This window comes from Nonomuraea sp. H19 (assembly GCF_052068215.1).
GTDB lineage: Bacteria > Actinomycetota > Actinomycetes > Streptosporangiales > Streptosporangiaceae > Nonomuraea.
In genome coordinates this window covers 446,532-504,202 of the sequence record NZ_JBQHCV010000004.1, presented here as the reverse complement: position 1 = coordinate 504,202, position 57,671 = coordinate 446,532, and the positions used below count along the sequence as shown (strand labels likewise).

The window sequence follows — 57,671 nt, the reverse complement described above, 5'->3', positions numbered from 1 at the left end:
TGACGTGTCCTTCGACGGAGGTGCGCGGCTCCCCTGCCCGGTCGAGCGCGGACGTGGCCGCCTCGGCGATGCCGATCGCGAACGTCCGCTGGAAGTCCAGGTCGTCGGCGAGCTCGGCCGAGCCGATGCGGAAGTCGGGCTCGCCGAGAGGCTTGAAGCGCGGCGGGAGGCCGAGCCTGCGCCACTGCTCGGACAGCGTCACCTCGTCCTGCTCGGGCAGCTCATCGGGCAGCGGCGCGGGGCAGCGGCCGATCTTCAGCGTGCGCAGGAACCGGTCCACGACCAGGCAGCAGGCGGCGTGGTAGGCGGGCTCGGGGCGGTCTTCGTCGATGTCCTTGGGCGCGCAGACGCGCGGGTCGGCATGGCCGAAGCCGAGGTGGAGCAGCAGGTGGGCGAAGACCCACGACCATTCCTCGGCCGGGGCGCGGTGCTTGGGGTGGAAGTGCACCTCGCCGTAAGCGGTGACGATCGCCCAGGTGTCCTTCGTCAGCTCGCCGTCGTCGGCCGCCTCAAGATGGCGGCGGAAGACGCTGAACAGGGGATGACTGACGACGGCGTGCCAGCCCTTCATGACCTCCGCGCGCCATGGATCCTTCTTCTCCTTGCGCCCGCTCATGATCGGGCCGCCATCAGCCGCGGCACGTCCCTGCCGACCTCGACGAGGAACCAGGTGGGCAGCGCGGGCGCGCCGTCGGCGTTGTTGGCGATGACGAGCTGGGCGCATTCGAGGGAGATCTCGGCCAGCTCGACCAGCAGTGTCTTCGCGCGGAAGCCCAGGTCGCGGCCGCGGCCGGAGGCGCCGCGCTTGTCGGCGGGCAGCTCCTTGATCAGGCGGGCGCGGAAGGCCTCGGCCAGGAAGTAGAGCAGGTCGCGTTCCTCGGGCTGCCGGGGCCACGGGGCCTCGCCCTTCAGCACTGCCTCCAGGTCGTAGGCGTGGCGCACGGTCTTGACGTAGGCGCGGAAGGCGGAGGCGTGCGTGCCGGTGAGCGTGCCGAACGCGAGCATGGCGAGCGTGTCGTCGGCGACGTCGTCGCCGTAGGAGACGAGCACGTCCGACAGCATGTGCCAGGCGCGCGGCGAGGAGAACGGCTCCTCGGTCTTCGGCGGCGGGCTCCACAGGTGGTCGGGGCGCTGCACCAGGTAGTCGACGATCCATGGGTGGATGCCGTTGCCGGCCGCCCACTTCAGCCAGTCGTCGGCCGAGGCCCGCAGGTGAACGTGGACCAGCCGGTTGATCAGCGCGGAGGCCATCGGGCGGGCGAGCGCGTTGTCGGTGGCCCGGTTGCCCGCGCCGATCACCACGGAACCGGCGGGCAGCTCGTACGTGCCGATCCTGCGGTCGAGGATCAGCGAGTAGAACGCCTTCTGCACCTCGGGCGAGGAGGCGTTGAGCTCGTCCAGGAACAGGCAGTACGGCTCCGCCCTGGCGATCGACTCCGGCGGCGCGAAGCGGCTGCGCCCGTTCACCAGCTCGGGCACGCCGATCAGGTCCTCGGGGGCGAGCTGGGTGCCGAGCAGCGTCACGCATTCCAGGCCGAGCGAGTCGGCGAACTCGCGTACCAGCGAGCTCTTGCCGATGCCGGGCGCGCCCCACAGGAACACCGGCCGGACCACGGCGACGTGCAACAGCAGCTCGGGAAGCCGTGCCGGGGTGACCGTGACCGTTGCCTGCATGCCGTCCAGGGTGACCAATCAGGTGTTCGACGCGCATCAGGTTTATTGCTTTGCCCCGGTGACCGGCCACCTCCTACAGTGGCGCGCATGTCATCCATGTTCACCTGCCAGGTCTTCATTCGCATCCGCCGCAGCCGGGCTCTGGCCCGCTAGCGGACGCGATCATCCGAGGCTGAGCGTCCGCACGCGCGCCCAGGGCCCTTCGAGACCCGTTGACTCTCGAGGACCCGAAAGGGCAGTGCTGTGGCGCAGAATTTCGCGCACGGAAACTATTCACACACCCAGAAGAAGGCCAGGAACGGCGGCGGCGGCCGCACGCCCATAGATCGGGCGCGGCGGACACTCTCGCAGAATTTCCTGGTCGACAGGCATGCCGTCGAACTGATGCTGAAGGCCGCCGCTCCCGAAGGGCTCGTGCTGGAGCCCGGCCCGGGAGACGGGGTGCTCACCGTGGCGCTGGCCGAGGCGGGCGCGCGGGTCGTCGGTTACGAGATCGATCCGCGGCTGGCCGGGCGGCTGGCTTCGCGCACGCGTAGCGATCCCAGGATCGACGTGGTCAGGGGCGACTTCACGCTCGCGCGGGCCCCGCGCGAGCCGTTCGCGGTCGTGGGCAACATCCCCTACTCGGTCACGTCGAAGATCGTGGACTGGTGCCTGCGGGCGCCGGCCCTGACCTCGGCGACGCTGCTCACGCAGCTGGAGTACGCCCGCAAGCGCACGGGCGACTACGGCCGCTGGAGCCTGGTCACCGTGGAGTCGTGGCCGTGGTTCAGCTGGCGGCTCGGCGACACGATCGGCCGCGAGTGCTTCCGCCCCGTGCCGTCGGTCGACTCGGCGATCCTGCGTATCCAGCGCAGGACCGAGCCGCTCGTGTCCGGCCGCCGCTCGTATCAGGAACTGGTGGAGCTGGGGTTCGGCGGCGTGGGCGGGTCAGTGCGCGCCTCGCTCAAGACCCGCTACCAGGGGGTCGACGCCGCGCTGGCGGCGGCGGGCGTGGCTCGCGACGCCGTCGTGGGTTACGTGCACCCCGACCAGTGGATCACCCTGTGGGAGCGCCTATGCGGGTGAGGTGATCTTGGCTCCCGCCGTGGACCCCACGGCGGGGGCCAGGCCCGAGGCCGTCGCGTCGCGACGCTCCCAGGGCATGGCCAGCGCCAGGATCGGCAGCAACACGATCGATGCCCGCGACCACAACGAGTGGAGGTGCCACCATTCGTTGACGTCGAACTGGGTCATGTAGAGGTAGCCGTATCCCGACCAGAGCGAGACGGCGATGATCGCCGGCCAGGCGAACCTGGTGGGCCGGGCGATCAGGAACGGCATGAACCACAGCAGGTATTGGGCGCCCAGCCGGGGCGTCACCACCATGAAGACCAGCAGGATGGCCGTGGTCATGTCGATCGGGTCGGCCCGCCGCCAGATGAGGATCGCCGCGACGACGCAGAGGTAGATCAGGTTCGTGCCGAACGAGGCCAGGTCCGGCCGCAGCGCCCAGTCGCCGTTGGTGAACCATGGGGTCCAGCCGTATTCGCCGACGATCGGCCGGATGTCCCGGATGGTGTTGATGACCGCCGGGATCTGGTTGAGCGACGTGCCCGCGAAGATGGGCAGCGTGGCCAGGAAGAACAGCGGCACCAGCCCGGTGGTGAACATGGCGGCGACCCGGGAGCGCAGGTTGGGCAGGAGCAGCAGCATGCCGGGGATCAGCCAGATCGGCCAGCTCTTGGCACACAGCGCCAGGCCCATCAGCAGCCCGGCCAGCGCGCCCCGCTTCAGCACGGCCAGGTCGCCGGGGCCGGGCAGCAGGGCGCGGTGCAGCATGCCGCCGCGGCCGATGACGCGCGGGATCGAGGCGCGCACGCCGTAGACCGCCACGCCCCTGCGGACCTTGGCGGCCACGTCGGTGACCATGCCGGCACGCTCCGGCGCGCCGGGACCACGGGCGACGACGAACGCGGCCACGCCGAACACCAGCGCGACCGGCTCGACCTGGCCGTGCACGGCGGCGATGAGCACAGCGAGCGGGCTGAGCGCGTACTGCAGGGCGCGCAGCGACGCCTTGGGACCGCCGGCGAGCTTGGCCACCAGCGGGATGAGCGCGATGTCGGCGACCACGGTGACCAGGCGTCCGGCGTATTCCCACGGGATGCCGAACCACAGCAGGATGCCGTACACGTAGGGGATGGTCGGCAGGAAGTGCCAGCCGCCCTCGCTGGCCAGCACGGGGTCCTGGCCCCTCAGCACGGCCTCGCCCGCGGGCTTGAAGCTCTCCATGAAGTCGACGGGCTGCCATGAATCGATCGCCGATGTGTACATGATCAGCACTCGCACGACCACGCCCACGAGGACGGCGACGATGAGCGGAGGCCGCCAATCACGCCATTGGGCGACGAGGGCGAGTATGACACCGGCGACGAGGACTATCCCCGTGAGAACTGCGTAATCCATGGCGGCCTCTAGCCTGCCGTAACAAGCTGAGTGCCGCCACCTGGGCTTCCCATTCTTATCCCCGACATGCCGACACGTATACCGAAAGGGCACCACCGTCTGTGTTGAACTTTTTCCATGGGGGGATCGCAGGTCAACCAGGCACTGGTCAGGCTCTACTTCGAGGTGAGAGATGGGCTGCGCGACCCGGTCGCGGCCTGGGCGAAACTCACAGGGAACTCACAGCAATACACCCGGGCCAGAGGCGAGCGGAGGGTGCCGCTCGACGACGGGACCGCGGCCGAGCTCGCGGCCGCGGCCATCGTGCACACGGCGGCGCAGCATGGCGCCGAGCGGGTGGCGGCGCTGGCGTCTTCGCCGCTGGCGCGGGTCGTCGGCGGGCTCGGCGGCGCGGTGCTGACCGAGCATCCGTGCGCGCCCGAGCAGGTGCTGGGACGGCGGTTCGCCGGGCCGCGGGCCGAGGAGTGGGCGCGGGCGGCGTACGTGCTGCTGTGGGGTGAGAACAACCGGCTCGTACGGACGGCGGACACGCCGTGGGTGATCGCCGGGCGTTACAAAGGGCAGAAGGTGGTCGCGATCGGCACGCACCCGACGCGGCTGTCGGACGAGACGCTGGTGGTGCGCCCTGGCACGGACGGGGCGCTGGCCATGGCCATGGGGCACGTGCTGCTCAGGGAGTTCTTCCTGGACAGGACCCCGTTCGCGGAGCACGCCATGGAGCACACGGACCTGCCGTTCCTGGTGCGGCTGCGGGCCAGGGCCGACGCGTTCGTGCCCGGCGGGGTGGTGCCGGGGCGGATCTGCGACCGGCTCAGCGTGTACGGAGGCGAGGCGGTCGAGGTGTTGCTGCCGCGCTTCGATGACGGTACGGGGGTGCTGCGGCGCGGCGTGCCGGTGGTGCGGGACGGCGACGACCTGCTGACGACCGTGTTCGACCTGCTGCTTGCCGTTTACGGGGTGGCGCGTCCCGGGCTGCCGGGAGTCTGGCCGAGCGGGTACGACGACCGCCGCGAGCCGTACACGCCGGCCTGGCAGGAGGCGTGCACCGGCGTCGCCGCGTCGCGCACGTTGAAGATCGCGCGTGAGCTGGGCGTGACGGCCGAGAAGACCGGCGGGCAGTGCGTGATCGTGCCCGGCCGGTTGGAGACCCCGCACGCCGACACCGCCTACCGGTCGATGCTGGCGCTGCTGGTGCTGACCGGGTGCGGAAGCGGGTGGGCGCAGGTGGGCAGGGCGGGCATCCCGCTGGTGCCGTACCTGTGTCTGCACGCCTGCGGCGAGGACCGGTCGGATGTGGGCGCGTTGAGCTGGGCGCTGGCGGAAGGACTGTTCGTGCGGCGCACATCGCGGTCGGTGCTGCTGGAGGCGGTGCGCGACGGGTGGCCGATGGCTCCGTCGCCGCGCGTGCTCGCCCTGCCGCGGCCGATCTATCCGCTGCCGCCCGGCGTGGACCTGCTCATCGGGCCCGACGAGCACTGCGACCTGTCGCCGCCGGACGCGGAGCTGGTGGCCGACGCGGTGGCGAAGCTGGCCGGGCGGGCGGCCGAGGCCCCGCCGGGAGGGCAGGCCGCGGCCGGGCGGATGCGGCTGTTGGTGGACCACGCCTGGATGCACGAGTACGGCGAGGCCCTGCCCACCTACCGCCCGCCCGGCCTGGGCGTGCCGCTCAAGCCGACGCAGCTCGTCCGGTTCGGGGAAGGCGGTTGAGGGTCAGAAGCCGGCGGTGATCCTGGTGAACTCCCAGTCGGACTGGGAGATGCCGCTGCAGTTCGACACCACGCCGCCGCCCGGGCAGGGGCGGTCGCGGTTGACGGACCAGTACGCGAACCTGGTCAGGCCCTTCGATCTGGCCCAGTCACGGATCTGCGTCCAGGTGGCGGGGGTGGTGAGCTCCTGCTGGTCGGACAGGCCGTTCATGCCGGAGATGCCCATGTGCGCGTACGCCTGCGCGTCGGTCCAGCCGAAGGCGTTCTTGAGTGCGTTCTTCAGGCCCTCGGAGGCGTTGACCGTGTCCTGGTAGATGTTGGAGCTGCCGAAGTCGAACGGCATGATCGTGTAGTTGTCGATCGGCACGCCCAGCGCCCTGGACTGGTTGATCAGCCGGACGCCGTGGGCGTTCGGGCCGGTCCGCGTGGTGCCGAAGGTGACGACGACCTTGACGTTCGGGTTGTTCTGCTTGACGATCTTGAGGCCGTTCAGGATGCGGTCCTGGACGGTGTAGTTCTCGAACTCGTCGGTGTTCTCGATGTCGAAGTCCACGACGGCGGGGCCGACGGCGTTGATGACCTGCTGCACCGCGTTCGCGAACGCCTGCGGCGTCGAGCAGTTCGGGCCGAGCTTGTTGCCCGACCAGCCGCCGAAGGAGATCTGGACGCTGCCGCCCTTGGACTTGATCGTGTTGATCGCCTGCTGGTCGGCGCCGCCGGTCAGCGGGCGGTTGCCGTCCCAGGCCGGGGTGCAGCCGCCGCTGGACAGGATGAACGCCATCGTGAACGACCTGACGCCGGTCGCGTCCATGACGGTGCCCGGGTTGGGCGGGTTGCCCCAGCCCATGTACAGGTAGGGAGCGCCGGCCATCTTGGTGGTGTTGCCGCATCCCGACGTGGTGGCGGTGGCGTCGCGGCCGTCCGACTCGCCCGCCGAGTTGTACGCCCGCACGGTGTAGGTGTGCGTGGTGCACGCGCCGAGGCCGGAGATCGTCGCGCTGGTGCCGGTGACCTGGGCCCGCTGGGCGCCGCCCTCGTACACGCGGTAGCCGGTCACCGTGCCCGTCGAGGCTCCCCAGCTGAGCGAGATGCTGGAGCTGGTGACGGAGGTGCTGATCGTGCCCGGCCGGCCGGGGGCGCCGGTGCCGCCGGAGGTGGTGGCGGTGACGGAGTTGCTGACGGCGGAGAGGTTTCCGGCGGCGTCGCGGGCCCGGACTGTGTAGGTGTAGCTGGTGTTGGCCGCGCGGCCGGTGTCGGTGTAGGTCGTGCCGGTCACGGTCGTGACGAGGGTGCCGCCGCGGTAGACGTTGTAGCCGGTGACGCCCACGTTGTCGGTGGAGGCGTTCCAGGCCAGCGAGACGCTGCTGGAGGTGACGCCGGTGGAGCGGAGGCTGCCGGGCACGGAGGGCGCCGTGGCGTCGCCGCCGCTCCCGGAGCCGGGCTTCCAGAGCGCGGGCACGTTCGGCGGCTCCCAGCCCGGCTGGGAGGTGTGGGCCTGGAGGCAGACGTAGTCGACGCCGTTGTGGGTGACGACCGCGCCGACGGCGTACGCGGTCCACGGGGCCCAGGCGGCGGCCATCTGCTGCACCGCGCCGTGGGCGGCCGGGATGCCGGAGGTCAGCCCGGCGCCGGTCAGGGCGAGGACCGTGCCGGCGAGTAATGCGGTGAGTTTGCTGCGAAATTTCATGGCATTCCCTGGGGGGCGGCTTATGGCGTTCCTTTACTTTTAGGAAAGTTTCCTAAGAGTTTGGCGCGATCGTAACCTTGACATCCCGTCTTTACAAGACCCAAACACGGCTCCGCCGTACAAGTCCGAGGATCTTGTACGGCGGAGGGCAGGAGCGGTTTACGGCTGCTGGGTGATCCTGACGTCGTCGACGCCCGCCTCGACCAGGGAGGCCCCTGAGGCGTCGGCCGCGTCGACGAGGATGCGGACCGTCTGGCCCGCGAAGGCGTTCAGGCTCGCCGAAGCGGTCGCCCAGGCGCCGTTGCGGTTCGTGGCCGCGCCGGTCTGGTTCAGCACCGTGGTCGTGGTGTTGCCGACCACGCGGACTCGGAGGTAGTCGGCGCTGGAGGAGTTGGAGCCGTGCGCCAGATACCACGACAACGACAGGTTGAGCGCGCCCGTGGACGGGAGCGTGATCGGCGGCGACTGGATCGAGGTGACGCCGCCGTCGATGTCGTACGCGCCCGCCGACGAACCCGCCAACCGGCCCGTCACCAGGTCGTTCGTGCCGCTCACCGCGGTGCCGAGCTGCTTGGCGCCCGACGACGTGGTGGCCTCGGGGTCACCGCGCTCCCACTGCCCCAGGGTGGCGGTGTCGGTCGCTGACGGGTTCGCGGTCCAGCCCGTGGCCGTCTCGAACGTGTCGGAGTAGACGGTCACCGGCGGGTTGCCGGTGCCGCAGTACTGGGCCTCCTTGCCGATGATCCGATAGACGCAGTCGGAGTACTCGAGGAAACGGAGCACGGCCTCCCTGTTGCGGGTGGTCTGCGGGCCGATCTGCTCGTCCGGCGGATAGAAGCCGGGACTGGCGCCGGTCGGGTACATCTCGAACGTGAAGCTGAAGATCTTGTAGACGCCCCACATCCAGTCGTCGATGGTGCCGTCGGTGATGTAGAGGTCGCTGGCCTGCTCGGGCGTGTAGTTGTTGGTGGAGGCCATGTTCTGGCCGAGCGTGGCGTGCGCGTCGCGGTCGTCCTGGGTCAGGCCGGGCGCGGTGTCGTTGAAGGTGTAGCCGTAGGGCCACAGGATCAGCTCGCTGTAGGTGTGCCAGTCGATGTGCGCCTTGAGCTGCTGGACGCCGCCGACGACGCGGCTGCGTACCCAGTTGGCCGCCGCCCTGACCTCGGGCGCCGACTCCGCGCTCGTGCCGCGGTAGGTTTCGCTGGACGCCGAGCCCGACGAGCCGCCGCAGCAGCCCCAGTTGTAGGCCCAGTTGCGGTTCATGTCGGTGCCGACGGCCGAGGAGCCGGAGTTCGGCTGCCGGTTCTTGCGCCAGGAGCGGTAGGAGCCGGTGGCGATGTCGTACTCGCCGCCGTCCGGGTTCATGTCCGGCATGATCCAGATTTCCCTGGTGTTGACCAGGTTGGTGATCCTGGAGTCGCTGCCGTAGTTGTCGGCGAGCAGGTGCATGATGTACAGCGCCATCTCGACCGTCAGGTGCTCGCGGGCGTGCTGGTGCGCGGTGAAGAGGACCTCGGGCTCGGCCTCGTCGGTGCCCACGTTGTCGCTGATCTTGATCAGCCGCAGCGCCCTGCCCTCGTACGACGTGCCGTACGTCGTCTGGCTGACGATGTTCGGATGGGCCGCCACCAGGGCGTTGATGTTCGCGGTCATCTCCGCGAAGTTGTGGTAGCCGGAGTCCGCCGGCGGGAAGTCAAGCGCGCCGGCGGACGGGGGTGTCGGGCGCGGGACCTCCGCGACCCGGTAGCCGAGTCGCTGGATGGCGGCGACCTCGGCTTCCGTGGCCGTGACCAGGACCGAGTCCGTGGCCACCTCCTCGATGGCCGCGCCGGTCGCGGCGACGGCGCTGCGCTGCCGGGCATCCGCCGGACCCTGGACGCGATACTGCTTGTTCGGCGGCGGCTCCGCGGTGGCCCCTGCCCCGGTCATGCCGGTCAGGCTGATCAGGCTGAGGGCTGCCAGCAGGATGACTAATCGGCGTTTCAACCTCGTCCTCCTCAGGCGCTCGGGATGGGGTGTTGACGGGCGCCTGAACTGAGAGTGAAGACCTTGACTCGCCTAGGAAAGACCCAAATTTACGGACATGCACCATCCTCCTGACAGCTCGCTGCCCCGAACGGCGCGATCCGCCGGCGCGGCCACGGGCTCGCAGCCGGCGACCAGCCAGGGCCGGTGGCGGGCCCTGGCTGGAGCGGGGCGTCAGAAGTCGTCAGGGGTGCGGATGCGGTCGCGGACCCAGACGCCGGCCGGCTTGAGGCGGGAGGTGCCGGCGAAGGGGCCGTTGGGGCAGGTGCCCTGGGTGAAGACGGCGCCCGATCGCATGTCGTCGGAGTAGTTCCAGTTCACCCAGCTGATCTTCTTCTGCGCCATCAGGTCGATGTACTGCTGCGACCTGGTGAAGTTGTTCGACCCGTCGCCGGAGGCCGTCTGGGTGCCGAACTCGGTGACGAACATCGGGATGCGGTCGGCGGCCCTGGACAGCGTGTTGAGGTATTCGGTGCCGTGGGAGGCCGCGTAGAAGTGGAAGGTGTACATGATGTTGGTCGCGTTGACCGGGTTGTTGATGACCTCGGTCTCACTCGCGCCGTCGGAGACGCCCAGCGACGACCAGGCGCGGGTGCCGACCAGGATGGGGGTCTCGGGGTCGTACTGCCTGATCACCGGGATGAGCTGGTGGGCGTAGTTCCTGACGGTGGACCAGGAGACGCCGTTGGGCTCGTTGGCGATCTCGTAGAGCAGGTTGTTCTTGCCGTTGTGCCGCTGGGCGATCTCGGTGAAGAAGGTCTTGGCCCGCGACAGGTTGTAGTTGGGGTCGCCCGGGGTCAGCATGTGCCAGTCGACGATGGCGTACATGCCTCTTGAGGTGGCCTGCTCGATCAGGTTGTGGACGCGGTCGGTGAACAGCCGCGGGTTGGTCTCGTAGCCGTCTTCCTGGATGTACATGGAGATGCGCAGGACGTCGGCCTTCCAGTCATTGGCCAGCGCGTCCAGGGAGGCGGTGTTCAGGCACTGGTGGTACCACTGGAGGCCGTGCGAGCTCATGCCGCGTAGCTGGATCTGCTTGCCCTGCTCGTTGCACAGCTTCACGCCGCAGACTCTGAGCTGGCCGTTGGCCTGCACGGGGGTGGTGGCCGTCGAGCCGGTCGTGACGGTGAGCCGGTCGAGGTTGGGGCCGCCGCCGGATGTGGTGGCGGTGGCGCGCACGGTGTTGGCGCCGGCGTTCAGGGTGGCGGTGAGCGCGGTCTCCTGCCAGGTGGTCCAGGCGCCGGTGGCGGGGAAGTCCCTGGTGGTCGTGGTGCCGTTCACGGCGAGGGCCATGGGGCGGTTGGCCGTGGTGCCGTTGGCGTACCTGAAGGTGAGGGTGGCGGGGCCGGCGGTGTCGGCGGTGACGGAGAACTCGACGTACGAGCCGGTCACGTTGACGTAGTTGACGAATCCGGTGCCGCTGTATCCGGTGTGGTTGGATTCGGCGGCGCCCTGGGAGATCGTGGCGTTCTCGGCCTCGTACGTCGTGGTGGCGGCCTGGGCGGGCGCGGCGTGTAAGGAGGCGGCCACGATCGCGGCCAGGGCGGCGAGCCGCATGAATCGATGCATGGGGGGCGCTCTTCCTTGATTCATTAGGAAACTTTACTAACGAGCAAGGTAGATCGAAGGCCTGTCAGAGGACAAGACCCAAATCTGACCCGGGACGTCAAGGCGCGGACAGGCCCTCGTGGACGCGACGTACCGGACGCTCGGCTATCGGCAGGCTGATGGGGGATCGGGTACCCCCGGGGGATTAATCGCGCGATATCGTGATATCCGTGTTCTTCGGTATCACGGATTTCTGGGCCTACATGATCGGCGCCTTCCTGATCGTCCTCCTGCCCGGCCCGAACTCGCTGTACGTCCTGAGCTTCGCCGCCCGGCACGGCGTCCGCCAGGGCTACCGGGCGGCGGCCGGCGTCTTCGCGGGCGACACCGTGCTGATGGTCCTGACCGCCGCCGGCGCCGCCTCCCTGCTGCGCGCGTACCCGCCGCTCTTCATGCTCCTCAAGTACGCGGGCGCCGGCTACCTGGCATGGATCGGCTTCCAGATGATCAGGAGCGCCTGGAAGCGCGGCAAGGACCCCGCCGCGCCCCAGGAGGTGGAGGAGCAGCCCCGCCCGTTCCGCAAGGCCCTGACGATCAGCCTGCTGAACCCGAAGGCGATCCTGTTCTTCCTGTCGTTCTTCGTCCAGTTCGTGGATCCCGCCTATGAGGCCCCGGCGCTGTCGTTCCTGATCCTCGGCGCGGTCATCCAGGTCTTCAGTTTTCTCTATCTGACGGCCCTGATCTTCGGCGGCACTTTCCTGGCCGGCCAGTTCCGCCGGCACCGGCGGCTGAGTGCCGGTCTGACCTCGGGCGTCGGCGCCCTCTTCCTGGGCTTCGGCGCCAAGTTGGCCACGACTTCACTCGGCTGAAAGCCAGGTTCAAGGCTCTGCTGATTTGGTAGACAACAGATGGAACGTGTCAAAAGAGGCAGTCGCACCTTCGAGCCTCGGGTACGGTAGGCCACCGGCGTGCTTCCCGGGACGCAGGGGTTGCCGCTCTGGTTAGTGCGAGCGGTCCATCTGGAAAGCCTGGTCCCTCGAAGCCCGGGTAGTCGCTGATCGTCGGCCTATCTGCGGAGCAGCCTTGAACCATCCTCCGGTCACCCTCCCACGTCTCACCGCGCTCGCCCGGCAGGCGGCCCCCAAGTTGCTCGAGGGCGTTGTCGCACCGTTGGCGGTCTTCTATTTGGCCATGGTCATCCTCGGATTTCAGTGGGCGCTCGTCGCGACCGTCGCCTGGGTCTATCTGGGAGTGGCATGGCGGCTGGTCAGACGGGTCAAGGTGCCCGCGACGATGTGGCTGGCGTCGTTCGCGATCACGATCCGCGCCCTGGTGTCGTTCTGGACGGGCACGTGGATGTGGTTCTTCATCCAGCCGGAGATGGGCACGATCTGCATCAGCATGGCCTTCCTCGCCTCCGTGCGGCTGAACAAGCCGATCGTGCAGAAGCTCACGCTCGACTACATCCATCTGCCGTCGGCGGTGCTCAAGCACGAGCGGATCCGCAGGTTCTTCGCCAGGATCACGCTGCTGTGGGCGTTCGTGCTGCTGATGAACTCGACGTTGAGCATCGCCCTGGCCGTCTACGAGAATCTCTTCGGGTCGCTGACCGGCTACATGGTGCTGCGGACCTCAGCGGTGGCCGTGATCAGCGGTGGCGCGATCGCGTTCTCGATCTTCGCCTTCAAGCGGGTGCTGCACCGGCTGCACGTCGCCCACGCCTGACCGCTCGGCCAGCAGGAACGCCCCGCACATCCCCATGACGAGCCCGGTGAGCATGCCGAACAGCTCGACGAGGCCGTCGGCTCCCCAGGCCGCGCCGTCCCCGAACGGCCCGCCCGCCGATCTGACGATCATGGCGTAGAGGCCCCAGCCGAACAGGGAACCGGAGCCGAGCCAGGCCGCCACGAGCGGCCGCCGGAACGGGCCGCGCCCGCTCCGCCGTACGATCGCGACGAGCGCGGCGGCCCCGGCGATCGCGAGCAGGCCCTTGAAGCCGTTCTGCACGGCCTGCACGGGGTCCCCGCCCACCGCCCAGACCAGCCGGGTCCCGCCGGTCAACGCGGCGACCAGCAGCGACCCCCAGGCCACGACCTGCTGGAACGGCCTGGTCGGGCTGGCGAAGGTGTGGCCGATGCCCGTGGTGAAGACGGCCGGCCAGCGGTCGCGGGCGTAGAGGGCGAAGGCCGTCATGAGGCCGATGCCCTGCCCCATGAACCCGGCGTAGACCATCACGTAGACCCACGGCTGGATGGGGCCGCCGCTGAACGCCTCCAGCCCGCTCGCCACCACGACGAGCGGCGCCGAGACGACCACCACCGACAACAGCCCGGTGCCCACCCACAGCGGCGGCAGCACGAGCCAGGCCGGCAGCCGCAGTCCCCACCGCATGGTGAACGCCAGCGCCAGCACGAGCCCCACGGCGTCCATGCCGAACGTCATCGCGTTGAGCCCGACCATGGCCGGGTCGCGCATGAACTCCGGGTCGGCCACCCCGATGGAGCTGCCGGTCAGCCAGAGGACCTTCAACGTCAGGTAGGGCAGCATGGCGGCGATCGCGACGATCGCGGCCGTGACGCGGCCTATCCCTGCTCTGTGTCGTGTCATGCCCCCGAGGATCGCGCGTCTGACTGCCGGTGCCTTCCCGAGCCACGGGGATGCTCCTCCCCCGTACGGGGGATTTCGACGGCCAGCTCGAAGCCTCCGTCCGCGGGCCCTGCGGTGAGGGTGCCGCCGGCGAGCCGTACGCGCTCCCGCAGCCCCGCCAGCCCCAGGCCGCCGGGCCGCGCGGTGGGGCGGGAGCGCGCGGGCTCGTTGCGTACGGCCACGCGGTGCGGCGCGACGGAGACCCGCACGGCGGCCCCCGGCGCGTGCTTGGCGGCGTTGGTGAGCCCTTCCTGGACCACGGCGCGGGCCAGCGCGGGCGGCGGCCCGGGGGCCACCTCCAGGCTGATCGACATGCCCGAGTCCTCGGCCCGCCGCACCAGCTCGGCCACGTCCTCGTCCACCGGGGCCAGCGGCGACGCGTCCGAATCGTCGCGCAGCAGCCCGATGATCTGGCGCAGCCGCTCCGTGGCGTCCGCCGCCGCCACCCGCAACTCCCCCGCCGCCTTGGCCCGCGCCGGATCGAGCCCGGGAGCCAGCTCGAGACCGGCCGCCCGGACCGCGATCAGCGCCAGGTCGTGGCCGAGCGAGTCGTGCATGTCCCGTGCGATCCTGGCCCGCTCGCGCAGCCGCGCCTGCGCCTCCGCCGACAGCCTGGCCTGCCGCCGCTGCTGCAGCAGCCGCCGGCGCAGCAGCCCCAGCAGGTACGGCACCAGGTAGGTGCCGACGAGCCCGGTGACCATGGACACCCACAGGGCCAGATCGCCGCCCTTGGCCAGCACCACGCCCACCCCGACGACGGCGATCAGGCAGAACGCCGCCGCCGCCGGCCACATCCTGACCATGCGCCGCCCGGTGAGGTAGGCGTACCACATGATGTACGGCGAGGTAGCCAGGAGGGGGAAGATCTTCACGTCGCGCCGGGGCAGCAGCCAGGTCAGGTCCACGGTGGCGAACCCGTCGGTGAACCGCCACGGACCGAGCGGCAGCAGCAGCGTCAGCGCGGCGAGCGGCCAGCGGCGGCCGACCAGCACCGCCACCGCGGCGAGGGCGATCCTGGGCGCGGTCACCACGCCGAACGCGGCCGGGTCCACAACGGGATCGGGCCCCATGGCCGCGACGAAGACGCTGAGCAAGACCCAGAGCAGCAGGTCGTAGACCACCTGGCGGCGGTTCTCCCGGCGCGGCAAGGACAGACGCTTCACGGCATCGACGTTACCGACCGCGCGGCAGCCGGGGACTCATCCATAGGCAGGAGCCTCGACACAGGTGGGGTGGAACCGACCGGCACGGTGGGGCTAGCCCTACCGCGAAAGCGCCTACCTCCACTCCTGCGCCGGCCTGCCGGAACCGGTTTGATCGATGGTGTCACCGGAAGGTCGCATCCCGAACCCCCGACGAAAGTCGGGGGTACTGGATGCCGATCGTCCGATGTGCCGTGACCTGCGGAGTTTCTACCTTCATGGGGTACCGGCCCCTGCTCCGTATCGGGGAAGGGTCCGCGTTCGACCCGGGGCATCCCCGATGTCCCCGGCCGACTCGCACCGAGACGCTGTGTGAGTGCCCTAACGATCGGAGTACACGCTCATGTCGCACGCCATCCTCGACCTCGTCCAGCAGGCGATGTCGTCGCCGTGGTTATACCTGGCGCTCTTCGCGCTGGCACTGCTCGATGGGTTCTTCCCGATCGTGCCGGCCGAGACGTCGGTGATCACGGCGGGGGTGTTCGCCGCGTCCGGCGAGACGAACCTGGCGTTGGTGATGGTGGTCGCGGCACTCGGCGCGTTCACGGGTGACCACATCTCCTATCTGATCGGCAACAAGTCCGGAGGCAGGCTCCGCGGCAAGAAGGCGTTCGTCTGGGCCCGCAACGCCCTGGCCGAACGGGGCGGCCTCGTCCTGGTCGTGGCCAGGTACATCCCCGGCGGCCGCACCGCGACCACGCTGACCATGGGCGCCGTAGGGCACCCGCTGCGCTCGTTCACGTTCTTCGACGCGATCGCGGCGAGCTCGTGGGCCATCTACTCAGGGCTGATCGGGTTCTTCGGCGGGATGGCCTTCGAGAACGACCCGATCAAGGGCCTGCTGCTCGGCCTGGGCATCGCGCTCTCCATCACCGGAGTCGTGGAGCTCGTGAGATGGCTCAGGAAGCGACGCGCCATCCAGGCTTCCCCAGAACGACTTCCTGCGGACACGTCCGTTTGACCCCACCAGGCAACCATCCGTCTGAAAGGAGTGCGCATGACTGTGCTGGCCGCGGCGATCGCGCTGGTCGGTTCGCTGTTCTTCGCGCTCGGAGCCGCCCTGCAGCAGTTCGAGGCCGCCGGCACGGACAAGGCGGGGCTCCTCGTCCTGCTGCGGAAACCGCGCTGGCTGATCGGCGGCGCGTCCATTCTAGCGGGTGGTGGCCTGCACATCGTCGCGCTCGGGCTCGGCCCGCTGACCATCGTCCAGCCGATGGGCGTGGCCAGTCTGCTGTTCGCCCTCCCCATCGCCGCCACCCTGCACGGGCGCAAGCCCGCACGCAAGGAGCTGGGCGCGGCGGCGGTGGTGGCGGCCGGGCTGATCGTCCTGGTGCTGTTCGTCCCCGAGTCCACGGGCCCCACCTACCTCAGCCCGGACGGCGTGCTCACGCTGCTGGGCGTGGCCGGGGTCGCCGCCGTGCTGCTGTGGGCCGGCTCGAAGGCGGCCACGCCGGCGGGCCGGGCGGCGCTGCTGGCCACCAGCTCCGGCGTCCTGTACGGCGCCACGGCCACACTCATGCGGGTGCTGGTGGACGGCGCCTGGAACTGGTGGTACCTGCTGGCGCTGCCGGTGCCCGCGCTGCTGGCGCTGATGATGCTGCAGCGCGCGTACGCCGTGGGGCACTTCGGCGTCTCGTTCGCCTCGCTGCAGATCGCCGACCCGCTGACCGCGGTGGCGTTCGGCGCGCTGCTGCTCGGCGAGCCGCTGCCCACCGGGATCGCCCCCATCGCCGCGGCGGCACTGACCGCCGTCGGCACCGTCGCCCTGGCGCGCACCAGCCCGCTGGAGGCCCGCAACGAGCCCGCCTGATCCCCCTCCTCCGTTCCCCGTCCGTCCTCCGGCCCTCCCCAGCCGGGTCCCCCTCATGAACCTGGAGTCACCGTCATGGCCATGCCCCTGCAGACCGTCACCGACCGCGCCGACCTCGCCCCCGCCCTGGAGCGTCCGCGCCGGGTGCTGATCTCGACCGATACCTACCCCCCTGATGTGAACGGCGCCGCCTACTTCACCCACCGCCTGGCCGCCGGCCTGGCCGCGCGCGGCAACGAGGTGCACGTGGTCTGCCAGTCGGAGGCGGGGCCGGCCAGCGCCGAGGTGGTGGACGGAGTGATCGTGCACCGGCTGCGCTCCGCGCCGATCCTGGTCCACCCCACCATGCGCGTCACCGTGCCCACCAGGCTCGACCGGCTGGTCGCCGGCATCAAACCCGACGTGCTGCACACCCAGGGCCACTTCGTGGTCGGCAGAGCCGCCATCGCCGCCGCCCGCCGCGCGGGCGTGCCCATCGTGGCCACCAACCATTTCATGCCGGACAACCTCTTCCAGTTCGCCCATATCCCAAGCCGGCTGCGGGCGAAGGCGGGCCGGCTGGCCTGGCGTGACTTCAGCCGGATCTTCGACCGCGCCGACCACATCACCACGCCGACGCCGCTGGCCGCCAAGCTCCTGTCCGAGCAGGGGTTCCACCGCGACGTGGAGCCGGTGTCCTGCGGGATCGACCTGACCAGGTTCCACCCGCACGCCGAGCCCAAGGCGTGGGCGCGCAAGATGTTCGACCTGCCCGACCGGCCCACGGCCCTGTTCGTCGGCCGTCTGGACGAGGAGAAGCGCCTGGACGAGCTGGTACGCGCGCTGCCCATGGTGCTCAACGACACCGACGCGCAGGTGGCGTTCGTCGGCAAGGGAAACCAGCGGGCCGAGCTGGAGCGGCTGGCCAGGCGCATCGGGGTGGCCGAGCGGGTGTTCTTCCTCGGTTTCGTGCCCGACGAGCGCATGCCCCAGGCCTACGCCGCCGCCGACGTGTTCGCCATGCCGGGCGTCGCCGAGCTGCAGAGCATCGCCACGCTGGAGGCCATGGCCACGGGGCTGCCCGTGGTGGCCGCCGACGCGATGGCGCTGCCGCACCTGGTGAACGGCAACGGGTACCTGTTCCAGCCCGGCGACATCACCACGCTGGCCAAGCGCCTGACCGGCATTCTCACCGACGACGACCTGCGCGCCAGGCTCGGCAAGGCCAGCAGGGAGCTCGCGCTCACCCACGACGACCAGTCGTCCCTTGCCCGGTTCGAGCGAATCTACGATGAGGTGGCCAAATGACCCTGAGGCGGAGCGTCTGGGGCGCCGTCAGCGGCACGGTGGTGGCCGCGTGCGCGCTGGCGTACGCGCAGGTCGCACTGCCCGAGCAGCCCCTGCTCAGCGACTACGCCCTGGTCTCCGGCGGGCTCGTGCCCGTGCTGATCGGAATGCTGGCGCTGGCGGGGGCGTGCCTGTCGCTGGCCTACGGGCTGGCCGCGAGCGACCCGGCGCGTACCGCGGCCACCAGGGTGCTGCTGCTGGCCGGGGCCGCCGGGCTGATGATGAGCGCGATCTTCCCGACCGATCCCGGCACGGCGCAGGTGGGCACGCTCTCCGGCGAGGTCCACCGCTGGGCGGCCGCGGTCGTCTTCACCTCGCTGCCGGTCGCCGGCTGGGCCCTGGCCAGGGGCCGTGCCGCGGCGCCCCGGTGGAACGCGGTCAAGGCCATGAGCGTGGCCTCCGCAGTGACACTGATGGCGTATCTGGCGGCGCACCCGGCCTCCATCACCTCGCCGCTGATCAACGGCGGGGCGTACTACGGACTGCTGGAGCGGGCCGTGGTGCTCGCCGAGATGGTGCTCATCACGGTGATGGCGCTGGCCTCCGGCCATGGCCGGATCGACACGAAGACCGCGGCGACCCCGGCCCGGCCCGCCGCCGAGCCCGAGCAGCCGGGACGGCCGGAACAACTCGCCGCCTGACCTCCCTGCCCGTATCGGACTCGCCGCCGACGCGGCCGCGCGCCCGATACGACCATGCTTCGACCGGCGCCGAAAGGAGCGCGTCTTAGCGTGGGCCCATGCTCATCAGACGCCATGCCGAAGCCCGGGCCGTGCTCGCCGACCCCCGATATGTGCCGCCTCCCGTACGTCAGGACGGCCGGGAGGGGACGCTGGCCTGGCTCCGCGCTCAGGTGTCGCGGTTCAGCACCGGCGACGTGCACGCCGAGCGGCGCCGCCGGGTCGTCGACCGGCTGCTCGCTCTGGACCCCGCCGAGCTGAGGACCGCGGCCAGGACAATGACGCTGGAGCGGGACGGGGACTGGCGGGGCGTGCCCACGGCCGTGCTCGGGGCCGCGCTCGGTGTGCGGGACACGGCGGCCGTGCCTGCCGCCGCGAGCGGCTACCTGTCGGGCGAGGAGAGCCCGCAGGCCGACGCCGCCGTCGCGGAGTTGCTCGCCCTGACCGACCTCCCGGCCGTCACTCTGCTGCTGCAGGCGCACGCCGCCACGGAGGGACTGATCGAGAACGCGCTCGCGCACGCCGCCACGAAGGGCGACGTCGAGGGCGCCGTGCCGGGTGACGCTCCCCAGGCCGGGCCCGGCGTTGACGTCGATGCGCTGTTGCACGAGACGCTCAGGTGGAATCCGCCGCTCAAGGCCACCCGCAGGCTCGACACGCGGACCGGCGACGAGGTGACGATCGACCTGGTGGCGGCCAACCGCGACCCGGACGGCTTCGATTCCGCAAGCGGCCGGACCCCGCACCTGACGTTCGGATACGGCGTGCGCCCCTGCCCCGCCCCCGGCCACGCGCTCGCCCTCGCCGCCGGCGTGCTGGAGGGGGTGTTCATGGCCTCACTCCGTTCGGCGGCTCGTTCGCCCAATGCCGCCGCCTTCCCCCGCTCTGGTCGCTCCGCTCCCGCCGCTCCTCCAGGCGACGGCACTCACTCGCGGTTCATGGCCTCACCTCGCGAGGCGGCGCGTTCGCCGTACGCCGCTGCTATGAGCTTTCGCGACCTGCACCGTCCCGGCGACCCGCTGCTGCTGCCGAACGCGTGGGACTACGGCTCTGCCGCGATCCTGGCCGCGCACGGCTTCCCGGCGATCGGCACGACGAGCCTCGGCGTGGCCGCCGTGTACGGCAAGCCGGACGCGGCCGGTGCCACCAGGGCCGAGACGATCGAGCTGGTGGAGTCGATCAAGGACCTCGGTGTCATGGTCACCGTGGACGTCGAGGGCGGCTTCAGCGACGACCCCGCCGAGGTGTCCGACCTGGTGGCGAGTCTGGCCGCGCTGGGCGTGGCGGGCGTCAACCTGGAGGACGGGCGTCCCGACGGCACGCTGCGCCCGATCGAGCTGCACCAGCGGATCATCGAGGCGGCCACGGGCCACGGCGTGTTCGTCAACGCCCGCACGGACACGTGCTGGCTGCGGACCGGGAACACGCTGGAACGGGTGGCGGCCTACAGCCATGCCGACGGCGTCTTCGTACCGGGTCTGAGCGACCTGGACGAGATCGCGGAGGTGGCGGCCGCCACGCCGCTGCCGCTCAACGTGCTCTACCAGCCGAACGGTCCCACGCTCGGCCGGCTCGCCGCGGCCGGTGTGGCCAGGGTGAGCACCGGGTCGCTGCTCTACCGCGCCGCGCTCCAGGGAGCACTGGCGACGGTGCTCGGCGTCCAGGGCGGCTCCACACCCCAGATGCCAACATATGCGGAGATCGCGGCACTCCTCGGGAAATGACCGCGCAATGCGCGAACCACCGCAGCCCGCGATAATCGACGCATGCGCTTCCAGATCCTCGGGCCCGCCACCGTGCTGGGTGAGGACGGCGAACCGGTCGCGCTCGGCGGGCCCCGGGTGCGTGCCCTGCTCACGCTGCTCGCTCTGCACGCGGGCCGGATCGTCGGCGCGGAGCAGCTCGTGGCCGGCATGTACGGCGCCCGGCCACCGGAGGGCGTGGCCAACGCACTGCAGTCGCAGGTGTCCAGGCTGCGCAGGGCGCTGGGCAAGGACCTGGTGGAGTTCCACGCGGCCGGATACCGGCTGGTGGCCGACCCGCGGGACGTGGACGCGCGCAGGTTCGAGCAGCTCGCCCAGGAGGGCCGGCAGGCGCTGGCCGGCGGCGATCCGGCCGAGCTCCGGCGGGCGGCCACGCTGCTGCGCGAGGCGCTGGAGCTGTGGCCCGGCGCCGGAGCTCGGCCGCTGGCCGACGCCCCGCACGCCGAGGCCCCCGCGGCGGCGCTGCAGGAGCTGCGGCTGGCCGCCACGGAGGACCGCGTGCAGGCGGACCTGGACCTCGGCAGGCATCGGGAGCTGGTCGCCGAGCTGCGCCAGCTCATCGCCGCCCACCCACTGCGCGAGCGGCTGCGGGCCCAGCTCATGCGCGCCCTCTACGGCAGCGGCCGCCAGGCCGAGGCGCTGACCGTCTACGACGAGGCCAGGAAGATCCTGGACGAGGAGCTCGGCGTCGAGCCGGGAGCCGAGCTGGCCGCCGCGCACCTGGCCGTGCTGCGGGCCGATCCGGCGCTCGGCGCCTCCGCACCCTCGGCGGCCAGGCAGCGGCAGGGGCTGCGGGCCCAGCTCACCAGCTTCGTCGGCCGCGCCGAGGAGCTGGCGCAGTTAGGGGCCAGGCTGCGCGAGAGCAGGCTGGTCACGCTGATCGGCCCAGGCGGCGCGGGCAAGACCCGGCTCGCGACCGAGGCGGCCGAGCAGGCGCCGGGCGACGTCTGCTTCGTGCCGCTCGCGCCGGTCTCCGACGACGCCGACGTGCCCAAAGCCGTGCTGGCCGGGCTCGACATCCGCGACACCGTGCTGCACGCCGCCGACAGGCCCGCCGTGGACCCGCTGACCCGGCTGGTCACCGCGCTGGCCGAGCGCCGGCTGCTGCTGGTCCTGGACAACTGCGAGCATCTCATCGCGGCCACGGCCGAGCTGACCGACCTGCTGCTGGCCTCCTGCCCCGGAGTGCAGGTGCTGGCCACCGGGCGGGAGGCGCTCGGCATCACGGGCGAGTCGATCCTGCCCGTGGCGCCGCTGCGGCTGCCGCCGCCCGAGACGGACGACCCTCTCGGCTACCCGGCGGTCCGGCTGTTCGCCGACCGCGCCGCCGCCGTGCAGCCGGGCTTCGCCGTCCACGCGGGCAACGCCGGGCAGGTCGTGCGGATCTGCCGGGCGCTCGACGGGCTGCCGCTGGCCATCGAGCTGGCCGCGGCGCGGCTGCGTACGCTGTCGGTGTCCGACGTGGCGGCGCGGCTGGACGACCGGTTCAGGTTGCTGGCGCGCGGCAGCCGTACGGCGCTGCCCCGGCACCAGACGCTGCGCGCGGTCGTCGCGTGGAGCTGGGACCTGCTGGACGAGAGCGAGCAGCGGCTGGCCAGGCGGCTGAGCGTGTTCGTGGGCGGGGCGCGGCCCGAGGCGGCCGAGCGGGTGTGCGGGCTGCCGGAGGAGGTGTTGTTCTCGCTTGCGGAGAAGTCTCTGGTGGAGTTCGTGGACGGCCGCTACCGGATGCTGGAGACGATCCGGGCGTTCTGCGCGGAGCGGCTGGCCGAGTCCGGCGAGGTGGAGCCGATGCGCGACGCGCACGCGGCGTACTACCTGGACCTGGTCGTCGCGGCCGACGCGCGGCTGCGCACCTGTGATCAGTTGGACTGGCTGTCCCGCCTGGACGAGGAGAGCGACGATCTCAACGCCGCCGTGCGGTGGGCGACCGAGTCGGGGCGGCTGGAGATGGCACTTCGGATGCTGGCCCACGGCGCCTGCTACTGGTGGATGCGCGGCCACCGCGCCACCAGCGCCGGCCTCGCCTCCGGGCTGCTGGCCGCGCTCGGCTCCATCCGGCCCGCGGGCATGGAGGAGGAGTACGTCATGTGCGTGCTCATCACCGCCTGGACCGGAGAGATCAACGACGAGCTGCGTGCGCGGCTGGCGGAGGGCCGGCAGCTGTTGCCGCCGACCTATCTGCCGCAGGAGGTCGAGTTCCTGATGATGCTGCGGTCGATGTTCACGGGGCCGCCGGGCGACTTCACGGCGGCCTACGAGCTGGTCATGCAGCACTCCACCGTCCTCCCGCCCTGGCAGCAGGCGATGGCCTTCGCCGGTGCGGGCTTCGTACTGGACGCGCTCGGCCGGACCGAGGAGGCGCTGGCCCTTTTCGGGCGGAGCCTGGCGGCGTTCAAGACGATCGGCGAGCGTTGGGGAACCGTCCTGGTGCTGTCCGGGCTCGGCCACCTCCACCAGATGCAGCGCGACTACCCGACCGCGTACGCGCTGGCCGACGAGGCCCTGGCCACCGCTCGCGAGCTGGGCGCCAAGACCGAGATCGCCGAAGCCCTGTGCCAGCGCGGCGACGCGCTGCTCGGCCTGGCCGACGCGGAGGGCGCGCGGGCCGACTACACGCTGGCCGCGGAGGTGTCGCGCAGGAACGGCTCCGTGGAGACCATGGCCTGGGCTCACCTCGGCCTGGGCGAGGTGGCGCTGTCGCGCGGGGAGCTCGATGCGGCACGTGCCCTCCTGATCCAGGCCCGTGACGAATGCCCCGGCGACTGGTACAGCGCCGAGGACACCCGCGAGCGCATCGACGCCGGCCTGGCCGAGGTCAGCCGGATGGTCAGCGAGCGGTAGGCCCGTGGTCAGGCGCCCTGTCGATAGTGGGCGCCATGAAGAACAAATGGTCCTGTCTGGCCATCGCCTGCCTGGCCACCCTGCTGCTCTCACTCGACCTGACCGTCCTGCACCTGGCCCTGCCCCAGCTGGTGACCGACCTCGGCGCGAGCGCCACGCAATTTCTGTGGATCGGCGACATATACGGCTTCGCGCTGGCCGGTCTGCTCATCACCATGGGCAATCTCGGGGACCGTATCGGCCGCAAGCGCCTGCTGCTGATCGGCGCGGTCGCGTTCGGCGCCGCCTCGGCCGTGACGGCGTACGCGCCCAACGCCGAGCTGCTGATCGCGGCCAGGGCGCTGCTGGGCGTGGCGGGCGCCACGATCATGCCGTCCACTCTGTCGATCATCCGGAACGTCTTCACCGAGCCCGGCGAGCGGACCGCGGCCGTCGGCATCTGGAGCGGCATGAGCGCCGCCGGATACGCCGTCGGGCCCGTCGTCGGCGGCCTGCTGCTCGACCACTTCTGGTGGGGCTCCGTCTTCCTGATCAACGTGCCGATCATGCTGCTGGTGCTGATAGGCGGCGTCCTCGTGCTGCCCGAGTCGCGCAACCCGCACGCGGGCCGGCCCGACCTGGCCAGCGTCGCCCTGTCGTTCGCCGGGGTGGTGACGGTCGTCTACGCGATCAAGGAGGCCGCACACCAGGGCGTCGAGCACGCCGACGTGCTGGTCGCGGGCGTGGCCGGAGTGGCGCTGCTGGGCCTGTTCGGGTGGCGGCAGACACGGCTCGCGGAGCCGCTGATCGACGTGCGGCTCTTCCGGCGCCGCGCGTTCAGCGCGTCCGTCCTGACGAACCTGCTGGCGATCTTCGCGATGTCCGCCATGATGCTGATGTTCGCCTGGTATCTGCAGCTCGTGCTCGGCTGGTCGCCGCTCCAGGCGGGGCTCGCGCAGCTGCCCGGCGGCCTGAGCGGCGCGATCGGCGGGATCCTGGCCGCCAAGCTGATCCATTACATCGGCAGGAACGGCGTGGTGGCGCTTGGCCTGGCCATGAACGCCGGGGCGTTCCTCTACTACACCACGCTCGGGTTCGAGCTGAACTACCTCACTCTGCTGCCCGCCATGGTGATCGGCGGCATCGGCATCGGGTTCACCTTCACCGTCAACAACGACAACGTGCTGGCCACGGCGCCCCGCGAGCGCGCGGGGGCGGCGGCCGCGGTGTCGGAGACGGCGTTCGAGCTCGGCGGTGCGCTCGGCATCGCGATCCTGGGCACCGTGCTGAACAGTGCCTACCGCGCCAACCTGGTGCTGCCGGCCGGGGTGCCCGGTGACGCCGCCGCGGAGTCGATCGCCGGGGCGGTGGGCGTCGCCTCGGCGCTGCCCGCCGAGCAGGCCGGGCCGCTCCTACGGGCGGCGCAGGCGGCCTTCATCGAGGGCATCCACGCCACCTCGTACGTGACAGCGGCACTGCTGGCGCTGATCGCGCTGCTCGCACTGGCCGGACTGCGCGGCGTGCCGAAGGAGATCCCGGAGGAGGTCCTGGTCCGGTGACCGCAACGCCCACGCACACCCGATGCGTCCCACGCCGGCGTGGGCGGGTGGTCAGATGCTGGGATTGGTGGGGCAGCGGCGGGTGGCGGTCCCGGTGAGGGCGTGGAGGCGGGTGCCGATCAGGCGGGCGACGCCTTCGATGGACGTGATGCCCGTTCCCTCACTCGGCTGCCGGTCGGTCTGGACCGACAGCAGCAGATCACGACCGGGACCGGCGATACGCCCATAGCTGGTCACCGCCCACGTGTTGTGGATGAACGGCCGTGGCGTCCAGCCGTTCTTGAGCGCCACCCGGTCCCCCGGGCGGGCGGCGGCACTGACGCCCCACGCCTGATCCCGCATCACCTGCCCCATCAGTCCGAGCACCAGCCGCCGATCGCCCGGACTCAGTCCCTTCCCACCGCGGACCAGCACCTTCAGCAGGCGGATGCGGTCGGCGGGGCTGGTGATGGTGCCGCCCCAGTAGATGCCCGGCCCCGGCGTGGTCTCCTTCATCCCCATCCGCCGGTAGAAGTCGCTCATGGCGCCGCCCCCGCCGACCCGCGACCACAGCGCGTCCGCGGCGCGGTTGTCGCTCTCCTTGATCATGCGGGCGGCCAGATGGCGGTCACCCGCGTCCAGCCCGCCGGTACGGCGGAGCAGCAGCGCCGCGAGGATGTCCACCTTGGCACCGCTGGCGGTGATCATGTCGTGCTGATGCTCGCCCTGCCCCAGCACAACCCCGCTGACCAGGTCCAGCGCCCCGTAGACGAGCCGCCCGGGGCGTCGGCTCACGTATTGAGAGAGGTCGCGTTGTAGGCGGGCCCGGGCGGCGACCCCAGCCCGCTTGTCACGAAATTTCAGGACACATCGCGCCACCTTGGGAGGGGCCTCCACCGCGGCGGGCAGGACCGGCGCCCGCTCGGTCCCGCACCCCGCCGCGAGCGCCAGCCCGATCCATGCCGCCGGCCATCTCGCACGCACGCGTCAACCCCCGTGGTCTCGTCGGGGGTTTCCAGGATCATGCCCAGCCCGGCGGTCCTGCCCATCGCACCAGGCGCAATCCTGGTCAGAGCTTCAGCCCCGCCTTGCCCTGCGTCAGGAGCCGAAGCCCGGTCTCGCCGTGGCGTCAGGAGTCGAAGCCCAGCCCCATCCGGTCGAGCGCGCGCAGCCACAGGTTGCGCTTGCCCTGGTGCTGGTCGGCCTGGGCGATCGACCAGCGGGTGAGCTGGATGACCCCCGACCGCACCGGCTCGGGCGGGAACGGGAGCGGCTTCTCCTGCACCATCCGCAGCTCGGTCCGCTCCGTCCGCTCGCCCGACAGCAGATCCAGCATGACGTTCGCGCCGAATCGGGTGGCCCCCACGCCCATGCCGGTGTAGCCGAGGGCGTAGACCAGCCGCCCGCCGTGCGCCTGCCCGTAGAAGGCGCTGAACCGGCTGCAGGTGTCGATCACGCCGCCCCACTGATGCGTGAAGCGCACCTCGGCGAGCTGCGGGAACGTGTCGTAGAAGTGCCGCGCGAGCGTGCCGAACGTCTCGTCGCGCTGGTCGTACTCCGGCTTGACCAGGCCCCCGTTGTAGTAGACGGCGTCGTAGCCGCCCCACAGGATCCGGTTGTCGTCGGTCAGCCGGTAGTAGTGGAAGCGGTTGGCGGAGTCGCCGACGCCCTGCCGGTTGCGCCAGCCCACCTCGGCGAGCTGCGCGCCGGTCAGCGGCTCGGTCATGAGCACGTAGTCGTACACCGGGACCACGAAGTGCTTGAGCCTGCGCAGCAGCGGCGGGAACACCCCGGTGCCCAGCGCCACGTGGCGGGCGGCGACGGCGCCGTGCGGCGTCCGCAGCTCGATCCGGGTGCCGTCGTCGCTCAGCGAGCGGACCGGGCTGCGCTCGTGGAGGCGTACGCCGAGCCCCAGGCACGCCTCCCGCAGCCCCCACGCCAGCCGCGCCGGGTCGAGCATGGCGCAGCCGCTGCGCTCCCAGAGCCCGCCCAGGTAGGTCGGTGAGTCGATCTCGGCGCGTACCTGCTCCCGGTCGAGGGGCAGGTAGTCGAGCCCCAGCTCGGAGATCAGGTCCAGGTGCTCGTGGAGCCCGTCGAGCTGCCACGGCTCGGTGGCCACGTGCAGCTCTCCGGTGCGCTCGAACGAGCAGTCGATGCCGTAGCGCTCCAGCGTGCGCTCGATCTCGTCGAGGTTCTCCACGCCCATGTGTTCCAGCCGGTCGATCTCGGCCGGCCACCGCTCCAGCCCGTTGGCCAGGCCGTGGGTGAGGGTCGCCATGCAGAACCCGCCGTTGCGGCCGGTGGCCGCCCAGCCGATCCTGCGCCCTTCGAGCAGGACCACGTCCAGCGAGGGGTCGCGTTCCTTGGCCATCAGGGCGGTCCACAGCCCCGAGAAGCCCCCGCCGACGACGACCAGGTCGGCGGAGGTGTTTCCGATGAGCCGCGGTCGCGGCTCGGGACTGGCCGGGCTGTCCAGCCAGTACGGCTTGCGCTCCGCATCAGCAAGAGCCTTCAGCGGATCCACAAATCCCACTTCCCTACAAGAGTCAGGTACGGCGCCGCGCCGCGACCGCGTTTCCGATCGCGATCAGCACCCCAATGCCGAAGATCAGCGTACCCATGACGTTGACCTGCGGCGGGATTCCCGTCTTCACCGCACCGACGATCCACAGCGGGAAGGTGATGGTCGAACCGTTGACGAAGCTCGTGACCACGTAGTCGTCGATGGACAGCGCGAACGACAGCATCGCCCCGGCCAGCACGCCGGGCATGATCGACGGCAGCGTGACCTGCCGGAACGTCCCCCAGGCCGAGGCGCCGAGGTCCCTGGCCGCCTCCTCCAGCGACGGGTCGAGCGTGACCACCCGCGCCCGCACCGTGACGACCACGAAGGACAGGGAGAACAGCACGTGCGAGACGATGATCGTGTTCGCGTCGCGCGGCACGTTCCCGGAGACGAACAGCGACAGCAGCGACGCGCCCATGACCAGCTCGGGCGTCGAGATCGCGGCGAAGACCAGGAAGTTCGTGACCCCCTTCCCGCGGAAGCGGTGCCGGCCGAGCGCCAGCCCCAGCATGGTGCCGATCACGACCGTGATGAGCGTGCTGACCGCGGCGATGACCAGCGAGTTGCGCAGCGCCACGGTCAGGTCGGAGATGTCGAAGAGCTCGGCGTACCACCTGAGGGTGAAGCCCTGCCAGCTGGTGTTGGACTTGCTCTTCTTGTCGTTGAACCCGAACAGGATCATCACGGCGATCGGCGACGACAGCCAGACGATGATCAGCCAGGTGTAGACGTGGAGCAGCCGGTCCCCGAGCCTGGTCCCCCGCGGGCCCCTTGGTCGCTCACCGCTCCTCATCGGGCCGCCGCCTCGAGGACGTTCTCGGTGCCGAGCGCCCTGGCGTAGATGAAGATCCCCACGAGCAGCACCGCCATCAGCGTGAACGACAGCGCGGAGGCGATCGGGTAGTTGAGGTTCGTCAGGTATTCGGTCTGGATGATGTTGCCGATCATCGTGTTGGAGGTGCCGCCGAGGATGGCTGCGTTGATCGGGTCCGCCGTGGCGGGCACGAACGTCATCAGCACCCCGGCGAACACCCCGGGCAGCGACAGCGGCAGCACGACCCGGCGGAAGGCCCCCGCACGGGTGGCGTACAGGTCCTGCGCCGCCTCCACCACCCGCGGGTCCACCCGCTCCAGCGCCACGTAGATCGGCAGGATCATGAACGGCAGGAAGTTGTAGGTCAGCCCGCCCACCACGGCGACCGTCGTGGCCAGCACGTGGAAGTCCTCGGGCAGCAGCCCCCAGCCCTTCAGCGTGCCGAACAGGATGCCGTTGTCCGACAGCAGGAAGTTCCACGAGATCGTCCGCAGCACGAACGACACGAAGAACGGCAGCAGCAGCAGGAACAGGTACATCGACTTGCGCCGGCCGCCCTTGAAGGCGATCCAGTACGCCACCGGGTACCCGATCACCAGCATGGCCGCGGTCGCCAGCCCGCCGTAGAGCAGCGAGCGGAGCAACTGGGTGCTGTATCTGCCGATCGCGTCGCCGTAGTTGGAGACGCTGAACGTCATGGCGAAGCCGTCGATCGCGTTGCCGGTCTGCAGCGACACCGACGCCATCGCCACCAGGGGCACGACCAGGAAGATCGCCAGCCACATCCAGCTCGGCAGCGCCAGCAGGTAGGGGGTGAGCCGCCGCATCGGTTACGCCTGGGTGATGGACTGGAAGATCGGGTTGAAGACCTGCTCCTGCTGGGTGGTCAGCTTGGTGTAGCTGCGCAGCTTGGCGTAGTCGGCCTCGGCCGGGAACATGAGCGGGCTGCCGACCATGTCCTCCAGAGCCTTCTTGTCCTCTCCCTTGGCCGTCTTGGCCTTCTCCCTGAGCAGGTCCTGCACGGCCGGGACCGGGGTGACGTACTGGATGAACTCGTCCAGTTCGGCGGCCACGGCGGGCTGGTAGAGGTAGTCCATGAGCATGAGCGCGTCCAGCGGGTTGGCCGCGCCCTTGGGGATGAGCATGTTGTCGGTCCAGATCGTGCCGCCCTCCTCGGGCACCACGAACTTGACGGGCTCGCCGGCGAGCTGGCGCTGGAAGACGTCGCCGGACCAGGCCATGGTCAGCCAGACGTCGCCCTTGGACACGGCATCGATATAGCTCTGGTCGTAATATTTCCGGACGATTCCGGCGTCGCGCTGCGCCTTCAGCTTCTCCCCGGCCTTGCGCCAGTCCGCCTCGGTCGACTTCTCCGGGTCGATGCCCAGCGCGAACATGCCGAAGTTGCCGATCTCCTGGGCGTCGGACATCATGCCGACCCGCCCCTTGTACTTGGGATCGAACAGCGACTCGATGCTGGTGATGTCTTCCTTGACGTACTTGGTGTTGTACGCGATGCCGGTCACGCCCGAGGTGTACGGAACGGTGTACTGGCTGCCCGGGTCGTAGGCGCGTTCCTTGTACTTCTGGCCGGCGTTGGCCTGGAAGTTCGGCAGCTTGGAGTGGTCGAGCGGCACGCAGTAGCCCAGCTCGATCATGTGCTGGAGCTGGATGCCGTTGGTCATGACCACGATGTCGTAGCCCAGCGGCTGCCCGGCGCGAAGCACGGGGTCGACCTTGCCGAAGAACTCGGCGTTCTCCTGGATGACCTCTTTGTACTCGTACGAGATGCCGGTGGCCTGCTTGAACTTCTCCAGCGGAGCCTTGTCCTCGGGCATGTACTCGGGCCAGTTGGCGAAGACGACCTTGCCGTGCTTGGTCTGCTTGGACCAGAAGTCCTGAACGGCGTCAGCCTTGGGCGGCGCGGCCTTCTGGCCCTGTACGCCACAGGCGGCCAGGGCGAGTCCGGTGGCCGAGAGCCCGGTGATCCTGAAGAAGTCACGACGAGTGCGCGGGAGGTGCAGGCGGGGGTCCATGAGGTGCTATCAACTTCCAATCACGTACGAGTGCTGCGCCTGCCAGGACAGCCATACGGAGTCGCCCCGCTCCGCCGTGGCCGTCGCGTCATGCGCGTTTTGCTGAAACACCGTGATCTCGGCCCCGTCAGCGAGACTCACGGCATAGCTGTTGTAAGTGCCGAGGTAGACCACCTCGGCGACGGTGCCGCGGACGGCGCTCAGCCCAGGCTCGGGCTCGTCCGTGCCGATCGTGATCTTCTCCGGCCGGACGGTGACCGTCACGTCGCCGTCCTGGTCCGGCACCATCACCCGCCCCCCGCTGACCTTCAGCGTGCCGCCGGTCGCGGTGCCCGTGAGCAGGTTGGAGGTGCCGATGAAACCCGCCACGAAGGCGGTCGCGGGCCGCTCGTAGATCTCGCGCGGCCCGGCGAGCTGTTCGACCAGACCGTCGTTCATCACGGCGATCCGGTCGCTCATGGTCAGCGCCTCGTTCTGGTCGTGCGTGACGTACACGAACGTGATGCCGACCTCGCGCTGGATGCGCTTGAGCTCGATCTGCATGGCCTGGCGCAGCTTGAGGTCGAGCGCGCCGAGCGGCTCGTCGAGCAGCAGCGCCCGCGGCCGGTTGACCAGGGCCCTGGCCAGCGCGACGCGCTGCTGCTGGCCGCCGGACATCTCCCGCGGCCGGCGCTTCTCCCTGCCGGTGAGGTCGACGATCTCCAGCATCTCGCCGACCCGCCGCCTGATCTCGTCCTGTGGCGTCTTGCGCTGCTTCAGCCCGAACGCCACGTTGTCCCAGACGCTCATGTGCGGGAAGAGCGCGTAGGACTGGAAGACCATGTTGACGTCGCGCTTGTTCGGCGGGACGTTCGTGACGTCTTGACCGTGCAGCTTCACCAGGCCCTTCGACGGGGCCTCGAAGCCGGCGATCATCCGCATGGTCGTGGTCTTGCCGCAGCCGGACGGGCCGAGGAGGGAGAAGAACTCCCCCTCGGCGATGTCCAGCGAGACTCCCTTGACGGCCTGGACGACCTCGCCGTGCGAAAGGTATTCCTTGGCGACGTCCTCAAGCTCGATGGCACTGGTCATCGCGTGCTATTCACCGATGTAGTGCATGACGTGCTTGACGCGGGTGTAGTCGTGCAGGCCGAACACCGACAGGTCCTTGCCGTACCCGGAGTGCTTGAAGCCGCCGTGCGGCATCTCCGACACGAACGGGATATGGGTGTTGACCCAGACCACGCCGAAGTCGAGCCGGTTGGACATGCGCATCGCGCGGCCGTGGTCGGAGGTCCAGACCGAGCCGCTCAGGCCGTATCGGACGTCGTTGGCCTTGGCCAGCGCGTCGGCCTCGTCGGTGAACGTCTGGACGGTGATCACGGGGCCGAAGACCTCGTTCTGCACCATCTCGTCGTCCTGCCTGAGCCCGTCCACCACCGTCGGCGCGAAGAAGTAACCCTTGTCGCCGACCCGCTGCCCGCCGGTGAGGACCTTCGCGTGCGCGGGGACCCGGTCGATGAAGCCCTGCACCCTGGCGAGCTGGTTCTCGTTGTTGAGCGGCCCGTACAGCGCGTCCTCGTTGTCCAGGCCGCCGGTCACGGTGCCGGCGGCGGCCTCGGTCAGCGCGGCCACGAACTCGTCGTGGACGCTCTCCTGGACCAGCACCCGGCAGGCGGCGGTGCAGTCCTGGCCGGCGTTGTAGAGGCCGGCGGTCGCGATGTCGGCGGCGGCCTTGCGCAGGTCCTTGACGTCCTCGAACACCACGACCGGCGCCTTGCCGCCGAGCTCCAGGTGCACCCGCTTGAGGTCGTCGGCGGCGCTCTTGGCGACCGACATGCCGGCGCCGACCGAGCCGGTGATCGCGACCATGGAGGCCGTCGGGTGGCCCACCACGAGGGCGCCGGTCTCACGGTCGCCGGTGACGACGTTGAAGACGCCCGCGGGCAGCACCGAACCGATGATCTCGGCGAGCTTGAGCGTGGAGACCGGGGTGGTGTCGGACGGCTTGAGCACGACCGTGTTGCCGGCCGCCAGAGCGGGGGCGATCTTCCACACCGCCATCATCATCGGGTAGTTCCACGGCGTGACCTGCCCGATCACGCCGATCGGCTCGTGCCTGATGACGCTGGTGTGCTCGGCGAGGAACTCGCCGGCCGTCGGACCCTCCAGCGTGCGTGCGGCGCCCGCGAAGAAGCGGAAGTGGTCGGCGGCGATCGGCGTCTCGTCCTCAGCCATGCGGGCGCGCGGCTTACCGGTGTTGCGGCACTCGGCCTCGTTGATCTCATCGGCCCGCGCGTCGATCGCGTCGGCGACCTTGAGCAGCAGGCTGGCCCGCTCGCCCGGGGTGGTGCTGCCCCACGAGTCGAATGCGGCGGCCGCGGCGGCGAAGGCGGCGTCGACGTCCTCGGGGCCCGACACGGGAGCCTGTATGTAGGCTTCGCCCGTGCATGGGTCGACGATGTCGGAGAATCGACCGCTCTTGGCGTCCACGAACTCACCGTTGATGAAGTTCTGTAGAGGGGTGGTCAAGGTTGACCTCCTCGTGAGGTGGCTGAGATGCCGCGACTCTTACAGAGTGGAAGCATCCGGACAAGGGATTTCGTGGTGAAGATATCAAATTGCTACGAATTCGCTTGACAGACTGCCAAGAACTGACAACATGTCGCACCAGGACGGCAACCCGGCGGGAACGCCCCCGAAATGCCGGACCGCTAGGAGGAATCCTCTCGATGACGACGCCGCCGCGGGCACGCCGCAACAACGCCAACCATGGGGCCGCCAACCATGGGTCCTTCGTGCTCGACGATCTGTCCAAACAGATCATCGAACAGCTCCAGCACGACGGGCGCATGCCGTACGCGGCCATCGGGAAGGCGGTGGGCCTGTCCGAGGCCGCGGTGCGCCAGCGGGTGCAGCGCCTGCAGGACGCCGGCGTCATGCAGATCGTCGCGGTCACCGATCCCCTCATGCTCGGCTTCCCCCGGCAGGCGATGATCGGGGTCAACTGCGAGGGCGATCTGGACTCGGTGGCCGACCAGCTGGCGGCCATCGACGAGATCGACTACGTGGTGCTCACGGCGGGCTCGTTCGACGTGCTCGTCGAGGTGGTGTGCGAGGGCGACGGGCACTTGCTGGAGATCCTCAGCAAGATCCGTAATATTCCCTCCGTACGGACCACGGAGTCGTTCGTGTATCTGAAGCTGCGCAAGCAGACGTACTCCTGGGGCACCCGCTGACCCGTCTCACGGTCGTGATCGATCGTGGGCGTGATGACCCGGCCGGCGCTCCGCGTCACAGCCACAGCCGCACGGCGAGGACCGCGATGACGATGATGACCGACGCGCCGATGAGGAGCTTCCCGAGAGCGGAAACCGGTTTCAGCCTTCCCAGGGTGGGACCGAGTCTCTGGAAGCGCCGGCGCGTGGACGTCTTCCGGTTCCGGCCACTGCCGTCGTCCTCGGGGGCGGTCATCCGGTCGAGACCGGCCTTGATCCTGTCGGCGACGGGCCTGCCGGCCAGGCCCAATCCGCGCACCGCGCCGCCCGCCAACGTGTAGAACAGGGTCGATGCCGTTCCGGGTGCGCTCTCGGCCACGATCGCGAGCAGGAACGTCTGGGGAGGGTGGTCCAGGTCCGCGAGGATCTCTTCTATGTCGGCCGAGGTGAGCTGCCGGCGATGGCTCACCCAGAGCACATCCTGGTAGCAGCTGATGCTCTCCTCAGCGGCGCAGATGGAGCTGATCGCCTCGATGAGGTAGCGATGTCGGGTCAGCGCGTACTTGACGGCCTCCATGGCCCGCGGATCGGTGGGCACGGCACGGCGCTCCGCCTCGGATAGGACGATGTCCAGGACCTTGCGGTTGCGGGACTGGACGGCGACGCGGAGCAATTCGTCCTCCGACATGCTGTCGAGGATCCTGTGCAGTTGCTCGCCGCCCTGCAGGTTCGCGATGAGCAGCTTGCCCGAGGGAGCGCTGGTGGGCAGGATCCGGCTCATTGCCGCGAGCAGCGCCGGCGGGAGGTCGGGTTCCGGCCGGACCGATCCACGCAGATCGACCAGCATCTCCTCGACGTCGGCCGCGTGCATCGGCGACTCGTACAACAGCCGTAGCAGGATTTCGAAGAAGTCCCGCACGACGGTCGAATCGGCAAGCCGCTCGGGCAGGCGGATGGGGTTCGCTCTGATGAACACGCGGTAGGTCTTACGGTCGTGGTCCGCCACACGATCGCGAGCCCTCTGCGCCAGCTGTGCGTTGAGGAGGCCGAGCCGCTGCTCCTCGGCGTTCGCGATGCTCTCACGGCACTGGTGCAGCAGGTGCTCCACCGAGGGTTTCGGCGGGCTCACGACGGCGGCGGTGTCCTGCACGGCCGGAGCCGGGATCCCAGGATAGCTACGGCCGTGCAGAAGTCTGAACGCCGCGGCACGGTGGAAGGCGTCATCGAAGTCCCGCGGTTCGGCCAAGGTGGCGAGCCACCTCATCAGCTCGCAAAGGTCATCACCCTGATAGCGCTCCAGTTCCCTTTCGTAGAACAGCGCCTGGGGCGGGAGCGACCCCGCCGGGTCGCCGGCCTCCCAGGGCAGCTCCCACGTCCCCTGGGTGGGCGGCACCTCGGCGAAGGAGAGGCGGATCCGGTGCCGGGAGGCGCTGTTGGTCCAGGTGGAGGCCGCAAGCGTGTGGCGGAACCCGTAAGGGAGCAGCGCCGCCACGGCGTCCAGGAAGTCCAGCCGCCGGTCCAGGGAGAGATGGCCGGCCCGCACGACGCAGACGGGCCGCCCGGTGAGCAGGAGCGCCGCCGCCCGCCGTGCCGTGCTGTTCACCTCGCCGGCGAGATGGCCCTCGTCGTACGCCGCGAGGGAGAGCCGGAAGGGCGCGTCGCCGGAGAAATTGCCCTTCATCAGCGCCTCGTACAGGGCCCGGTACGACACCCTGGTCGACTCGGAGGCGGCGTCCGCCCAGCGCACGCAGACGTAGTACGTCATCGCATAGGGACGTTGGAACCCGTCCTGGGCATCCGGCTCGGTCTGCAGGGACAGCCCCAGCCAGGATTCGCCGTCGGGGCCGGCGGCGAAGTAGTTGGTCGCCACCCGGGGAAGCGCCTTCGGCTCCATGGTGCCGGAGGTGAACGCCTTGAGCCACATGCCGAACTCCGCGTTGGTGATCGCACCCTCGCTGCAGCCGATCACGCTGTAGTCGTCCAGGCTCTCCGGCGTCTTGCCGAGGATCGCCCAGTGGGCGGTCAGGCTTCCCATCGTCCGCTCCTCATCGCGCCGGGCCGGAGCATGCGGCCGAGCCAGATCACGGGCTCCATGACATTCATGGGGCGAACGGCCCCCCGGATCGTCAGCCCGCCGTTCGGGTTGTCGATGACGTTCAGGGAATCGTCGGGGTCGAAGCGGCCGAGGTCCTCATCGATGAACAGGCCCACCGCCGAGGTCACGAAATATCTGATGCGGTCCTTGTGGAAGAACGCGTCGATCAGGTCGAGGATCATCTCCGCATTGTGGTCCTGGGCATCCCGGCACAACAGCCGGAAGAAATCGCGGACCCGGTCCTCGGGTACACGGGGAATGCGCAGCTCGTCGGAAGGATCCCGCTCTGCGTACCCTGCTTCCATCGCGGCTCTCAGCACCCTCGGGTCGTCGTACTTGGTGACGCATACCGCGATGTAGTGGGGCAATTTGCCGTCCTCATACACGTCGTCGACGAGCATCCGACCGGCGACCTCGTGCAGTGCGGCGTCCAGATGCTTGAAGGCGTCGCCCACCCGGCCCTCCCGGTCCGGGTCGAACATGTAAATCAGCCCGCGGCTCTTGACCAGGCTGTCGACCAGGGCCTTTTTGTCGATATTCGACTCGGACTCGGCGTACAGGTCCCCGCGTAGGTCCAGGAAGTCGAGCTTTATCTTCGGCGCCTTCACCGTGTGCGTCTTCCACGGCCACCACCATCGTCTGCGCGGCGCCTCCGCCGGGCCGATGATCAACCAGTTGTAGTGGGTGAGGGCCTCGGTCGGAGCCGGGAACGTGCGCGCGTGCAGCAGCGTCGTGCGCAACTTCGCCAGTTCCGCCCGGGACACCGGGTTCTCCCCGATGAGTCTCCAGCCCGCGTCGCGGGCCTTGTTCAGCGCGATGCTCAGCGCCGCCAGAAAGGCGGTCTTGCCGCTGCCCGAAGCCCCCCACATCGCGATGTCGGGCTCGCGATCGCGCTCAGGATCGCCGGGGGCGGAGTCAGTGTCGACCACCGATGTCCTCATTCTGGGAGACGAAGGGAAGGCAGAGCGCGGCGGCAGCCGGTGTCACCAGGCCGAGCCGGATGACGAGTTCGTCCACGTTCACCGCGTCCACCTGGCACAGCGCGGCCGAGCCGAGCCGATGCCAGGGGGACGAGGGGGTGGCGGGCGGCCTGTCGCAGATGACCGCGCTTCTCAGGTCGTGGCGCTGTTCCATGTCACTCAGCAGCGCGAGCCAGTCGTACCGCCGAGGGCACGGGGGCACGCGGTCGAGGCCGGACCTAGGGGGATGCGGAGGCCGCGCCCCGATGATGAGCAGTGCCGTCCGCCTATCGTCCGGCTGCGGGAGCAGCCGGGTGCTCACCTCCGCGAGGACGTCTTCGAGCTGGGCGGCGTTCGGGTAGGTCGGCGCAGTGGGCTGCAAGGACTCCAAGGCGGCTCGCGCTTGGGCTGTGGAGGCGGACCATGCGGCCAAGGTCGGTTGGGTGCGGTCCGCGTGCCGGGTGCCGTACACGTGGGTGCCGTATCCCACGACGGACACCTGGAGCTGCTTGAGATCGAGGCCGCGCTCGGCGAGAAGGTCGATGAGGTAGCCGGCCCAGTGGCTGCGGGCCTCGAACTCCTTCGCGGTCCCCGCCGTCTCGATGGCGCACACCAGGTGCGCGGGCCGACGTGTGGATTGCAGCCGCGCCGGCAGCGTGGCCACCACTTCCGCCCATGGACTCGTGTCCGGCTGGAGGCCGGGGATCCCGGGGAAACGGACGAGGCCGGGCCGCTCCAACACCGCCCGCAGCACATGTCGTCCGGGTGAGAGCGGCACGTGGTCGACCGAAAGCAGCTCAGAAGGCTGGAGCGGCCCGACCCAGGCGGAGACCGCGAGCAGCATACCGCCCGCATCGGTGCACGTCACGGTCACATGGGCGTCCTCCCCGGGCTTCGCACCAGGACCGAAGAGCCGCTGTCCCACCAGTTCCAGCCTGCCGTCGTCCGCGCGCTCCCGGACCACGATCAGGTCGTACGCCTGGCGCAGGGGAGCGCCGGCGACCAGCTCACGGAGCACTTCCCCGACCTTGACCCCGGACACCTCGATGACATGGGCCGATGGGCGCCACTGCCGCAGCGCGCGCAGGGCCGCCTCCTGCTCGTGCCCTTCGGCCGAGCGCAACACCACCACCGGGTCCTCCTCATCGGCGGAGATCAGATCGCGGGCGACCCGGAGCACCACGTCGAAGACTTCTTCGCCGGAGGAGGTCAAGGTGGACCATTTGGCGGCGGCCCTGCGCATGTGGTGGGGCGTGCCGACCCCGTCGACGCGGACTTCGAAGACCCGTATTCCGGCGGCGTCGATCTCCACCACGGCCAGCCGTTCCCTGAACGAGACGATCAGATCGGCGAGTTCGCCACGCCACTCGCCCTCCGCGAAATGGTTCAAAAATCTCCCCGCCCCGTTTCTGGCTTTATTCGCTGCTAATCCTTCTTTGACACTCTTGACGGAGTATGTGACATAAGGGGGGATTCACAATATTTTGTCCGTTTCTTGGTGATTGCGAGCGCCGCTAGCCCTTGAGACAGCCGTCCGTGGCGGGGCCGCCATACGCCAGCTTCCGCGAGTTGAGATCTATCGTCTTGTTATAAATCAGGATTGCCGATTGTTTATGGTAGTCAGTGGATTACTCACTGGGTAGGGCGTACCGCGCCTTGTCCCTTGGTCCCGGAGCGGCGCGTGGTAGGTAGATGGTTGATCGTCTTGTCGGGTGCCCGTTCCGACGTGCTGGACAAGTGCAAAGGGGAGCGGGCCAGGTTTCACGGCCTGGGTGGCGCCATCCTGACCACTGCCTGCATCGCCGCCATCTCCATGACGTTCGCGCTCGCCTCGGCGCTCAAGGTGTTCCCACCGCTCGCCATCCTCATCGGCGTCGTTTGGGGTGTGGCGATTCTGAGCCTGGACCGGTGGCTCGTCACGTCTCTGCCGGTACGAGGCGGACGGCGCCTCTGGCTCGCCCTGCCCCGGGTGCTGCTCGCCTTGTTGCTGGGTGCCGTCATCTCCACCCCGCTGGTCCTGCAGATCTTCAAGCCCGAGATCGATGCCGAGATCGTTGACATCCAGCAGGAGAAGGCCGACGCGTTCACCCGCGCGCAGCAGAGCGGCGGAACCGGTCAGCGCATAGCCGATCTGGAGAAGTCCGCGGCTGCCCTGGCAGCTGTGATCGCCTCCCGCGGGGAAAGCGCGCTCGATCCTGCGGCTGACTCCCGGATCCAGGAATTGAGCAAGTCGCGCGATCGGGCTGTGAAGCAACGGGACGCGTTCTACCAGGAATGGCAGTGCCAGCTGTACGTTGGACCGCCGAAATGCGCGAAGAAGGGCTCCGGGCCTCTTGCGAAGGCGGCGGAGGAGGCGTACAAGTCCGCCCGCGATCGGGTGAACGACATCGACCGGCAGATCGAGCAACGCAGAGCAAGCCTCAGCGACACTCAGGAGGCCGGTAAAGCGAGCAGGCTGGCCCAGGCGGAGCAGGACCTGCGCGGCGTACAGACGGAGCTGGGCAAACTAACCGAGCAACAGGCGCGGCTCAGGGCCGGCTTCGCCGCCGAGATCGAGGGATCCGACGGCCTGCTGCTGCGACTGGAGGCGCTCAGCAGGGTGTCGCAGGACAACGCGACCCTCACCATGGCGAGAATCCTGCTGTTCCTGTTCATCCTGCTCATCGAGTGCCTGCCGGTCCTCGTCAAGCTGATGCAGCGACCTGGCAGTTACGACACCATCGTGGCCGCGTTGGAGAAGCGTGAGGTCAACGCGGCCATCGATCAGATCCATGAGGCGGACAGGCGACCACCGAGCACCGCTTGGCGGGACGGCGCGACCCGGCCGTACATCGCGGACGAACCGCGTACCGAAGTCTTCGGCAACACCGGTACGCCGTCCTCGCCCCCGCAGGCAGAGCACCACGAGGGCCGGAGCTTCGAAGACGAGGCACTGCGCAACCTCCGGGACAACCGCGCTTCCCGGCCGGCCGGCACAGACGGCGGCCGGCGGACCGAGTACGCCGGACTGAACGATGATTGGTGAGCACGTCGCCGGCCGGTTCGTCATCGAGGCGCGGCTGGGCAGCGGCGGCATGGGACGGGTCTGGCGCGGCCGGGACCTCAAGCTCGACCGCGTGGTGGCGCTCAAGCAGGTACGCGCGGACGTCGGTCGCCTGGCCGAGCTGAAGGCGCGGGCAGAACGGGAGGCGCAGGCGCTGGCCCGGATCGACCACCCGGGCATCGTGCGAGTCCACGACGTCCTCGACGCCCCGGACGGCCCATGGATCGTGATGGACTGCGTACAGGGCGACATGCTCGGCACGCTGATCAAGAAGGGACCGCTGTCCGAGCCCGACGTGGTGTGGATCGGCGCCCAGGCGCTCGACGCGCTCGCCGCCGCGCATGCGGTAGGGGTGCTCCACCGCGACGTGAAGCCGGACAACATTTTGATCACCGCCTCCCGCAGGGTCGTCCTGGTGGACTTCGGGATCGCCACCATCGAGGGTCACGAGCGCATCACCACGCTCGGTAACGTGATCGGCACCCCCGACTTCATGGCCCCTGAGCGGCTGCGAGGCACCCCGGTAGGCGAAGCGGCCGATCTGTGGTCGCTCGGCGCCACGCTCTACACGGCCCTGGAGGGACGTCCGCCGTTCCACAGGAGCACCGAGGACGCCACCAAGTTCGCGATCCACACCCTCCCCCCCGACCCCATGACCCGGGCGGGCAGGCTCAGATCGACGATCAACCGACTGCTGGCCAAGAGCCCGGCCAACCGGATGACGACCGATGAACTGGCGCAGCGGCTGGAGGAGTCCGCCAGGCGCGGTCCTGGGACGGAATCGCAGTGGACGCACGGCACTGCCACCGGACCGCCTCCGCCGTCCTCGGCGAACGGGGCCGGAGGCATGAGCGGCGGCACCTCCGGAAGAAGCGATGCCGGAGGAGGAAACGGTGGTGCCGCCGCCGGAAACGGCGCAGAACCGGGTGGTGGCGTGGCTGCTCAACGAGTGCGCCGGACGCTCGCCGGCGCCGGCCCCGCGGAAAGGGGCTCGCTGATCCTCACGCTGCCCGCCGCCGATGCGGCGATACTCCTCGCCGAGCAGTGGCGGCTATTCACGACCGCCGCGGTGGAGGAAATGTGCCGCCAGGCGACGAAGAGCGCGAAGATCCTGCAAATGTTGCTCCCGCGCCGCGTGGGCTGGCTGCTGGACCAGGTGCGCGACCCGAACCTGGTGGCCGGGGTGGTGCTGGCGATGGACACCCACCACCGCGGCCGCGTGCTCGGTCACATGCACGACCGGCATTCCGCGGCCGCCATCGAGGCGATGGCGGCCATCGACACCCGGCAGACCGGTCTCGCCGTCGCGGCGATGCCGGAGGACCCGGCCGGCCGGACGCTGATCCGCCTTCCGCCCGCCACAATCGCGGGGTTACTCGTGCATTGCCCGCCTTCTTGCCGCGACCGCCTGCTGCCGCTGTTGCGGTCGGCGACTCGTGAGGACGTTGAGCGGAGGCTCGCCGCAGAGGGCTAGCCACCACTCCCGGTCCTGGTCGGGACAGAACTACTCACAGCTGACGAAATTGCAGGGTCGCGATCTCCCAAGCCCTCAAAGGCAGCCGCACTTCGCCATCCCTGACCTGCACGGACTCGCCCGGACGCCCGCGCAGATCGGCATGCCGGGCTTGCACGAGGTCCCCGGAAATGACGGCTTCCGTGTCGTTCGGGGTCAGGGCCACCACACGCAGTTCCCGCCAGTCGTCACGCATCCTGAGCGAGGTCATCACCACCCCGTCGCCTGTCACCGACAGCCCGGCGGCGGGTGCCGGGAGCGGCAGCGCGCGATCGCCCGACCCCGGCACCACCAGCAGGTCGTGCCGGAAGGTCTCCGCCTGCGGCACCACCTCGCCCCAGGACGACTGGTACGGCATCAGCGCCAGGCTCACCGACCGCACCCCTCGCGACTGCGCCGCCGGGGTCGGCAGCTGGGGACCGGCCGGTTCCGGGCGGAAGGCGTTGCGATTACGTGAGAGGTAGCCGACCGACCGCAGCAGCGTCAGCGCCAGCTCGTCGTCCACCACCTCGTATTCCGTCACGTGCTCCAGCAGCGCCGCCACCCCGCCGGCCGCCACCCACGACGAGGCCGGGAAGGTGGGCAGGGGCGTCTCGCCGCAGCCGCCCTCCGCGGTGAGCCCGCGCGTGACGACCGCGAACTGACCCTCGGCGTACGACTCCGCAGCCGGGGAAGGCAGCGGCACGTGCAGGCGCACCCGGTGGTCGGTGCCCCGGTTGTCGAACTCGACGTGCAGCCGCACGTACGGCTCGCCCGCCCGCAGTTCCACCCGGGTGGTGACGACGATCTCCTCGGTACGCGGCGTCCGCGACAGCGCCGGGACCTCGGGCGCGCCGTCGAGCCCCGCGCCCGCCGCGGGCCACCGGTACGCGCGCCGCACATCCACCGCCGCCACCAGCGGCCCCGAGCAGACCAGCTCGACCTCGACGGACTCCGGCTCGGACACGAGCAGGTCGTCGAGCGGAGGCGCATGGTTGTAGGTGTCGCCGACGTCGCCGCCGTCCACGATGCGGCCCGCGCCGGTCACGGTCGTGCCGTCCTGGCCGATCAGCGTCAGCGTGCCGTCCGCGGCGATCATGACCCGCAGCAGCCCGTTGTCCAGCACCTCCTCGTCCCCGCGCACCGGCAGGGGCGCCGAGTCGGAGCCGAGCCAGCAGGCCGGATGGTGCTGGGCGCCGGGGATGGAACCCGACGGCGCGGGCGGCCAGAACACCTGGTCGCGCGGCGCGGGCCGGATGCTGGTGTGACCCAGCGGCGGGACCTCGACCATGGCCGCGACCGTGCGCCTGGGCTCGGCGACAATGCGTACCCGGGCCACACCGGCCAGCCTGCCGCGCAGCTCCGCCGGGTCGAAGAGCACCGAGGTCTCGCGGGCCACCGTGAAGGTCAGCACGCCGTCCTCGACCGACCAGCCGGTGATGTGCTGCCCGTACAGCTCGGTCCCGTGAATGAAGGTCAGCGCCGTACCGGGGTCCATCTCCTCGTCGAGCAGCAGCGTGGCCGCGTACTCGAGGGGCTGGACGGGGACCGGCGCGCCCGACGGGTCCACGAGCGGGTCGGTCCCGGCCAGGTCCACGATCACGATGCCGCTGCGTGCCTGCGGCGTGGGGTTGACGACGAGCACTCCGTCGGACGTCACGGTGGCGGCCAGGCGCGCGGTCACCATGTCGCGTACCGCCTGCCCGAGGTGCTCCGCCTCCGCGATGCGGGCGGCCACCTGCTGGGCGGTCTCGTCCACGCCGCAGCCGGTCACCGAGTCGTGCCCGCTGGCGTCCACCAGCCGCCACCACGCCATGTCCAGGAATCGCCCCGGCCACTCGGCGCCCCACAGGGTGGCCAGCGGCTCGGCGTAGCGCTCGACCATCCGCTCGGCGCGGCCCATGGCCTGCTTGACGTGGGGGCGGACGGAGATGACGCCGGGCAGGATGTTGGCCCGCGCGTGGGAGCGCAGTTCGCCGTGGACGCGCGGCAGGCCCTCGACGTCACCCGAGTACGCCCCGATATATCCGGACAAAGTGTCCATGCGGGCGCCGATCGCCGCCACCATCTCCGGCAGCCCGCGCACCGGCGCGGAGTGGTCCGTGCCGTACATCGCCAGCAGCGACCCCTCGGGCCCGTGCCACTCACGCATGGTCTCGACGAACGCGGTCGCCCGCTCCTTCAGCCCGTGAGGGTCGGAGAACAGGTGCGCCCCGTTGCCGTACCCGCCGACCGGCAGGTACTGGGTACGCAGGGCGGTCCCGTCGGGCGCGACCCAGGCGAAGGCGTCGGTCGTGACGGAGGACGGCACCCCGCGGTAGACGCAGGCGTGCAGCAGGCCCGCCTTGCGCAGGATCTGCGGCATCTGCGCCGTGTGCCCGAACATGTCGGGCAGGTAGCCCACCGGCATCGCCCCGCCGAGCTTGTCCGCCCGGTCCATGCCGAGCTCCAGGTTGCGGATGATGTTCTCACCCGAGCAGAGGAACTCGTCCAGCAGGATCTGCCACGGCCCCACCGCCAGCCGCCCGGACTCGACCAGCGCGGCGATGCGGTCGCGGTTCTCCGGCCGCACCTCGAGATAGTCGTCCACGCAGGCGAGCTGCCCGTCCAGGGTGAAGTGGTAGCCGGGCTCGCGCTCCATCGTGTCCAGCACCTCGTCCAGCAGCGCCACCAGGCGCAGCCGGAAGCGCTGGAACGGCTCGTACCACTCCCTGTCCCAGTGCGTGTGCGGTACGACGACGATCTCCGTGCTCACGCGGCCTCCCCTCCCATGGGCAGATCATGTTGTACGGCGTAGCGGGCGGCGATCCGCTGGGCCGTCACGATGTCCTCCAGTGCGCCGCCCACGTCGGTGAGCGGCGGCTTGCCATCGTTCACAAAAGCATGGAAGGCGACCAGCTGTACTTCGAATGCCTCAGTCACATCGCGCCATTCGGTCCGGCTCTCGCCATTCGCGACGACGGTGAGCGTCGTGGGGGCGTTCATCAGGTAGGGCGAGGGGAAGACCAGTTCGAGCGTGCCCTTGTCGTGGTGGATGGCCACGGTCTCGCGATAGGCGGGGTAGTCCTCCAGATAGTGCCAGCGGATGGCGAATCTGCCCTGGACGGGGAGTGACCCGGAGATCTCGATGGAGCCGGGCGGGGAGCCCCAGGCTTCCACGTACGAAATTTCAGCAGGCGACCCAGTAAAGCGTCTCAAGAGCGACAAATCATGGCATATCGAGCCCAATGCCACCGCGTACACGCCTCGAACCGCCTCCGGCGCCGACTCCCCCAGCGCCCGCGACACGAGCTCGCTCTCCGCGGCCCGCAGCGAGGCCAGCAGTCCGGCGTCCACGTCGCGGGCCTGGGTCAGGTTCGCGAACGCCAGCTGCGACTCCCCGCTCGGATGCAGCACCGTCACCTCGACCGACCTGATGACGCCCGGACCGCCCAGCTCGGCCAGCAGTTCCTCGGCCCGGCGCACGGCGGGGTCGTACTGCTTCATGTAGCCGACCATCAGCCGCCCCTCGGGCAGCGCCGCCACCTCGGCCCTGGTCAGCGCGAGCGGCTTTTCGCAGAGCACGGAGTAGCCGGCGGCGAGCGACCGGCGCACGAACTCGCCGTGGGAGCCGGAGGCCAGCACGAGGACGGCGTCGAAGCCGCCGGCGGCGAGCATGTCCTCCAGCGCGGTGTACCGCCCGGCGGCCCCCAGCCGGTCGCCTACGGCGTCGGCCAGCGTGCCCGACAGGTCGCAGACGGCGGCCACCTCGAACAGGTCGCGGCGCTTGGACAGCAGCGGCACGTACACCGCCTGCGTGACGGCGCCACACCCGACAAGAGCGATCTTCACAGTCCCAGCTCCTCCAGCATGTGGCGGTTGGCCGCCTGGTCGGCGATGTTCTGGGCGACGGTGCGGCGTCCGGGCAGGGTGTCCTGCTCGATGACGATCCAGCCCGCGTACCCGATCTCGTCGAGCGTCCGCACCACGGCGGGCAGGTCCAGCTCGCCCTCGCCGAGCGGGGCGAACCCGCCGCGGCCCATGAGCTCTCTCAGGTCGGCGCCGTCGGCCAGGACCTGGGAGAGGATCTTGGTGTCGCCGTCCTTGATGTGCACGTGCCCGACGCGGTCCGCCCACGCGCGCAGCGCCGCCACCGGGTCTCCCCCCGCCAGCAGCAGGTGCCCGGTGTCCAGGCACAGCTGCACGTCGGTCAGCTCGAGCAGGCGCTCCACGTCCTCGGAGGTCTCCACGTACGTGCCGAGATGGTGATGGAAGGCGGGCTCGAAGCCGCGCTCGCGGCACCGGTCGGCCGCTTCCTGCACGCGGGCGGCGTACCCAGGCCACTCGGCGGCCGTCAGTCCCGGAACGCTCCCGCCGGGGCGGGCGAACCGCTCCGGCGAGCCCGAGCAGCCCAGCGTGGGGCGCGGCGGAGGGGAGGCCTTCGGGACGGCGGCGAACACGTCGAGGGTGGCCTCCAGCGCGGGCAGCCCCTCCCTGAACGCCGCGGCGTCGGCGTAGCGCAGGTCGGCCCAGCCGCCGGCGAGCAGCAGGCCGCCGAGCCGTTCCACCAGGTCGGCGCCGGTGCCGAGGTAGCCGATCGGCCCCAGGTCGATGCCGTCGTAGCCGGCTTCGGCGAGCGCGCGGACCATCTCGCCGGCGCTCAGCGGCGGTGTGCCGCCGGGCTCGAATACGCCGAAGCTCACCGGAGCGTTGGCGACTTTCCTCACTGGCACAGCGCCATCACCTCGTTCTCGTGAGTTTCCAGCCGGTGGCGTCCCTCGTCCGCCGGGACCAGCACCCGATCGCCCCGGATCACCTGCCGCGCGCCGCCGGGGCGTACCAGCACCAGGCCGCCGGCGTCCAGCGCCAGCAGTTCGTCGCCCAACCGGATCAGCAGCGGCGCGTCGGGCCCGGCGGAGACGGCGGTGCGGCCGGCCCGGACGCCGTCCAGCGCCATGCTCGGATCCTCGGCCAGCACCCAGGTCGTGGGCGCGCCGGGCAGGCCGTCGGAGCCGGGGCGGTGGAAGTCGCTGCCGCCGATCGCGATCACGTCGTCGCGCCAGGCATCCGCCCAGGCCAGCGGCGCGCCCCAGCGGCGGTCCCACCAGCCGGAGCTCCAGACCTCGGCGACCCGGGGGCGGCGGTCGATCGGCAGCAGCCAGGCGCAGTCGCCGCCGAGCGGGTGGTTGATGGAGATCAGACCGCCTTCGCGGGCGGCGTGCTCGGCCCAGTCGTCGGCCGGCCGGCGGAAGTCCACCCAGCCGACGTCGCCGAACACGTTCGCGTGGCCGCGATCGGTGGTGACCTCCTGGCCGGGCAGGAGCGTGATGTCGCGGTCGATCTTGGCCAGCCGGGGGTGGTGGCTGACGGTGTTGTGGTCGGTGACGGCCAGGAAGTCCAGGCCCCGCCCGTGGGCCAGCTCGGCCAGCTCGGGGATGGTCAGGATGCCGTCGCTGTGCACGGTGTGGGCGTGGAAGTCACCGGCGAACCACCGCAAGCCGTCTACGTCGGGAATGTCCCGCCGGGGCGGGCGCTCCCCGTGCGGCGGCTCCTCCGTCAAAGGCTCTGGCGGGGCGACGGGCCTGGTGGAGATGTCCAGCGTGTAGTCCAGGCCCTGCGGCGGGATCCGGTGCAGCCGCAGCCACACGTGCCAGGTCCCGGCCTCAGGCTCGCCGGGCAGATAGCCGGGGGTGGCCCAGTCGCGGGTGATCGTGTATTCGTCGCGTGCCCCGCCCGACCAGCCCCGGAACCCGTCCGGTGCGCCGCACCCGAGGTCGATGACCCCTTGCGATCTGTCATAGGAAAGCCGCACCGTCACGGCGGCCGTGCCCGCGGGCACCTCGAACGGCACCTCGCGCTGGATCCGCTCCAGCCGATCGTCGAGACTCCAGCGTCCCCTCACACCACTTCCCCGTCCCGGTAGACCAGTGCGCGATCGCGCCGGGGCAGCGCGTGGCCGTCCGCGCCGATGGCCGGCTCGCTGCCCTCGGGCACCACGGCCTGCACGATCACGTCGTGGACGTCGAGGGTCACCAGGTGTGCGGCGCCGAGGTTCTCCACGATGGCCACCTTCCCGCTCAGCGCGCCGTCCGCGGGCTCGGCCGAGTAGGACATGTATTCGGGCCGTACGCCGTACACGATCTTCTCTCCGTCGGTCAGCCGTCCCTCGGCCGCCGCCGGGACCGCCACTTTGCACCCTGCCACGTCCAGCGTGTCACCTCGCACAGTGCCGTCGAGCAGGTTCATGGGTGTCGAGCCGATGAATCCGGCCACGAACGTGTTGGCCGGCCGCTGGAACACCTCGGCCGGAGTGCCGATCTGCCGGATCCGCCCCGACTCCATCACGGCCATCCGATCGGCCATGGCCAGCGCCTCCGCCTGGTCGTGGGTGACGAACACGGTGGTGACGCCGAGCTCGCGCTGGAGCTTCTTCAGGAACGTACGCGCCTCCAGCCGCAGCCGGGCGTCCAGGTTGGACAGCGGCTCGTCGAACAGGAACGCCTGCGCCTGCGTGGCCATCACCCGCGCCAGCGCCACCCGCTGCTGCTGCCCGCCGGACAGCTGCCCGGGCCGGCGGTCCATGAGGTGGTCGAGCCCGAGCCGCGCCCCCACCTCGGCGGCCTTGTCGCGGCGCGCGGACTTGGCGACCTTCTTGATCCGCAGCGGGTAGGCGATGTTGTCCGTGACGTCCATGTGCGGGAACAGCGCGTAGTCCTGGAAGACCATCGCCACGTCCCGGCCGCCCGGCTGCACCCTGGTCACGTCGCGTTCGCCGATCACCACGGCGCCGCCGGTGGCGGTCTCCAGCCCGGCGATCGTGCGCAGCAGCGTGGTCTTGCCGCAGCCGGAGGGGCCGAGCAGGGCGAAGAACTCACCGTCGGGGATGACCAGGTCGAGCGCGTCGAGGGCGGTCACGCCGCCGGGATAGACCTTGGTCAGCCCGCGTAGTTCGATGGCGGCCATTTAACGCTTGATCCCTCCGTGGAAGCGGAAGCCGTATTTCTTGCTGACGAACAGGTACATGAGCACCACGGGGACCGAGTAGAGCAGCCCGAACGTGGACAGCATCCGCAGGTTGGCCTGGCCGCCCTCGGTGTACAGCGTGTACGTGATCACCGCCGCCGGCTGCTTCTCGACGTCGCTCAGCAACAGGTACGGCATCAGGAAATTTCCCCACACGTTGGCCAAGGCCCAGACGCCGATCGTCGCCAGCCCGGGCCGTACCAAGGGGACGACCACGTGCCGCACGATCTGCAGCGGCGAGGCCCCGAACACCCGCGCCGACTCCTCATAGGACTTCGGCGTCGAGTCCATGAAGTCCTTCAGCATGAAGATCGCCGCCGGCAGCAGCCCGCCGGTCAGGATGAGGATCAGGCCGAGCTGCGAGTCGATGAGGTTGAGCTCCACGGCCAGCTGGAACAGCGGCACCATGGCCGCCGTCCCCGTGATGATCGACGACAGCAGCAGCAACGCGTACAGCAGGGCGTCGCGCCCCGGCAGCCGCACCCGGCTCAGCGCGTACGCGGCCAGCGCCGCCAGCAGCACCACGAGCACGGCCGTGCCCACCGACAGCACCAGCGAGTTGTAGAGGGACGGCAGCGCGTACGGGTGCTCCACGACCGCCTGGAAGTTCTCCCAGGTGAAGTCGGGCATGGCGACCTCGTACGTGGGGTCGGAGGTGAACGGCGCGGTCGCCAGCCACAGCAGCGGGATCGTGAAGAACGCCAGCAGCACCGCGATCAGCGTGGCGAAGCCGATCCGGCCCAGGACGAAGCGCGTCATTTCCTACTCCGGAGCAGCCGCAGGTAGAACACCGCCACGACCAGGTTGATCAGCAGGATGATCGTGGAGACCGCGGCGCCGTAGCCGAGTTCGCCGCTCTGCAACGCGACCTTGTACACGTGCACGGCCAGGATCTCCGACTTCCCGTCGGGACCGCCCGCCGTGAGCATGAACGGGGTGAAGTCGTTGAACGTCCACAGGCTGATCAGCAGCAGGTTGGTCAGGATGTGCCCTCTGATGTGCGGGAACACCACGTCCCTGAGCTGCTGCCAGCCGGAGGCCCCGGCCAGGCGGGCGCTCTCCAGGTGCGAGGGCGGCACATTTCCGAGCGCGGCGCCGTACAACATCATCGAGAACGCGGTGCCGCGCCAGGTGTTGAAGATGATGATCGACAACATGGGGTGGTCGAGCAGCCAGGCGGTGCCCGGGATGCCGAGCAGCGCGTTGAGGGTGCCGCCGTCGCGGTCGAGCAGCGCCACCCACAGGAACGACACCACCGCGCTCGGCAGGATCCAGGCCAGGATGACCAGGCCCTCGACCAGCCGCTTGAGCGGCCCGCGCCGGTCGCGCAGCAGCCAGGCGATGGTGAACCCGAGCCCTACCTGGCCGATGACGGCCGAGCCCAGCACGAACTGCACGGTCAGCCAGGTGGAGTTCCAGAACGCGGGGTTGGAGACCGCGCCGAGGAAGTTGTCCAGCCCGACGAACTGCGGCTCCGCCGCCGCGAGCCCGGTCAGCCGGTAGTTGGTCAGCCCCAGGTAGAGCACCCAGAGCGCGGGGAAGACGAGGAAGGCCGCGATGAGCAGCAGCGCGGGGGCCACGAAGACCCCGGCGCGGAGCCGGCCCAGGCCCGCCGCGTCGGAGCTGTAGGCGCGGCGGGCGGATGCGTCGTCCTCGACGGCCTCAGGAGGCGATATTGCCTGCGCCACCGACGATTCCTTCGAGTTTCTTCTGGTAGCCGGCCGCCGCCTGATCGGGCGCGGTGCCGCCGACGACCGCGGCGGTCGTCTCCTGCAGCGCCACCGACACCTGCGGATAGAGCGCGACCGGCGGCCGGTACGCGGTCAGCGGCAACACCTTCTCCGAGATGAACGTCAGCAGCGGCTCACCGGCGAGGATCTCCTTGTTGACGTCCGTACGCGGCGTGATGCGCACGTTGCCGTCCTTGGTCTCCTCCTTCAGCGCCTCCGGCGAGAGCGTGAAGGCCAGCAGCTCGAAGGCCTCCTTCGGGTGCTTGCTGTTGGGGTTGACCGTGCGCAGGGCACCGCCGGACATGCTGACGAAGTCCTGGCCGCGGATGCCCTTGCCGGGCTCCATGGCGGGGATCATCGCGTAGCCGACGCTCTGGTCGCGGTCGGCCATCGGGGCGACGCCGTCCTTGGGGTTGATGACGCCGCGCCAGAAGTAGTCGCCTTCCATCAGGATGCCGATCTTGCCCGCGGCGAACTGCTGGAACGACTTGTCGCGGCCCTTGGCCTCCTGCTGCAGCTTGGGGTCGCCGAGGCCGCCGCCGTAGATCTTCTGGTAGAGGCCGAGCGCGTCCTTCAGCGGCTGCGAGGCGCCGGTCCACTTGGCGTCCTTCTGCACCTCGCCGCCCGCGCCCGCGAGCAGCGGCAGCACGCCCTGCATGGAGGTGGCCTCGCCCATGGCCGTGCCGGCGTTGATCTGGATCGGCACCGGCACGCCCGCGGACTTCAGCCTGGTCCCGGCGTCGAGGATCTCCTGCCAGCTCTTCGGCTGCCAGTCGGCCGGCAGCCCCGCCTTCTGGAAGAGGGTCTTGTTGAAGTAGAGCACCCGGCCGTCGGTGCCGATCGGCAGGGCGTACTTCTTGCCGTTGAACGTGGCCAGTCCCTGCACGGACTCGGGGATCTGGGACCAGCCGTCCCAGTTGCCGGCCTCGGCGCCGACCACGTCCGCCAGCGGCTTGATGTAGCCGGCCTCGGCGAACTCCCCGGCCCAGATGCCGTCGATGTCGATCACGTCCGCGCCCTTGCCTGACTTGAGGTCGAGGGAGAGCTTGGTCTTGTACTGTTCGTCGTCGACGCCACTGGGGACGAACTTGACCGTGACGTCCTTGCCCTTCGCCTTCTGGGCCGCCTCGAACTTGGGAATCACCCAGTTGGCCACGAAGTTCGCCGCCGCGGCGTTCTTGCCGCCCGCGATGGCGTTCTGGGCGATGGTCAGCTCAATGGTGTCTCCGCCGCCGCCCGACGACTGGCCGCAGGCGGCGAGTCCTAATCCCACCGCGGTCAGGACCGTGGCGACACCTATCGACCGTTTCCGCAATGCCATGCAAACCCCTCCGACATGCCCGAAAAGGACGCTAGCCATGGGCCAATATGTCATGACATTCATATGACGTAAAGCCTTGACCGTTTTGGAGGAAGATGCCTAGATGCTGGGTTTTTGCCCAACTCTGCGCGCTGCTAACAGTCGGACAACAGGCGTTGTGAGGAGCCGGAGTTTCGATTCCGACACACCAGGTGACATAGTGGACATCCGGATGTCATGACAATATGCCATAACCTGCGAAGGTAAACTCCGTATCTGGAGGTGCGTTGTACGATCTGATCACGATCGGCCGCAGCGGCGTCGACGTCTACCCGCTGCAGACCGGCGTCGGGCTGGCCGACGTCGAGACCTTCGGTAAGTTCCTCGGCGGCAGCCCGACCAACGTCGCCGTCGCGGCGGCGCGTCACGGGCTGCGCTCCGCCGTGATCACCGGCGTGGGAGCCGATCCCTTCGGCGCGTACGTGCGGCGGGCGATCCGCGAATTCGGCGTCGACGACGCCTACGTGACCACCTTCGAGGGTCCTGCGACACCCGTCACGTTCTGCGAGATCTTCCCTCCCGACCACTTCCCGATCTACTTCTACCGCGGCGAGCACCCGCCGGACCTGCGGCTCTCCCCCTCCATGCTGGACCTGGAAGCGATCGCGGACGCGCGCCTGTTCTGGTTCTCGCTGACCGGCCTCAGCCAGGAGCCCAGCGCCGCCGCGCACGCCGCCGCCCTGTCGGCGCGCAGGACCGGCTGGACGGTGTTCGACCTGGACTACCGGCCCACGTTGTGGGAGTCGCGCGAGGCGGCTCACGAGGCGGCACGGCGATCGCTGCCGTCCGCTGAGGTCGCGGTCGGGAACCTGGACGAGGTCGAGACCGCCGTCGGCGTGCGCGACCCGGCGGCCGCCGCGCAGGCGCTGCTGGATGCCGGGGTGAAAGTCGCGATCGTCAAAATGGGCCCTGAGGGTGTTTTCGCGCGTACCTCTGAGGAGAGCTGCTTGGTCAAGCCGGTGGAGGTCGAAGTGGTCAACGGGATCGGCGCGGGGGACGCGTTCGGTGGCGCCATCTGCCTGGGGCTGCTGAGCGGGTGGCCGCTGGAGCGCACGATCCGCTTCGCCAACGCGGCGGGCGCGTTCGTGGCCGCCCGCCTGGCCTGCGCCGACGCGATGCCCACGACTGCGGAGGTGGAAGCCCTGCTGAGCGGTCCCGAGAACGACGGGGTGCTTTCTTGAGCGACGTCACGCTGCCCACGAGCACCGGCTACGAGCGGCTCACCCACATCCGTGCCACCCGGCCCTGGGAGATCACCGAGGCCGCGGGCAGGCGGCGGCGGCGCGGCATGCCTGCCGAGGGCGAGCGACTGCTGATCATCGCCGCCGACCACCCGGCCCGCGGCGCCCTGGCCGTACGCGACCGGCCGCTGGCCATGGCCAGCCGCACCGACCTGCTCGACCGCCTCCGGACGGCGCTGTCCAGGCCCGGCGTGGACGGCATCCTGGCCTCCCCCGACGTGCTGGAGGACCTGCTCCTCCTCGGGGCGCTGGAGGGCAAGCTGGCCTTCGGCTCCATGAACCGGGGCGGCCTGCTGGGGTCGGTGTTCGAGCTGGACGACCGTTTCACCGGCTTCGACGCGACCTCGATCGACGAGATGCGCCTGGACGGCGGCAAGATGCTGTGCCGCATCGACCCGGGCGACCACGCGACCGTGGCCACCCTGGAGTCCTGCGCCCGCGCCGTCACGGACCTGGCCCGGCGGCGGCTGGTGGCCATGGTGGAGCCGTTCTGGTCGCTGCGTTCGGAGTCGGGGGTCCTGCGCAACGACCTGTCGCCCGAGGCCGTGATCCGCGCGATCAGCGTCGCCCAGGCGCTCGGTGTGACCTCGGCCTACACCTGGCTCAAGATCCCCGCCGTGGCGGAGATGGAGCGCGTGATGGCCGCCACCACGCTGCCCGCCCTGCTGCTCGGAGGCGACCCGCCGGACATCGACGCCGCCTACGCCGACTGGCACCGCGCGCTGAGCCTGCCCGGGGTGCGTGGTCTCGTCGTCGGGCGTGCCCTGCTCTACCCCCCGGACGACGACGTGGCGACCGCGGTGGACGGCGCCGCGGCCCTGGTACGAGAGGCCCGCGCATGACATACCTTCCGTACGGCAAGACCGCCAGCGGACCCTGGTCGGTCGAGATCACCCCGTCTCTGGCCGGATGGACCTACTCCGGCCTGCGGATCGTCGACTTGACGGACGCCCCGGTGTCGTTCGGCACCGGGGAGGAGGAAATGCTCGTCCTGCCGCTGGCAGGCTCCTGCACGGTCACGACCCCGGGCGAGACGTTCGAGCTGGCGGGTCGCGCCTCGGTGTTCGACGGGCCCTCCGATTTCGCATATATCCCGATCTCTACGCACGTGACCCTGAAGGGCGCCGGCCGGATCGCCTTGCCCTCGGCCCGCGTGACGCGCGCCCTGAGCCCCAGATACGTCGCCGCCGCCGAGGTCCCCGTCGAGATCCGCGGCGCCGGCCAGGCCAGCCGCCAGGTGAACAACTTCTGCGCCCCGGACGTCTTCGACTGCCACAAGCTCATGGCCGTGGAGGTCCTCACCCCGGCCGGCAACTGGTCCTCGTACCCGCCTCACAAGCACGACACCCCCAACCCGGGCGAGGCCGTCCTGGAGGAGATCTACTACTTCGAGGTCGCCGACCAGGGCCTCGGTTACCAGCGCGTCTACTCCTCCGAGCGCGGCCACATCGACACCCTGGCCGAGGTCTCCTCTGGCGATGTCGTCCTGGTCCCGTACGGCTACCACGGCCCCTCCATGGCCGCGCCCGGCTACGACCTCTACTACTTGAACGTCCTGGCAGGCCCCGCGGAGCAGCGCACGATGGCGTTCTGCGACGATCCCCGCCACGCCTGGATCCGCTCCTCCTGGGACGACCAGCTCATAGACCCGCGACTGCCGTTCGGGAGGACGCCATGACCCGGTTGACCGTCGCGCAGGCCGTCGTGCGCTTCCTGGCCTGCCAGTGGAGCGAACGCGACGGCGTGGAGCACAGGTTCTTCGGCGGCTGCACGGGCATCTTCGGCCACGGCAACGTCGCCGGCCTCGGCCAGGCGCTGGCCACCTCCGACGAGGACCTGCCCTACCACCTGAGCCGCAACGAGCAGGCCATGGTCCACACGGCCGCCGCCTACGCCCGGGCGAGCAACCGCCTGTCCACCCTGGCCTGCACCACCTCGATCGGCCCCGGCGCCACCAACATGATCACTGGCGCCGCGGGCGCGACCATCAACCGGCTGCCCGTGCTGCTGCTGCCCGGCGACATCTTCTCCACCCGCGTCGCGGGCCCGGTGCTGCAGGAGCTGGAGGACCAGCGCTCCTACGACATCTCGGTCAACGACTGCTTCAAGCCGGTCTCCCGCTACTGGGACCGGATCAACCGCCCGGAACAACTGCCGTCCGCGCTGCTGGCCGCCATGCGGGTGCTCACCGACCCGGCCGAGACCGGCGCGGTGACGCTGGCGCTGCCGCAGGACGTGCAGGCGGAGGCGTACGACTGGCCGGAGGAGCTGTTCGGCCGCCGCGTGTGGCACGTCCCCAGGCCGCGCCCCGAGCATTCGGCCCTGCGGCGGGCGGCCGGCCAGATCGGGACCGCGCGCCGCCCGCTGATCGTCGCCGGCGGCGGGGCGATCTACAGCGAGGCCACGGAGCAGCTGCGGATCTTCGCGGAGACGTACGGCGTCCCGGTGGCCGAGACGCAGGCCGGCAAGGGCGTGCTCCCCTACGGGCACCCGCTCGCGCTGGGCGCGATCGGCGCCACCGGCACCACGGCGGCCAACGCGCTGGCCCGCGAGGCCGACCTGGTCATCGGCATCGGCACCCGCTACAGCGACTTCACCACGGCATCAAGGACGATCTTCGCGCCCGACGCCGCGTTCGTGAACCTCAACATCACCGGCTTCGACGCCGCCAAGCTGTCGGGCCTGCAACTGGTCGCCGACGCCCGCGAGGGCCTGGCCGAGCTGACCGAGGCGTGCGCGGGCTGGGCCACGCCGCCCGCCTACCGCGACCGGGCCGTCGAGCTGACGCGGGCGTGGGACGCGGCCGTCGACGCGGCGTACGGGCTGGAGGGCACGCCGCTGTCGCAGGCCGCGGTGATCGGCGCCGTCAACGCGGCGGCGGGCGGCGATGGCGTGGTGGTGTGCGCGGCCGGGTCGATGCCCGGTGACCTGCACAAGCTCTGGCGGCCGAGCGGCCCTGGCAGCTACCACGTCGAGTACGGCTACTCGTGCATGGGCTACGAGATCGCGGGTGGGCTCGGCGTCAAGATGGCGGTCCCGGAGCGCGAGGTGTTCGTGCTGGTGGGCGACGGCTCGTACCTGATGATGGCGCAGGAGCTGGTCACGGCGGTCGCCGAAGGGATCAAGCTGATCGTCGTCCTGGTGGACAACTCCGGATTCGCCTCCATCGGCCGCCTGTCGGAAAGCGTGGGCGCGGACCGGCTCGGCACCTCCTACCGGCACCGCGACGGCGGCCCGCTGCCCGTCGACCTGGCCGCCAACGCGGCGAGCCTGGGCGCCTCCGTGCTGCGCCCCGAGTCGGTCGCCGACCTGCGCAAGGCGCTCGACACGGCGCGTTCGGCGACGGAGACCACGGTCATCTACGTCCGCACCGACCCCCTGGCCGACGACGCGCCCTCATCTGAGGCGTGGTGGGACGTGCCCGTGGCGCAGGTGGGGACGGCGGCGCGGGAGGCGTACGAGGCGAACAAGCGCTCCCAGCACCCGCACCTGGCCCCGCCCGGCTGACGCCGGCCGTCACGACAGGAGCTGGACACGAATTCGAGATCGCGGACTCGATAGGACGTCCAGACGGCCACATAGACATCAGTATGTGACGTATGCGATGGGTTACATTCGACTGTTTCGGAACTCTTGTCGACTGGCGGCACGGCATCCTCACCAGTGCCGATCTGATAGCGCCCGGTCAGGGGGCGCGGTTGCTGGAGGCGTACATCCGGCACGAGCAGGCGGTGCAAAGCGAGTCACCGGCACTCCGCTACCGCCACGTCCTGGCCGAGGCGCTGCGCAGGGCGTGCGCGGAGGAGAAAGTGGAGCTCAACGAGGACGACGCGGCGGTGCTGGCCGCGACGCTGCCGTACTGGCCGGTGTTCCCCGAGGTCGGGGCCGAGCTGTCGGCGCTGCGCGCGGCAGGCTGGAACCTGGCGCTGCTCACCAACTGCGACCGCGATCTCATCGCCGAGACGCGGCGGCGGCTGCCCGTGCCGTTCGACGCGGTCGTGACGTCGGAGGACGTGGGCGCGTACAAGCCGGACAACGCGCACTTCGCGACGTTCAAACGCGCGCACGAGCCGACGACCTGGGTGCACGTGGCGCAGAGCTACTTCCACGACATGGTCCCCGCGCACCGGCTGGGCATCCGCCGCGTGTGGATCAACCGGCGGGGCGAGCGACCCGAGGACGAGACGATCATCCAAACCGCCCTGCCCGACCTCCACGGGTTGCTCACCGTCGTTCAGGACGGCTGAACGCGCTGTTCCAGCACGTCCGCGATGCCCGCCAGGAAGGCGTCCACGTCCGCGATCAGGTAGCCGGACCTGAACAGCACGGTCGAGAACTTGGCCTCGCGCACGTCCTTGGCCCTCACCGGGAAGTCGGTCGTGCCGCGTAACGTGGCCACGATGCGGTCGAGGAAGGCGTCGATCTCGTCCTCGTTGTAGCCGGTGCCCATGCGGCCCGGGCGGAAGGCCACCCGTTCGACGCGGGCCGCCTGGGTCTCGAACCACTCCTCGCGCAGCAGTTCGCCGGTGGGCTCGGCCATGGCCAGCCGTACGGGCCGCTTGGCCTGGGTCTCCAGAGCCACCACGAACGCTTCGAGGGCGAAGTCGACCGCGGTCTCCAGGTAGCCGCCGCGTTTGGCGCGGAAGGTCGCATGGCGCACCTCGTCGGCGGTGACGGGGTCCAAGGTGTGCGGGCCCCTGCCCAAGGTCGATTCGATGCGCCCGATCAGGGCGTCGACTTCCACGGGGTCATAGCCTGAACGCATGCCCATGACGCGCGGAAAGCGGTTCAAGCTCACACTCCTCTTGTGATGTGCTGGGGGGTCACCCCATTGTGAGGCTCTTTATCCGGGCCACGCGACCCGAGATATACCGTTACCCCACCATGCGTCTGTCTCAAGTTTCCTTCCGCTACCGAAGGCGTGATCATTTCGTCATCCAGGATGCCGACGCCCGCCTCGCGCCCGGCGACGTGATCGAACTGACCGGGGTCAACGGCGCCGGCAAATCGACCCTGCTCCGCCTCCTGGCGGGGCTCGCCAGGCCGACGACGGGCACGATCACCGACCGTCCCGGGATCGTCGGGTACGCGCCCGACCGGTTCCCCACCGGCCAGCCGTTCACGGTCAGTGCCTACTTACGTCACATGTCTCGCGTACGCGGCGGCGCCCGCTGGGAGCCGTGGGCCGAGCGGCTCAACATGGGGCACCTCCTGGCGCTCCGGCTGGGCGAGCTGTCGAAGGGCAGCGCGCACAAGGTCGGCC

47 protein-coding genes (2 of these 47 cut by a window edge) are annotated in these 57,671 nt (G+C 70.1%); 20 read left to right on the top strand and 27 right to left on the bottom strand.

Going from position 1 to position 57,671, the window contains the following annotated elements; translation table 11 throughout:
* Both ACTMTI_RS11685 and ACTMTI_RS11680 read right to left on the bottom strand, forming a co-directional pair.
* Positions 1 to 616 carry the start of a vWA domain-containing protein gene (locus tag ACTMTI_RS11685; RefSeq protein ID WP_441120273.1) on the bottom strand. It extends 1,160 nt beyond the left edge of the window, so 616 of the gene's 1,776 nt are visible here — the first part of the coding sequence; its start codon is at positions 614 to 616; the stop codon falls past the left edge of the window.
* Positions 613 to 1,674, bottom strand: coding sequence for an AAA family ATPase (locus ACTMTI_RS11680; RefSeq protein WP_441120272.1), 1,062 nt, complete (start codon positions 1,672 to 1,674; stop codon positions 613 to 615). Before ACTMTI_RS11680 ends, ACTMTI_RS11685 begins: the two co-directional genes overlap by 4 nt.
* Positions 1,675 to 1,917: 243 nt before the next feature.
* Between ACTMTI_RS11680 and erm the strand changes: the two genes are divergently transcribed.
* Positions 1,918 to 2,742: an ErmE/ErmH/ErmO/ErmR family 23S rRNA (adenine(2058)-N(6))-methyltransferase gene (gene erm, locus ACTMTI_RS11675; protein ID WP_441120271.1), complete on the top strand. Its 825-nt coding sequence runs from the start codon at positions 1,918 to 1,920 to the stop codon at positions 2,740 to 2,742.
* On the opposite strand, the gene ACTMTI_RS11670 is transcribed toward erm, so the two are convergent.
* Complete coding sequence (locus ACTMTI_RS11670) at positions 2,731 to 4,122, bottom strand: hypothetical protein (RefSeq protein ID WP_441120270.1); 1,392 nt, start codon at positions 4,120 to 4,122, stop codon at positions 2,731 to 2,733. The two genes, erm and ACTMTI_RS11670, sit on opposite strands and share 12 nt — an antisense overlap.
* Positions 4,123 to 4,239: 117 nt before the next feature.
* Between ACTMTI_RS11670 and ACTMTI_RS11665 the strand changes: the two genes are divergently transcribed.
* On the top strand, positions 4,240 to 5,829 hold the full coding sequence (locus tag ACTMTI_RS11665) for a molybdopterin-dependent oxidoreductase (RefSeq protein ID WP_441120269.1): 1,590 nt from the start codon (positions 4,240 to 4,242) through the stop codon (positions 5,827 to 5,829).
* A 3-nt stretch (positions 5,830 to 5,832) separates the two neighbouring features.
* Here the strand turns inward: ACTMTI_RS11665 and ACTMTI_RS11660 are convergent, their stop codons facing one another.
* From ACTMTI_RS11660 to ACTMTI_RS11650, 3 genes are all read right to left on the bottom strand, one after another.
* Positions 5,833 to 7,515, bottom strand: coding sequence for a carbohydrate-binding protein (locus ACTMTI_RS11660; RefSeq protein WP_441120268.1), 1,683 nt, complete (start codon positions 7,513 to 7,515; stop codon positions 5,833 to 5,835).
* Between the two features lie 159 nt (positions 7,516 to 7,674).
* Positions 7,675 to 9,501 carry a M14 family zinc carboxypeptidase gene (locus ACTMTI_RS11655; RefSeq protein ID WP_441120267.1) on the bottom strand — a complete coding sequence of 609 codons (1,827 nt, stop codon included), beginning with the start codon at positions 9,499 to 9,501 and terminating at the stop codon, positions 7,675 to 7,677.
* 213 nt (positions 9,502 to 9,714) lie between these two features.
* Positions 9,715 to 11,109, bottom strand: a complete 1,395-nt coding sequence (locus tag ACTMTI_RS11650) for a cellulase family glycosylhydrolase (RefSeq protein ID WP_441120266.1) — start codon at positions 11,107 to 11,109, stop codon at positions 9,715 to 9,717.
* A 209-nt stretch (positions 11,110 to 11,318) separates the two neighbouring features.
* On the opposite strand from ACTMTI_RS11650, the gene leuE reads away from it, so the two are divergent.
* Together leuE and ACTMTI_RS11640 are read left to right on the top strand one after the other, a co-directional pair.
* A complete protein-coding gene (gene leuE, locus ACTMTI_RS11645; RefSeq protein ID WP_441120265.1) occupies positions 11,319 to 11,957 on the top strand; it encodes a leucine efflux protein LeuE in 639 nt (212 codons plus the stop codon).
* Between the two features lie 214 nt (positions 11,958 to 12,171).
* On the top strand, positions 12,172 to 12,813 hold the full coding sequence (locus ACTMTI_RS11640; protein ID WP_441120264.1) for a VC0807 family protein: 642 nt from the start codon (positions 12,172 to 12,174) through the stop codon (positions 12,811 to 12,813).
* Here the strand turns inward: ACTMTI_RS11640 and ACTMTI_RS11635 are convergent.
* The gene (locus ACTMTI_RS11635) at positions 12,721 to 13,695 is read right to left on the bottom strand and encodes a hypothetical protein (protein WP_441120263.1); all 975 of its coding nucleotides are present in this window, start codon (positions 13,693 to 13,695) and stop codon (positions 12,721 to 12,723) included. The two genes, ACTMTI_RS11640 and ACTMTI_RS11635, sit on opposite strands and share 93 nt — an antisense overlap.
* Positions 13,692 to 14,897 (bottom strand): sensor histidine kinase, encoded by a 1,206-nt coding sequence (locus ACTMTI_RS11630; protein WP_441120262.1) that lies wholly within the window; start codon positions 14,895 to 14,897, stop codon positions 13,692 to 13,694. The genes ACTMTI_RS11635 and ACTMTI_RS11630 overlap by 4 nt, the downstream gene beginning before the upstream one ends.
* 382 nt (positions 14,898 to 15,279) lie before the next feature.
* On the opposite strand from ACTMTI_RS11630, the gene ACTMTI_RS11625 reads away from it, so the two are divergent.
* The 7 genes from ACTMTI_RS11625 (at position 15,280) to ACTMTI_RS11595 (ending at position 24,894) form a co-directional block, all read left to right on the top strand.
* Positions 15,280 to 15,897, top strand: coding sequence for a DedA family protein (locus tag ACTMTI_RS11625; RefSeq protein WP_441120261.1), 618 nt, complete (start codon positions 15,280 to 15,282; stop codon positions 15,895 to 15,897).
* 36 nt (positions 15,898 to 15,933) lie between these two features.
* Positions 15,934 to 16,746: a DMT family transporter gene (locus tag ACTMTI_RS11620; RefSeq protein WP_441120260.1), complete on the top strand. Its 813-nt coding sequence runs from the start codon at positions 15,934 to 15,936 to the stop codon at positions 16,744 to 16,746.
* Positions 16,747 to 16,827: 81 nt separating this feature from the next.
* Entirely contained in the window at positions 16,828 to 18,033 is a 1,206-nt protein-coding gene (locus tag ACTMTI_RS11615; RefSeq protein ID WP_441120259.1) for a glycosyltransferase, read from the top strand.
* The gene (locus tag ACTMTI_RS11610; RefSeq protein ID WP_441120258.1) at positions 18,030 to 18,713 is read left to right on the top strand and encodes a DUF998 domain-containing protein; all 684 of its coding nucleotides are present in this window, start codon (positions 18,030 to 18,032) and stop codon (positions 18,711 to 18,713) included. Before ACTMTI_RS11615 ends, ACTMTI_RS11610 begins: the two co-directional genes overlap by 4 nt.
* A 98-nt stretch (positions 18,714 to 18,811) precedes the next feature.
* On the top strand, positions 18,812 to 20,476 hold the full coding sequence (locus tag ACTMTI_RS11605) for an isocitrate lyase/phosphoenolpyruvate mutase family protein (protein ID WP_441120257.1): 1,665 nt from the start codon (positions 18,812 to 18,814) through the stop codon (positions 20,474 to 20,476).
* Positions 20,477 to 20,518: 42 nt separating this feature from the next.
* Positions 20,519 to 23,356: a BTAD domain-containing putative transcriptional regulator gene (locus ACTMTI_RS11600; protein ID WP_441120256.1), complete on the top strand. Its 2,838-nt coding sequence runs from the start codon at positions 20,519 to 20,521 to the stop codon at positions 23,354 to 23,356.
* A 35-nt stretch (positions 23,357 to 23,391) separates the two neighbouring features.
* Positions 23,392 to 24,894: an MFS transporter gene (locus tag ACTMTI_RS11595; protein ID WP_441120255.1), complete on the top strand. Its 1,503-nt coding sequence runs from the start codon at positions 23,392 to 23,394 to the stop codon at positions 24,892 to 24,894.
* 51 nt (positions 24,895 to 24,945) lie between these two features.
* On the opposite strand, the gene ACTMTI_RS11590 is transcribed toward ACTMTI_RS11595, so the two are convergent.
* The 7 genes from ACTMTI_RS11590 to ACTMTI_RS11560 form a co-directional block, all read right to left on the bottom strand.
* Positions 24,946 to 25,857, bottom strand: a complete 912-nt coding sequence (locus tag ACTMTI_RS11590) for a serine hydrolase (RefSeq protein ID WP_441120254.1) — start codon at positions 25,855 to 25,857, stop codon at positions 24,946 to 24,948.
* Positions 25,858 to 26,002: 145 nt separating this feature from the next.
* The gene (locus tag ACTMTI_RS11585) at positions 26,003 to 27,397 is read right to left on the bottom strand and encodes an NAD(P)/FAD-dependent oxidoreductase (protein ID WP_441120253.1); all 1,395 of its coding nucleotides are present in this window, start codon (positions 27,395 to 27,397) and stop codon (positions 26,003 to 26,005) included.
* A 22-nt stretch (positions 27,398 to 27,419) separates the two neighbouring features.
* Positions 27,420 to 28,232 carry an ABC transporter permease gene (locus ACTMTI_RS11580; RefSeq protein ID WP_441120252.1) on the bottom strand — a complete coding sequence of 271 codons (813 nt, stop codon included), beginning with the start codon at positions 28,230 to 28,232 and terminating at the stop codon, positions 27,420 to 27,422.
* On the bottom strand, positions 28,229 to 29,080 hold the full coding sequence (locus ACTMTI_RS11575) for an ABC transporter permease (protein ID WP_441120251.1): 852 nt from the start codon (positions 29,078 to 29,080) through the stop codon (positions 28,229 to 28,231). Before ACTMTI_RS11575 ends, ACTMTI_RS11580 begins: the two co-directional genes overlap by 4 nt.
* 3 nt (positions 29,081 to 29,083) lie before the next feature.
* Positions 29,084 to 30,289: an ABC transporter substrate-binding protein gene (locus ACTMTI_RS11570; RefSeq protein ID WP_441120250.1), complete on the bottom strand. Its 1,206-nt coding sequence runs from the start codon at positions 30,287 to 30,289 to the stop codon at positions 29,084 to 29,086.
* Positions 30,290 to 30,298: 9 nt separating this feature from the next.
* The gene (locus ACTMTI_RS11565) at positions 30,299 to 31,360 is read right to left on the bottom strand and encodes an ABC transporter ATP-binding protein (protein WP_441120249.1); all 1,062 of its coding nucleotides are present in this window, start codon (positions 31,358 to 31,360) and stop codon (positions 30,299 to 30,301) included.
* Positions 31,361 to 31,366: 6 nt separating this feature from the next.
* Positions 31,367 to 32,800: a gamma-aminobutyraldehyde dehydrogenase gene (locus ACTMTI_RS11560; protein WP_441120248.1), complete on the bottom strand. Its 1,434-nt coding sequence runs from the start codon at positions 32,798 to 32,800 to the stop codon at positions 31,367 to 31,369.
* Between the two features lie 200 nt (positions 32,801 to 33,000).
* Between ACTMTI_RS11560 and ACTMTI_RS11555 the strand changes: the two genes are divergently transcribed.
* The gene (locus ACTMTI_RS11555) at positions 33,001 to 33,507 is read left to right on the top strand and encodes an Lrp/AsnC family transcriptional regulator (RefSeq protein ID WP_441120247.1); all 507 of its coding nucleotides are present in this window, start codon (positions 33,001 to 33,003) and stop codon (positions 33,505 to 33,507) included.
* Between the two features lie 55 nt (positions 33,508 to 33,562).
* Here ACTMTI_RS11555 and ACTMTI_RS11550 read toward each other — a convergent pair whose 3' ends face one another.
* Genes ACTMTI_RS11550 through ACTMTI_RS11540 form a run of 3 tightly spaced genes read right to left on the bottom strand, consistent with a single transcriptional unit; the run spans position 33,563 to position 37,930 of the window.
* Positions 33,563 to 35,521, bottom strand: a complete 1,959-nt coding sequence (locus ACTMTI_RS11550; protein ID WP_441120246.1) for a hypothetical protein — start codon at positions 35,519 to 35,521, stop codon at positions 33,563 to 33,565.
* On the bottom strand, positions 35,509 to 36,510 hold the full coding sequence (locus ACTMTI_RS11545) for a hypothetical protein (RefSeq protein WP_441120245.1): 1,002 nt from the start codon (positions 36,508 to 36,510) through the stop codon (positions 35,509 to 35,511). The genes ACTMTI_RS11550 and ACTMTI_RS11545 overlap by 13 nt, the downstream gene beginning before the upstream one ends.
* Entirely contained in the window at positions 36,497 to 37,930 is a 1,434-nt protein-coding gene (locus tag ACTMTI_RS11540; protein WP_441120244.1) for a hypothetical protein, read from the bottom strand. The genes ACTMTI_RS11545 and ACTMTI_RS11540 overlap by 14 nt, the downstream gene beginning before the upstream one ends.
* 315 nt (positions 37,931 to 38,245) lie before the next feature.
* Between ACTMTI_RS11540 and ACTMTI_RS11535 the strand changes: the two genes are divergently transcribed.
* Both ACTMTI_RS11535 and ACTMTI_RS11530 read left to right on the top strand, forming a co-directional pair.
* The gene (locus ACTMTI_RS11535; protein WP_441120243.1) at positions 38,246 to 39,565 is read left to right on the top strand and encodes a DUF4407 domain-containing protein; all 1,320 of its coding nucleotides are present in this window, start codon (positions 38,246 to 38,248) and stop codon (positions 39,563 to 39,565) included.
* Positions 39,555 to 41,057, top strand: a complete 1,503-nt coding sequence (locus tag ACTMTI_RS11530; RefSeq protein WP_441120242.1) for a serine/threonine-protein kinase — start codon at positions 39,555 to 39,557, stop codon at positions 41,055 to 41,057. The genes ACTMTI_RS11535 and ACTMTI_RS11530 overlap by 11 nt, the downstream gene beginning before the upstream one ends.
* Positions 41,058 to 41,091: 34 nt before the next feature.
* Here the strand turns inward: ACTMTI_RS11530 and ACTMTI_RS11525 are convergent, their stop codons facing one another.
* Genes ACTMTI_RS11525 through ACTMTI_RS11490 form a run of 8 tightly spaced genes read right to left on the bottom strand, consistent with a single transcriptional unit; the run spans position 41,092 to position 51,128 of the window.
* A complete protein-coding gene (locus ACTMTI_RS11525) occupies positions 41,092 to 43,830 on the bottom strand; it encodes a glycoside hydrolase family 38 C-terminal domain-containing protein (RefSeq protein WP_441120241.1) in 2,739 nt (912 codons plus the stop codon).
* A complete protein-coding gene (locus tag ACTMTI_RS11520; protein WP_441120240.1) occupies positions 43,827 to 44,906 on the bottom strand; it encodes a Gfo/Idh/MocA family protein in 1,080 nt (359 codons plus the stop codon). The genes ACTMTI_RS11525 and ACTMTI_RS11520 overlap by 4 nt, the downstream gene beginning before the upstream one ends.
* Positions 44,903 to 45,787, bottom strand: coding sequence for a TIM barrel protein (locus ACTMTI_RS11515; protein ID WP_441120239.1), 885 nt, complete (start codon positions 45,785 to 45,787; stop codon positions 44,903 to 44,905). The genes ACTMTI_RS11520 and ACTMTI_RS11515 overlap by 4 nt, the downstream gene beginning before the upstream one ends.
* A complete protein-coding gene (locus ACTMTI_RS11510) occupies positions 45,778 to 46,956 on the bottom strand; it encodes a CehA/McbA family metallohydrolase (protein ID WP_441120238.1) in 1,179 nt (392 codons plus the stop codon). Before ACTMTI_RS11510 ends, ACTMTI_RS11515 begins: the two co-directional genes overlap by 10 nt.
* Entirely contained in the window at positions 46,953 to 48,017 is a 1,065-nt protein-coding gene (locus tag ACTMTI_RS11505) for an ABC transporter ATP-binding protein (RefSeq protein WP_441120237.1), read from the bottom strand. The genes ACTMTI_RS11510 and ACTMTI_RS11505 overlap by 4 nt, the downstream gene beginning before the upstream one ends.
* Positions 48,018 to 48,836, bottom strand: coding sequence for a carbohydrate ABC transporter permease (locus tag ACTMTI_RS11500; RefSeq protein WP_441120236.1), 819 nt, complete (start codon positions 48,834 to 48,836; stop codon positions 48,018 to 48,020).
* Positions 48,833 to 49,765: a carbohydrate ABC transporter permease gene (locus ACTMTI_RS11495; protein ID WP_441120235.1), complete on the bottom strand. Its 933-nt coding sequence runs from the start codon at positions 49,763 to 49,765 to the stop codon at positions 48,833 to 48,835. The genes ACTMTI_RS11500 and ACTMTI_RS11495 overlap by 4 nt, the downstream gene beginning before the upstream one ends.
* The gene (locus tag ACTMTI_RS11490) at positions 49,740 to 51,128 is read right to left on the bottom strand and encodes an extracellular solute-binding protein (protein WP_441120234.1); all 1,389 of its coding nucleotides are present in this window, start codon (positions 51,126 to 51,128) and stop codon (positions 49,740 to 49,742) included. Before ACTMTI_RS11490 ends, ACTMTI_RS11495 begins: the two co-directional genes overlap by 26 nt.
* Before the next feature lie 266 nt (positions 51,129 to 51,394).
* Here ACTMTI_RS11490 and iolC point away from each other — a divergent pair, with 266 nt between their 5' ends.
* The 5 genes from iolC to ACTMTI_RS11465 all read left to right on the top strand — a co-directional run bounded on the left by iolC (position 51,395) and on the right by ACTMTI_RS11465 (position 56,655).
* Positions 51,395 to 52,348, top strand: coding sequence for a 5-dehydro-2-deoxygluconokinase (gene iolC / locus ACTMTI_RS11485; protein WP_441120233.1), 954 nt, complete (start codon positions 51,395 to 51,397; stop codon positions 52,346 to 52,348).
* A complete protein-coding gene (locus ACTMTI_RS11480; protein WP_441120232.1) occupies positions 52,345 to 53,250 on the top strand; it encodes a Cgl0159 family (beta/alpha)8-fold protein in 906 nt (301 codons plus the stop codon). Before iolC ends, ACTMTI_RS11480 begins: the two co-directional genes overlap by 4 nt.
* Complete coding sequence (iolB, locus tag ACTMTI_RS11475; RefSeq protein ID WP_441120231.1) at positions 53,247 to 54,086, top strand: 5-deoxy-glucuronate isomerase; 840 nt, start codon at positions 53,247 to 53,249, stop codon at positions 54,084 to 54,086. Before ACTMTI_RS11480 ends, iolB begins: the two co-directional genes overlap by 4 nt.
* The gene (gene iolD, locus ACTMTI_RS11470) at positions 54,083 to 55,915 is read left to right on the top strand and encodes a 3D-(3,5/4)-trihydroxycyclohexane-1,2-dione acylhydrolase (decyclizing) (RefSeq protein WP_441120230.1); all 1,833 of its coding nucleotides are present in this window, start codon (positions 54,083 to 54,085) and stop codon (positions 55,913 to 55,915) included. Before iolB ends, iolD begins: the two co-directional genes overlap by 4 nt.
* A 92-nt stretch (positions 55,916 to 56,007) precedes the next feature.
* Positions 56,008 to 56,655, top strand: coding sequence for an HAD-IA family hydrolase (locus ACTMTI_RS11465; protein ID WP_441120229.1), 648 nt, complete (start codon positions 56,008 to 56,010; stop codon positions 56,653 to 56,655).
* On the opposite strand, the gene ACTMTI_RS11460 is transcribed toward ACTMTI_RS11465, so the two are convergent.
* Positions 56,643 to 57,200 (bottom strand): DivIVA domain-containing protein, encoded by a 558-nt coding sequence (locus tag ACTMTI_RS11460; RefSeq protein ID WP_441120228.1) that lies wholly within the window; start codon positions 57,198 to 57,200, stop codon positions 56,643 to 56,645. The two genes, ACTMTI_RS11465 and ACTMTI_RS11460, sit on opposite strands and share 13 nt — an antisense overlap.
* A 92-nt stretch (positions 57,201 to 57,292) precedes the next feature.
* Here ACTMTI_RS11460 and ACTMTI_RS11455 point away from each other — a divergent pair, with 92 nt between their 5' ends.
* Positions 57,293 to 57,671, top strand: partial view of an ABC transporter ATP-binding protein gene (locus ACTMTI_RS11455; RefSeq protein ID WP_441120227.1) — the 5' end (the start) only. 383 nt of this gene lie beyond the right edge of the window; the window shows 379 of its 762 coding nt (coding positions 1–379); the start codon lies at positions 57,293 to 57,295; its stop codon lies off the right edge, out of view.

Bases quoted from the DNA above. Each gene is read 5' to 3' on its own strand.
- ACTMTI_RS11580 (WP_441120252.1), bottom strand. From the start codon at position 28,232: ATGAGGAGCGGTGAGCGACCAAGGGGCCCGCGGGGGACCAGGCTCGGG.
- ACTMTI_RS11500 (WP_441120236.1), bottom strand. From the start codon at position 48,836: ATGACGCGCTTCGTCCTGGGCCGGATCGGCTTCGCCACGCTGATCGCG.
- ACTMTI_RS11665 (WP_441120269.1), top strand. From the start codon at position 4,240: ATGGGGGGATCGCAGGTCAACCAGGCACTGGTCAGGCTCTACTTCGAG.
- ACTMTI_RS11625 (WP_441120261.1), top strand. From the start codon at position 15,280: ATGTCGCACGCCATCCTCGACCTCGTCCAGCAGGCGATGTCGTCGCCG.
- ACTMTI_RS11670 (WP_441120270.1), bottom strand. From the start codon at position 4,122: ATGGATTACGCAGTTCTCACGGGGATAGTCCTCGTCGCCGGTGTCATA.
- ACTMTI_RS11650 (WP_441120266.1), bottom strand. From the start codon at position 11,109: ATGCATCGATTCATGCGGCTCGCCGCCCTGGCCGCGATCGTGGCCGCC.
- ACTMTI_RS11490 (WP_441120234.1), bottom strand. From the start codon at position 51,128: ATGGCATTGCGGAAACGGTCGATAGGTGTCGCCACGGTCCTGACCGCG.
- ACTMTI_RS11680 (WP_441120272.1), bottom strand. From the start codon at position 1,674: ATGCAGGCAACGGTCACGGTCACCCCGGCACGGCTTCCCGAGCTGCTG.
- ACTMTI_RS11550 (WP_441120246.1), bottom strand. From the start codon at position 35,521: ATGGGAAGCCTGACCGCCCACTGGGCGATCCTCGGCAAGACGCCGGAG.
- ACTMTI_RS11565 (WP_441120249.1), bottom strand. From the start codon at position 31,360: ATGACCAGTGCCATCGAGCTTGAGGACGTCGCCAAGGAATACCTTTCG.
- ACTMTI_RS11570 (WP_441120250.1), bottom strand. From the start codon at position 30,289: ATGGACCCCCGCCTGCACCTCCCGCGCACTCGTCGTGACTTCTTCAGG.
- ACTMTI_RS11555 (WP_441120247.1), top strand. From the start codon at position 33,001: ATGACGACGCCGCCGCGGGCACGCCGCAACAACGCCAACCATGGGGCC.
- ACTMTI_RS11530 (WP_441120242.1), top strand. From the start codon at position 39,555: ATGATTGGTGAGCACGTCGCCGGCCGGTTCGTCATCGAGGCGCGGCTG.
- ACTMTI_RS11595 (WP_441120255.1), top strand. From the start codon at position 23,392: ATGAAGAACAAATGGTCCTGTCTGGCCATCGCCTGCCTGGCCACCCTG.
- ACTMTI_RS11605 (WP_441120257.1), top strand. From the start codon at position 18,812: ATGCTCATCAGACGCCATGCCGAAGCCCGGGCCGTGCTCGCCGACCCC.
- ACTMTI_RS11615 (WP_441120259.1), top strand. From the start codon at position 16,828: ATGCCCCTGCAGACCGTCACCGACCGCGCCGACCTCGCCCCCGCCCTG.
- ACTMTI_RS11465 (WP_441120229.1), top strand. From the start codon at position 56,008: ATGCGATGGGTTACATTCGACTGTTTCGGAACTCTTGTCGACTGGCGG.
- iolD (WP_441120230.1), top strand. From the start codon at position 54,083: ATGACCCGGTTGACCGTCGCGCAGGCCGTCGTGCGCTTCCTGGCCTGC.
- iolB (WP_441120231.1), top strand. From the start codon at position 53,247: ATGACATACCTTCCGTACGGCAAGACCGCCAGCGGACCCTGGTCGGTC.
- ACTMTI_RS11610 (WP_441120258.1), top strand. From the start codon at position 18,030: ATGACCCTGAGGCGGAGCGTCTGGGGCGCCGTCAGCGGCACGGTGGTG.
- ACTMTI_RS11575 (WP_441120251.1), bottom strand. From the start codon at position 29,080: ATGCGGCGGCTCACCCCCTACCTGCTGGCGCTGCCGAGCTGGATGTGG.
- ACTMTI_RS11600 (WP_441120256.1), top strand. From the start codon at position 20,519: ATGCGCTTCCAGATCCTCGGGCCCGCCACCGTGCTGGGTGAGGACGGC.
- ACTMTI_RS11620 (WP_441120260.1), top strand. From the start codon at position 15,934: ATGACTGTGCTGGCCGCGGCGATCGCGCTGGTCGGTTCGCTGTTCTTC.
- ACTMTI_RS11660 (WP_441120268.1), bottom strand. From the start codon at position 7,515: ATGAAATTTCGCAGCAAACTCACCGCATTACTCGCCGGCACGGTCCTC.
- ACTMTI_RS11635 (WP_441120263.1), bottom strand. From the start codon at position 13,695: ATGACACGACACAGAGCAGGGATAGGCCGCGTCACGGCCGCGATCGTC.
- ACTMTI_RS11505 (WP_441120237.1), bottom strand. From the start codon at position 48,017: ATGGCCGCCATCGAACTACGCGGGCTGACCAAGGTCTATCCCGGCGGC.